Origin of the sequence: Peribacillus simplex (assembly GCF_030123325.1) — a bacterium.
In the GTDB taxonomy this organism is placed as follows: Bacteria; Bacillota; Bacilli; order Bacillales; family DSM-1321; genus Peribacillus; species Peribacillus simplex_D.
Map to the genome: position 1 here is coordinate 4,812,023 of NZ_CP126106.1, position 57,671 is coordinate 4,869,693.

Annotated in this window: 54 protein-coding genes and 2 pseudogenes (1 of these 56 cut by a window edge); 8 read left to right on the forward strand and 48 right to left on the reverse strand. The window is 37.1% G+C overall.

Translation table 11 applies throughout. The features are described 5' to 3' along the window. Positions 1–185, reverse strand: partial view of a spore germination protein gene (locus QNH43_RS22950; protein WP_283915838.1) — the 5' portion only. 1,462 nt of this gene lie to the left of the window's left edge; 185 of the gene's 1,647 nt are visible here — the first part of the coding sequence; its start codon is at positions 183–185; its stop codon lies beyond the left edge, outside the window. A 421-nt stretch (positions 186–606) separates the two neighbouring features. Here QNH43_RS22950 and QNH43_RS22955 point away from each other — a divergent pair, with 421 nt between their 5' ends. Beyond that, entirely contained in the window at positions 607–1,524 is a 918-nt protein-coding gene (locus QNH43_RS22955) for an IS110 family RNA-guided transposase (protein WP_283915839.1), read from the forward strand. Continuing rightward, entirely contained in the window at positions 1,521–1,838 is a 318-nt protein-coding gene (locus QNH43_RS22960) for a hypothetical protein (protein ID WP_283915840.1), read from the forward strand. Before QNH43_RS22955 ends, QNH43_RS22960 begins: the two co-directional genes overlap by 4 nt. Positions 1,839–2,013: 175 nt before the next feature. Here the strand turns inward: QNH43_RS22960 and QNH43_RS22965 are convergent. Next, positions 2,014–2,356, reverse strand: a pseudogene (locus QNH43_RS22965) (winged helix-turn-helix transcriptional regulator). Between the two features lie 209 nt (positions 2,357–2,565). On the opposite strand from QNH43_RS22965, the gene QNH43_RS22970 reads away from it, so the two are divergent. Continuing rightward, positions 2,566–3,561, forward strand: a complete 996-nt coding sequence (locus QNH43_RS22970) for a zinc-dependent alcohol dehydrogenase family protein (RefSeq protein ID WP_283915841.1) — start codon at positions 2,566–2,568, stop codon at positions 3,559–3,561. Positions 3,562–3,906: 345 nt separating this feature from the next. Here QNH43_RS22970 and QNH43_RS22975 read toward each other — a convergent pair whose 3' ends face one another. The 10 genes from QNH43_RS22975 to QNH43_RS23020 form a co-directional block, all read right to left on the reverse strand. Further along, on the reverse strand, positions 3,907–4,575 hold the full coding sequence (locus QNH43_RS22975; protein ID WP_283915842.1) for a DUF2642 domain-containing protein: 669 nt from the start codon (positions 4,573–4,575) through the stop codon (positions 3,907–3,909). A gap of 83 nt (positions 4,576–4,658) precedes the next feature. Next, complete coding sequence (locus QNH43_RS22980; protein ID WP_283915843.1) at positions 4,659–5,000, reverse strand: ArsB/NhaD family transporter; 342 nt, start codon at positions 4,998–5,000, stop codon at positions 4,659–4,661. Positions 5,001–5,280: 280 nt separating this feature from the next. After that, positions 5,281–5,637, reverse strand: a complete 357-nt coding sequence (locus QNH43_RS22985; protein ID WP_349654786.1) for an ArsB/NhaD family transporter — start codon at positions 5,635–5,637, stop codon at positions 5,281–5,283. 363 nt (positions 5,638–6,000) lie between these two features. Then, positions 6,001–7,398, reverse strand: a complete 1,398-nt coding sequence (locus QNH43_RS22990; RefSeq protein WP_283915844.1) for a DUF2642 domain-containing protein — start codon at positions 7,396–7,398, stop codon at positions 6,001–6,003. A gap of 69 nt (positions 7,399–7,467) precedes the next feature. After that, positions 7,468–7,998 carry a hypothetical protein gene (locus QNH43_RS22995; protein WP_283915845.1) on the reverse strand — a complete coding sequence of 177 codons (531 nt, stop codon included), beginning with the start codon at positions 7,996–7,998 and terminating at the stop codon, positions 7,468–7,470. A gap of 1,685 nt (positions 7,999–9,683) precedes the next feature. Beyond that, positions 9,684–11,045 (reverse strand): branched-chain amino acid transport system II carrier protein, encoded by a 1,362-nt coding sequence (gene brnQ / locus QNH43_RS23000; RefSeq protein ID WP_283915846.1) that lies wholly within the window; start codon positions 11,043–11,045, stop codon positions 9,684–9,686. Between the two features lie 86 nt (positions 11,046–11,131). Then, the gene (locus tag QNH43_RS23005; RefSeq protein ID WP_283918431.1) at positions 11,132–12,091 is read right to left on the reverse strand and encodes a proline dehydrogenase family protein; all 960 of its coding nucleotides are present in this window, start codon (positions 12,089–12,091) and stop codon (positions 11,132–11,134) included. Further along, a complete protein-coding gene (locus QNH43_RS27880) occupies positions 12,075–12,407 on the reverse strand; it encodes a hypothetical protein (RefSeq protein ID WP_434060139.1) in 333 nt (110 codons plus the stop codon). Before QNH43_RS27880 ends, QNH43_RS23005 begins: the two co-directional genes overlap by 17 nt. 118 nt (positions 12,408–12,525) lie before the next feature. Then, positions 12,526–14,085, reverse strand: a complete 1,560-nt coding sequence (gene pruA, locus QNH43_RS23015) for an L-glutamate gamma-semialdehyde dehydrogenase (protein ID WP_283918432.1) — start codon at positions 14,083–14,085, stop codon at positions 12,526–12,528. A 94-nt stretch (positions 14,086–14,179) separates the two neighbouring features. Continuing rightward, positions 14,180–15,187 carry a proline racemase family protein gene (locus QNH43_RS23020; RefSeq protein ID WP_283915847.1) on the reverse strand — a complete coding sequence of 336 codons (1,008 nt, stop codon included), beginning with the start codon at positions 15,185–15,187 and terminating at the stop codon, positions 14,180–14,182. Between the two features lie 343 nt (positions 15,188–15,530). Between QNH43_RS23020 and QNH43_RS23025 the strand changes: the two genes are divergently transcribed. Then, positions 15,531–16,907: a sigma-54 interaction domain-containing protein gene (locus tag QNH43_RS23025; RefSeq protein WP_283918433.1), complete on the forward strand. Its 1,377-nt coding sequence runs from the start codon at positions 15,531–15,533 to the stop codon at positions 16,905–16,907. A 414-nt stretch (positions 16,908–17,321) separates the two neighbouring features. Here QNH43_RS23025 and QNH43_RS23030 read toward each other — a convergent pair whose 3' ends face one another. The 15 genes from QNH43_RS23030 to QNH43_RS23100 all read right to left on the reverse strand — a co-directional run bounded on the left by QNH43_RS23030 (position 17,322) and on the right by QNH43_RS23100 (position 29,641). Continuing rightward, positions 17,322–18,197, reverse strand: coding sequence for a LysR family transcriptional regulator (locus tag QNH43_RS23030; protein WP_076370478.1), 876 nt, complete (start codon positions 18,195–18,197; stop codon positions 17,322–17,324). 38 nt (positions 18,198–18,235) lie between these two features. Continuing rightward, positions 18,236–18,940 carry a cysteate racemase gene (locus tag QNH43_RS23035; protein ID WP_283915848.1) on the reverse strand — a complete coding sequence of 235 codons (705 nt, stop codon included), beginning with the start codon at positions 18,938–18,940 and terminating at the stop codon, positions 18,236–18,238. Positions 18,941–19,610: 670 nt separating this feature from the next. Further along, complete coding sequence (locus QNH43_RS23040; RefSeq protein ID WP_283915849.1) at positions 19,611–20,873, reverse strand: dicarboxylate/amino acid:cation symporter; 1,263 nt, start codon at positions 20,871–20,873, stop codon at positions 19,611–19,613. Positions 20,874–21,338: 465 nt separating this feature from the next. Continuing rightward, positions 21,339–21,722 carry a VOC family protein gene (locus QNH43_RS23045; RefSeq protein ID WP_283915850.1) on the reverse strand — a complete coding sequence of 128 codons (384 nt, stop codon included), beginning with the start codon at positions 21,720–21,722 and terminating at the stop codon, positions 21,339–21,341. 110 nt (positions 21,723–21,832) lie between these two features. Further along, positions 21,833–22,111 (reverse strand): ArsR/SmtB family transcription factor, encoded by a 279-nt coding sequence (locus QNH43_RS23050; RefSeq protein ID WP_076370470.1) that lies wholly within the window; start codon positions 22,109–22,111, stop codon positions 21,833–21,835. 252 nt (positions 22,112–22,363) lie between these two features. Beyond that, the gene (locus QNH43_RS23055) at positions 22,364–22,852 is read right to left on the reverse strand and encodes a GNAT family N-acetyltransferase (RefSeq protein ID WP_283915851.1); all 489 of its coding nucleotides are present in this window, start codon (positions 22,850–22,852) and stop codon (positions 22,364–22,366) included. Positions 22,853–23,025: 173 nt separating this feature from the next. Beyond that, entirely contained in the window at positions 23,026–23,823 is a 798-nt protein-coding gene (locus QNH43_RS23060) for a fumarylacetoacetate hydrolase family protein (protein ID WP_076370456.1), read from the reverse strand. Positions 23,824–24,304: 481 nt separating this feature from the next. After that, positions 24,305–24,946 carry a DUF4272 domain-containing protein gene (locus QNH43_RS23065; protein ID WP_283915852.1) on the reverse strand — a complete coding sequence of 214 codons (642 nt, stop codon included), beginning with the start codon at positions 24,944–24,946 and terminating at the stop codon, positions 24,305–24,307. 287 nt (positions 24,947–25,233) lie between these two features. Then, positions 25,234–25,443, reverse strand: coding sequence for a hypothetical protein (locus QNH43_RS23070; protein WP_076370451.1), 210 nt, complete (start codon positions 25,441–25,443; stop codon positions 25,234–25,236). 189 nt (positions 25,444–25,632) lie between these two features. Then, the gene (locus QNH43_RS23075) at positions 25,633–26,310 is read right to left on the reverse strand and encodes an HAD family hydrolase (RefSeq protein WP_283915853.1); all 678 of its coding nucleotides are present in this window, start codon (positions 26,308–26,310) and stop codon (positions 25,633–25,635) included. A gap of 153 nt (positions 26,311–26,463) precedes the next feature. Continuing rightward, positions 26,464–26,730, reverse strand: a complete 267-nt coding sequence (locus QNH43_RS23080; protein WP_283915854.1) for a CPCC family cysteine-rich protein — start codon at positions 26,728–26,730, stop codon at positions 26,464–26,466. A gap of 187 nt (positions 26,731–26,917) precedes the next feature. Continuing rightward, positions 26,918–27,526: an undecaprenyl-diphosphatase gene (locus tag QNH43_RS23085; protein WP_283915855.1), complete on the reverse strand. Its 609-nt coding sequence runs from the start codon at positions 27,524–27,526 to the stop codon at positions 26,918–26,920. 504 nt (positions 27,527–28,030) lie between these two features. Next, entirely contained in the window at positions 28,031–28,441 is a 411-nt protein-coding gene (locus QNH43_RS23090; RefSeq protein WP_283915856.1) for a hypothetical protein, read from the reverse strand. A 51-nt stretch (positions 28,442–28,492) separates the two neighbouring features. Further along, positions 28,493–28,894 (reverse strand): DUF6157 family protein, encoded by a 402-nt coding sequence (locus QNH43_RS23095; protein WP_283915857.1) that lies wholly within the window; start codon positions 28,892–28,894, stop codon positions 28,493–28,495. 183 nt (positions 28,895–29,077) lie between these two features. Next, the gene (locus tag QNH43_RS23100) at positions 29,078–29,641 is read right to left on the reverse strand and encodes an MOSC domain-containing protein (RefSeq protein ID WP_283918434.1); all 564 of its coding nucleotides are present in this window, start codon (positions 29,639–29,641) and stop codon (positions 29,078–29,080) included. 270 nt (positions 29,642–29,911) lie between these two features. Here QNH43_RS23100 and QNH43_RS23105 point away from each other — a divergent pair, with 270 nt between their 5' ends. Beyond that, positions 29,912–30,364 (forward strand): hypothetical protein, encoded by a 453-nt coding sequence (locus tag QNH43_RS23105; protein ID WP_283915858.1) that lies wholly within the window; start codon positions 29,912–29,914, stop codon positions 30,362–30,364. Between the two features lie 576 nt (positions 30,365–30,940). On the opposite strand, the gene QNH43_RS23110 is transcribed toward QNH43_RS23105, so the two are convergent. The 7 genes from QNH43_RS23110 to uraD all read right to left on the reverse strand — a co-directional run bounded on the left by QNH43_RS23110 (position 30,941) and on the right by uraD (position 37,087). Continuing rightward, the gene (locus QNH43_RS23110; RefSeq protein ID WP_283915859.1) at positions 30,941–31,846 is read right to left on the reverse strand and encodes a VanW family protein; all 906 of its coding nucleotides are present in this window, start codon (positions 31,844–31,846) and stop codon (positions 30,941–30,943) included. 66 nt (positions 31,847–31,912) lie between these two features. Beyond that, positions 31,913–32,767 carry a hypothetical protein gene (locus QNH43_RS23115; RefSeq protein WP_283915860.1) on the reverse strand — a complete coding sequence of 285 codons (855 nt, stop codon included), beginning with the start codon at positions 32,765–32,767 and terminating at the stop codon, positions 31,913–31,915. 550 nt (positions 32,768–33,317) lie between these two features. Next, positions 33,318–34,076, reverse strand: coding sequence for a carbon-nitrogen hydrolase family protein (locus QNH43_RS23120; RefSeq protein WP_283915861.1), 759 nt, complete (start codon positions 34,074–34,076; stop codon positions 33,318–33,320). A gap of 587 nt (positions 34,077–34,663) precedes the next feature. After that, the gene (tpx, locus tag QNH43_RS23125) at positions 34,664–35,203 is read right to left on the reverse strand and encodes a thiol peroxidase (protein WP_283915862.1); all 540 of its coding nucleotides are present in this window, start codon (positions 35,201–35,203) and stop codon (positions 34,664–34,666) included. A gap of 30 nt (positions 35,204–35,233) precedes the next feature. Continuing rightward, on the reverse strand, positions 35,234–35,593 hold the full coding sequence (gene uraH, locus QNH43_RS23130) for a hydroxyisourate hydrolase (protein WP_283915863.1): 360 nt from the start codon (positions 35,591–35,593) through the stop codon (positions 35,234–35,236). Continuing rightward, the gene (gene pucL, locus QNH43_RS23135) at positions 35,593–36,576 is read right to left on the reverse strand and encodes a factor-independent urate hydroxylase (RefSeq protein WP_283915864.1); all 984 of its coding nucleotides are present in this window, start codon (positions 36,574–36,576) and stop codon (positions 35,593–35,595) included. Before pucL ends, uraH begins: the two co-directional genes overlap by 1 nt. A gap of 13 nt (positions 36,577–36,589) precedes the next feature. Next, positions 36,590–37,087 (reverse strand): 2-oxo-4-hydroxy-4-carboxy-5-ureidoimidazoline decarboxylase, encoded by a 498-nt coding sequence (gene uraD / locus QNH43_RS23140; RefSeq protein WP_283915865.1) that lies wholly within the window; start codon positions 37,085–37,087, stop codon positions 36,590–36,592. A 238-nt stretch (positions 37,088–37,325) separates the two neighbouring features. Here uraD and QNH43_RS23145 point away from each other — a divergent pair, with 238 nt between their 5' ends. Continuing rightward, on the forward strand, positions 37,326–38,516 hold the full coding sequence (locus QNH43_RS23145; protein ID WP_283915866.1) for a PucR family transcriptional regulator: 1,191 nt from the start codon (positions 37,326–37,328) through the stop codon (positions 38,514–38,516). A 111-nt stretch (positions 38,517–38,627) separates the two neighbouring features. Here the strand turns inward: QNH43_RS23145 and QNH43_RS23150 are convergent, their stop codons facing one another. After that, positions 38,628–39,815 carry a PucR family transcriptional regulator gene (locus QNH43_RS23150; RefSeq protein WP_283915867.1) on the reverse strand — a complete coding sequence of 396 codons (1,188 nt, stop codon included), beginning with the start codon at positions 39,813–39,815 and terminating at the stop codon, positions 38,628–38,630. A 247-nt stretch (positions 39,816–40,062) separates the two neighbouring features. Between QNH43_RS23150 and QNH43_RS23155 the strand changes: the two genes are divergently transcribed. After that, positions 40,063–41,403, forward strand: coding sequence for a nucleobase:cation symporter-2 family protein (locus QNH43_RS23155; protein WP_283915868.1), 1,341 nt, complete (start codon positions 40,063–40,065; stop codon positions 41,401–41,403). 562 nt (positions 41,404–41,965) lie between these two features. On the opposite strand, the pseudogene QNH43_RS23160 reads toward QNH43_RS23155, so the two are convergent. The 10 genes and pseudogenes from QNH43_RS23160 to QNH43_RS23205 form a co-directional block, all read right to left on the reverse strand. Beyond that, positions 41,966–43,099 (reverse strand): annotated as a pseudogene (locus QNH43_RS23160) (glycosyltransferase family 4 protein); the annotation flags it as partial. Continuing rightward, on the reverse strand, positions 43,096–44,196 hold the full coding sequence (locus QNH43_RS23165; RefSeq protein WP_283915870.1) for a CotS family spore coat protein: 1,101 nt from the start codon (positions 44,194–44,196) through the stop codon (positions 43,096–43,098). The gene QNH43_RS23165 and the pseudogene QNH43_RS23160, both read right to left, overlap by 4 nt. A 313-nt stretch (positions 44,197–44,509) precedes the next feature. Then, positions 44,510–44,845, reverse strand: a complete 336-nt coding sequence (locus QNH43_RS23170; RefSeq protein ID WP_283915871.1) for a hypothetical protein — start codon at positions 44,843–44,845, stop codon at positions 44,510–44,512. A 70-nt stretch (positions 44,846–44,915) separates the two neighbouring features. Continuing rightward, a complete protein-coding gene (locus QNH43_RS23175) occupies positions 44,916–46,193 on the reverse strand; it encodes an MFS transporter (protein WP_283915872.1) in 1,278 nt (425 codons plus the stop codon). Positions 46,194–46,204: 11 nt separating this feature from the next. Beyond that, a complete protein-coding gene (locus tag QNH43_RS23180) occupies positions 46,205–46,858 on the reverse strand; it encodes an ArsR/SmtB family transcription factor (protein WP_283915873.1) in 654 nt (217 codons plus the stop codon). 277 nt (positions 46,859–47,135) lie between these two features. After that, complete coding sequence (locus QNH43_RS23185) at positions 47,136–47,843, reverse strand: cytochrome c biogenesis CcdA family protein (RefSeq protein ID WP_283915874.1); 708 nt, start codon at positions 47,841–47,843, stop codon at positions 47,136–47,138. A gap of 203 nt (positions 47,844–48,046) precedes the next feature. Then, positions 48,047–48,331 carry a DUF3784 domain-containing protein gene (locus QNH43_RS23190; protein ID WP_283915875.1) on the reverse strand — a complete coding sequence of 95 codons (285 nt, stop codon included), beginning with the start codon at positions 48,329–48,331 and terminating at the stop codon, positions 48,047–48,049. Positions 48,332–48,573: 242 nt separating this feature from the next. Next, positions 48,574–49,365 (reverse strand): PhzF family phenazine biosynthesis protein, encoded by a 792-nt coding sequence (locus tag QNH43_RS23195; protein ID WP_283915876.1) that lies wholly within the window; start codon positions 49,363–49,365, stop codon positions 48,574–48,576. 105 nt (positions 49,366–49,470) lie between these two features. After that, entirely contained in the window at positions 49,471–50,373 is a 903-nt protein-coding gene (locus tag QNH43_RS23200) for a DMT family transporter (RefSeq protein ID WP_283915877.1), read from the reverse strand. Positions 50,374–50,634: 261 nt separating this feature from the next. After that, entirely contained in the window at positions 50,635–50,985 is a 351-nt protein-coding gene (locus QNH43_RS23205; protein ID WP_283866501.1) for a DoxX family protein, read from the reverse strand. 328 nt (positions 50,986–51,313) lie between these two features. On the opposite strand from QNH43_RS23205, the gene QNH43_RS23210 reads away from it, so the two are divergent. Continuing rightward, on the forward strand, positions 51,314–52,897 hold the full coding sequence (locus QNH43_RS23210; protein ID WP_249598685.1) for a vanadium-dependent haloperoxidase: 1,584 nt from the start codon (positions 51,314–51,316) through the stop codon (positions 52,895–52,897). 595 nt (positions 52,898–53,492) lie between these two features. Here QNH43_RS23210 and QNH43_RS23215 read toward each other — a convergent pair. The 3 genes from QNH43_RS23215 to QNH43_RS23225 all read right to left on the reverse strand — a co-directional run bounded on the left by QNH43_RS23215 (position 53,493) and on the right by QNH43_RS23225 (position 57,428). Then, positions 53,493–54,224 (reverse strand): hypothetical protein, encoded by a 732-nt coding sequence (locus QNH43_RS23215; protein WP_283915878.1) that lies wholly within the window; start codon positions 54,222–54,224, stop codon positions 53,493–53,495. Positions 54,225–54,706: 482 nt separating this feature from the next. Then, positions 54,707–55,981, reverse strand: a complete 1,275-nt coding sequence (locus tag QNH43_RS23220; protein WP_283915879.1) for an IS110 family RNA-guided transposase — start codon at positions 55,979–55,981, stop codon at positions 54,707–54,709. 592 nt (positions 55,982–56,573) lie between these two features. Continuing rightward, positions 56,574–57,428, reverse strand: a complete 855-nt coding sequence (locus QNH43_RS23225; protein ID WP_283915880.1) for an alpha/beta hydrolase — start codon at positions 57,426–57,428, stop codon at positions 56,574–56,576. Between the last annotated feature and the right edge of the window lie 243 nt (positions 57,429–57,671).

Sequence of the window (57,671 nt, forward strand, 5' to 3'; positions counted from 1 at the left end):
TTCAACGTTCGTATAATGATATCCGGACTGCTTCCTGTTTTTTGCTTCACGATATCCAGATTGGCTGTTAGAGAGCTCTCAATATTTTTGGGTTTTTTCATTATAGATTGATCTTTTTCATTTTCGTCTATCTTTTGCTTCTTGCGTTTCTTCATTTGTCCTTTTTGTTTAAAAAAAGAAACCATGGCATCGGTCCTCTTTCAATCCTATTTCTCTTTATTCTGTCCAACAAAATCGGTTTTTATGGATAACTTCATTCCCAGCAATATTATTAGATCTAATTTTTAGGTATTCATTATGGAACTATCCTGCCCCTTTAATTGCATAAGAAACTCCTATGGCGGCGCTCCTCGCCGCCACCATCTACTACGAAAATCTAAACTCAAAAATAGAGTCTAACCCATTAAACCGTTGACGATAATGGATGATAACAATACAACCAGGCTGAACTTTTTTTGGTGGATCTTAAGGAAGATACCCTGTATAAGAAACTGGTTGTGACAGTATGGAAGAACCATTTAGTGTACTACTAGTACGTATACAAAAATTTTTGTAACAAATCTCCTGTCATATGTATTGTTAATCTTTTTTTGAGGTGATTCTCCTATGGAAGCAATGATTGAACGGTGTGCTGGCCTAGATGTGCACCAAGAAACAGTAGTAGCCTGTGTATTATTTGGTCCATTAGATAAAAAACCAAAAACCTCTATTGAAACGTTTTCAACTACAACAACGGGACTCTTGGCTTTGAGTGATTGGCTCGCTCCCCTCCAGGTATCCGATGTTGTGATGGAAAGTACCGGAGTCTACTGGAAACCAATATGGAATATACTCGAAGGATCTTTTCACCTTGTTCTTGCCAATGCCAGGCATGTCAAAAATGTTCCAGGCCGTAAAACTGATGTAAAAGATGCCGAATGGCTTGCCAAGCTTCTAAGATGCGGACTTATTGAAAGCAATTTTGTCCCACCAGAGGATATTCGTGATTTACGTGATCTTACTCGTTATCGAAAAAAATTGATTCATCATCGCACATCAGAGCAGAATCGCATTCACAAAATTCTTCAAGATGCTAATATCAAGCTAACTTCCGTTCTATCAGACATTTTTGGTGTATCGGGACGCCGAATCCTTGAAGCGATTCTAAACGGTGAAAAAATAGAGACCGATGGTCTTCGAAAAATGGTGGATTGGCGAACAAAAGCAAGTATTACTGACATTGCCCATGCAATTAATGGCCGTATTCGCCGTCATCATCGTGATATGTTGCGTTACCATTGGGAGCATATGAGTTATTTAGAAAAAGCCATAGAAGAATTGGAAAAACAAATTGATCAACTCCTGTCCCCATATCATAAGGAAGTAGAATTATTGGATGGTATACCTGGTGTGAACAAAGCTGCCGCAGCTACTTTTATTGCAGAGATGGGCGTGGATATGTCTTTATTTAAGTCGGCTAAACATCTTGCCTCTTGGGCTGGTGTGAGTCCTGGAAATTACGAAAGTGCTGGTAAAAAAAAATGAGTAAAACCACACAAGGTAACAAAGCTCTGAAAACGATGGCCGTAGAGTGTGTATTAGCGACATCAAGGCAAAATAATCGAATTGCTTCACATCGAAAAAGGATTACCAAAAGGCAGGGAAAAATGAAAGGACGAATTGCTTCTGCTCATTTACTATTGACGATTGCTTACAACATCTTAAAAACAGGAGAACCCTATCATGAACTAGGCTCAAATTACCTTGAAGAAAAACAAAATAACAAAGAATTAAAAATGATCGAATACCTAAAAAAGAAAGGCTATTCAATCGCTCCATCTAAACAACAAACTGCATAACCAGTTAAATTAACGACATAGTACATTTAGCCCTTCGAAAAAAAATGAGAATATGGAGGGTTTATTTTAGCATGGCTTTTTTACTAATGTGTTTTCATACAAAAAAGGCTGCCGCAGCAACCCCTGATATTTCACCCGTTTGTTCAAGGAATACTACCACAATAGCTCCTCCTTGCTACATATTTTCTGAGATCCTTCGTTTCATTAATACCTCATTTCCGTTCATATCTCCCCAATCTCGCATTAAGTTAATAATAGGTTTTAATGTTTCCCCAAAGGGAGTAAGAGAATATAATTTCACGATGTACAATACCATCCTGCTCCAATTCCCGAAGTTGTAACGTTATCATGCGTTTTGTGGTATAGGGCATAAGTCTCCCTAACTCGTTAAAACGTTTAGGGCCGGAGATTAAGTTATATAATATGATCCCTTTCCATTTGCCTCCTATCACATCTACTGTAACTGCAACAGGACAAGCAGTGGTATCAGGGCACTTTTCCGTTTTAAAGTCCTTCATATTGACACCCCAATCTTTTAAGTATCAAATTGTATACTATATTACAAATTTTATCCTATTCAACAAAAATGTGCGTACTTTTAATTTTATATTATATAAAGTATCATTGATTTTGCGAGAGAAGACTAAATATTCGTTCTTTTCATTAACGATGTTACGATAATAGTCTGATGAGACATTTTCCTAAAAAATAAGTAGGAGTGACTAAAGTGAAAGCACAAATTATACAATCTTTTGGTGAACCCTCCGTATTTCAATTTAAAGAGGTTTCAAAACCTGAACTAAAAGCTGGACATGTACTCATTCAAGTCAAAGCTACAAGTGTAAACCCCATTGATGCGAAAGTCCGTGCTGGTGCAGTTCCAGCCGTTGCCCCCGAGTTTCCGGCAGTTTTACATGGGGATGTTGCAGGTTTGGTATCTGCAGTGGGTGAAGGAGTAACCGAGTTTAAAGTTGGCGATGAAGTGTTTGGATGCGCGGGTGGTTTTAGAGGGACTGGCGGTGCACTTGCAGAGTTTATGCTGGCGGATGCCGATTTACTTGCTCACAAACCGAAAAATTTGACGATGGAAGAAGCCGCTGCTTTACCATTGGTTTCCATTACCGCATGGGAAGCATTATTCAATCGGGCAAATCTACTCCCTGGACATAATATACTGATCCATGCAGCGACCGGCGGTGTAGGACACATTGCCATTCAACTGGCGAAATGGAAAGGCGCCACAGTCTATACAACTGCCTCTTCGCAAGAGAAACTGGAGATTGGCACAAGTCTTGGTGCAGATGTAACTATTAATTATCGAGCAGAAAGCGTTCACGACTATGTACAGAAATATACAGACGGAAAAGGATTTGACGTTGTGTTTGATACGGTAGGAGGAGAAAACCTTGATCGCTCCTTTGAGGCGGCTGCGGTACATGGAACGGTAGCAGCCATTGCTGCCCGTTCGACCCATGACCTCTCCCCAGTGCATTCAAAGGGACTTTCTCTGCATGTTACCTTTATGTTGTTGAAGATATTAAACAAGGACATGCATAAGCATTATGGAGAAATTTTGAAGAAGGTTGCTCGGCTGGTTGAGGAAGAGCAGCTGCGTCCGCTTGTGGATCCAAACATTTTTACGTTTGATGAAGTTTCAAAAGCCCATGAATACATGGAGTCAGGCAAGGCGATTGGAAAAATTGTTCTGAAAAATAGTTGGTGATATTCTAAAAGATTCTCACGTAACGTCTGCTTTTAAACTTTGATTTATTTAATTAAAATAGATAAGGAAATATACAATGCGATAAATCCACTTACACTAAAGCTATTGGTGAACCATTGAAAAAAGCTCCTTTTCAGAAGTTTTTTATATCTTATAGATATTTCGTGGATGGTATCAGTAAGACTTTCAATTATCTTTTCGAAACCTGAACAAAGTTTTATCAATTTCCCGATTTTTTACTAAAAGATAAATATGTAAGAAGTGGGTTTTTTTGTAAAGTATTCTCACCTTGTTTACGCTTTAGAAAAGGAATATCAAAAAGGCAGCATATTTGCTGCCTTTAATTCAGGGTAGGTGAACTGTTTTAATATGATGAAGATTTAAATATACAGGTTCCTCCCTTGCCGTAATAAGTTCAACAAAATTATCTTCTAACTTATTAATTTGTCCAATTAAATTGGAGTTTTCTCCTATATTAAAAATAATTAAGCTACCGATCAGTTTTTCCACTTGTACGTCAAAGGTTCTTGCCAATGAAAGGTTTGAAGGATGTACAGGAAGATCCTTGTTACTTAAACCATAAGGAGTTTGATTGTCCGTATATGGGATAATCCACTTTAAATGAAATAAAGGTATATACATAGTCTTATGAACTGGTGAATAGAATTCAAAGTAATTATTCATCACCCTTGTTATATACCCGTGTAAAGGCTGGTTACCAGTTACATATATTTCTGTGAACATCCCTTTCGCGGATAAAAGAGTTTTTCGTAGTGATAATTCTTCCTCAGCTTCAATTCCAGGTGAATCTACAGGGAGGGAAATCTCCTCGTTTTCCGTAGTATTTACTTTGCAATTTTGAATATGAATGATTGGAAGATACACAAAATCCTGTCCATTAAAGATAACCACTACATCAATACCAGTATCAACCAGTGTACCGAAAAAGAATTTTTTTCCGGAAAGTTCTATTTTAATTGTTTTTCCTCTGAGATTTTGTAAGATTTTATTCATAATCACCCCTCCTTCCTACATTAATAGCCAAGTGGTCCAAAAATACAGCGAGATTAAACTTACATTAACCCTATAGGAATTATCTAAAAGGTAACTTTAAGATACTTCCCCCAAGAGATATTGATGGAGTGTTTCTTCAATATATACATCCAAATTAATGTGGCCAGCGTACCAACAGACGTCAACAAAGCACCTATATCGCTTCCGATCACGTTAGCAAGATAAGCAATTTGCACAAGGTGAGGATCCAATCCCATTTCTGTTATCGACAAAGTCCCTATCATAACTGCAGGAAGATTATTAGTTAATAATATGCCCATGATCATGGTTGCGTTGAATGGGCTATCCATAATTAAGGGTTTTAAATTGCTGACTATATAATCGTTCAAGCCAACATTCTTCAAACCATATACCAGCACGTACATATTGAAAGCAAATAAAAGAACATGCCAGGGTATTTTTCTTTACAATATCGCTAGACCAGTTTTGGTTTTATACCATCTCAGTAATATCAAAAGATTGCAAAACTCATTTCAAACAACTTCCAATCATTATCTTCGGATTGTTGTTTAACATTGAGTGGATGAGTTTGCACATAGCGTGAAAGGTTTTATCCCATTTTACTGGTACACTGGGGATTTTCCTTGGAAGGTCCTTCTTAAAGTATAGATATAGTAATAACCTGATTGTTAAAATCCCTATCATTCAAGAAACAAACATCATATTGATATAACTATTAAGGCTCAATCCTACAATCTTTAGTGCAATCAAATTGGAAATATTGCTTACTGCTATTGGGGCACTCGCTGCCGTTGCAATTAAAGCTCCTGATATTAGAAAGGGGATTTTTTGGTGAGGTTTAATCTTTAGTAACGTTACAATGTGAATAATAATAGGAGTTGTGATAAGGATACTTCCATCGTTATTGAAAACCATTGTCATGAAAAAGCTTAGGAGATTAATATAGGCGAATAATCTAATCCCTGAACCCTTAGACCGGATGATGATATTTAAAGCAATCCACCTAAAAAAACCAATGCTTTCAAGTACAATAGACATCATTATGGTGGATAATATGGTTAAAGAAGCACCCTGATAATATCAAATATATTTAAAACATCCGTCCAAGGAACAATGCCTGCAACTAATACAGTCAAGGCCCCTATTGTAGTAGGTATAGTTTCATTAATCCCAAATGTCTCCATAACATGAGGATAATAGTTAAAGTAAAAATTATTGACATCAAGACAATTTGTAAACTAAGTATTTACCTCCGCGGCCTTGTTTTTGGATGGTGTAATTTTTACGGTATCAGGAGTGGTTTGATTTTGAGGTTTTACAAAAAAGGAATAGAAGACTCCCCCAAGTACAGAAAAAAACAAAATCAATTCCATGTCCTCCTTTCAATTAGCCTTTAATTTTATCTTAAGGCTTTACCCGTTTTGCCTTCAATTTCCCCTTCATTCTTTCAGCAAATTTCATCAATGAATAATATTCTGTTTTTTGTTTTCCATTTTCCGCATACACCTTTTCAGTGGACTTCATTAATTCGTAACATTTCTTATCTATCAGTTTCCTTTTTTCTTTTAAATTATTTTTCTTTGCGGATTGTTCATTCATTTCTTCAGGGCTTGAGTTCCTGAATCCTCCAGTCTGGTTTTCTTGGATTGCCTCTTGAATATCTTTTTTATTAGTTACTGAAGGGTTTTCCTTCTTACTTTGTTTTTTCTTCTTTTCCTGGGATTTTTGTTTCTTATTTTTATCCGTACTTTTCTTTACATTGGATTGATTTTTGCTCACTTTTTTTATTGTTGATTGAACAGTCGGTTCTTCTTTCACGTTAGATAAAACTTCCGGAGAGGCAGGATTAGTTGCTGTAGGGTTTTCCTTCTTACTTTCTTTTTTCTTTTTTTTCCGGGATTTTTGTTTCTTATTTTTATCCGTACTTTTCTTTACATTGGATTGATCTTTGTCCACTTGATTTACTGTAGAATGAACAGTCGGTTCTTCTTTCACGTCAGATAAAACTTCCGGATGGACAGGATTAGTTGCTGTAGGGTTTTCCTTCTTACTTTCAGGGGATTTTTGTTCCGTATATTTATCCGTACTTTCTTGTACATTGGATTGATCTTTGTCCACTTGATTTACTGTAGAATGAACAGTCGGTTCTTCTTTCACGTCAGATAAAACTTCCGGATGGGCAGAAGCTGGTCCCTCTTTTCCAATAGTTAAAATGTCCTGTTCTTGTTTCTGGTCAACAGGCTCTTCCTCTCCTTTGGAATTAATTTCAGTGTCTTCCTTCAATATGGAATCACTTTCCTTAACTTGATCCCCTTCTGACTGTTTATTTTCAGTATTTTCGCCCTTATTTTCCTGCTGTTTGTTCTCTGACGATTCCTTTTTATCTATCCCTTTGAAAATATAGAGTATATTTGATAATTGTACATAAAGCTGTTTATCCTTATTTAATAAAACGATGTAATTATTAGTTACGGTACTTAAAAATCCGTCAAACGATAGATTATTATCTTTGTTTACTGTCACCCAATGGCCTTGGAGTTCATTTACTAATTCTGTAAAACTTTGTTTCTGTGTTGGTTCGTGATCAAGTATTTGACCCTGGAATTCTTTGGTGTTTTTTGATAAGGCATAAACCTGATTTAAGTTGAAATAACATTGTTTATTTGGATTAATTTGAATGACAATAAAGTCGCTCTTCACATCAAGTACCACCCCATCATGAACAGTTTTATCATCAGAAATAATACTAATATTAAAACCTATCAGTGAATTAAGTGCCTCTTGAAAATTTTGTTTTTTCATCTGATGAGTCCCCCTTATCAATTGGATGGTCGCTTCTGGCCGGAAGCGACACATCATTTATGGGAAATACTATTTTTCTTTTTCTTCTGCTTTATTCTCTTTATTTTTTTCCGATTTTCCACTGTCTTTATTATCTTTATTTTTTTCCGATTTTTCTTCTTCTTTAGGTTTCTCTACTCTTGCACCGTAACTGATGCTGCGGATATGGAACATTGACAGGCGAATAACTTCTTCGTTTAGTATTAACGTTACGAATTCATCATTAATATCATGAAGTACGCCTTCAAGCTTCTCGGGACCGCCTCGGTTAATATTTACCCATTGATTTCTGAGGTTTTTATCAAGTAAGTCCTTAAAAGTTGCAGCTGTTTTATAGGTAAAATCTTCGGGAACCTCCAGTTGAAATTGGAATCCCTTCTTTACATTCTCGGTAATACTTTTGATATGGTCGGTTTTATAGTAGATAACACCTTCTTGTTCAGTTAAGATCGATAAGTGGTCATCGTATATGCCTAATAATAATCCTGTCCGAGATTCAGGCCCTCCTCTATCTACCTTTAGAACTTTCCCAACCAAATTAGTTAACCATTCCTTATTCATAATGTTGCCCCTCCTATATAATCATTTACCCTGTATGTATATGTGTCATGGAATGACATTGTGTCGTGGTAAATGTCCAACTTCTATCAATAAGACTGGAATTCATCAAAAATGTGTATATGCACTAACCTTTAGATTTTCCTGGAGTTAAATGACTGAAATTCCTGAATGAACTCTATGGCCAGAATAATGGATAGTTTAAAAAAGTACTTTATTCGAAGCAGAGAACGCCTTTTAAGATAGCTGAAGGATATTGAATAGCCAGGGGTAAAGAGATGGCGCTAAATCCATGTGAGAAATTCGCTCAGCATCTAACAGATGAATTGGTGTAATGGATAGTCACTTTAATGAACTTAAATGAAGAGTGGATCGCTGCGGTATCTGCGCTTCATTATCCGTACTTTGCTAGACCAAATACCTAACGGTGTGTATTATGTGGACGAGTTATTGTTAAAAACAAACAATCATTATGCTCAATATTTGACCTATTACATGACGGATTTAGTGACAGGGGAAAATGAAAATACAGATGGTTGTTTGTTAAATAGGACGCTTCTGAAATTATTCATTTAGGTATGGATCAAGTTTGCAAAAATAAATGTATTGGATCTAATCGAGTTTCGGATTTTTTTCATAAGTTAAACAAGAAAATAAATTTAATAAGAGGGTGAAAAAATGAAGAAAAAATCTAATAAAAGGAACACCCAGTGCGTGCAACTCAAGAGGTAACAGAAGAAGACAAAGGTGCCTAAGGGAAAAAGAACCGAAAAAATAGCATCAAAAAGGGAACTATGGGATTAATATTTTTGTGTGAAAGGGGTTTTAACCTTTTGAGCCTCTCGATGTCTTTCTTTTGGAAGGTATCCCCCAATCGCATCACCCGTGGGTCTTCTTTGGCATCGCCGTTTTTTGGAGTTAGAGAAATTTATTTTAATGGTAGTTTAAAACAGACGATTTGGTTTGGTTGGGAAAATAAATTGAATGAGTGATTTCAACTAATACTTAGGCATAAAAACTTATGCTCCTTCTTAGTTCCTCATTGTGTTTCAACATTAATGTTTTTGTAAGAACCACTTAATGAAACCGTAAATATTGAGAAAGCTGCTTAAACTATCCTACCCCTTTAATGACATAAGAATGGCCTTGGCAACCCCCTTTATCGATTTCACAAATTTCTTAACTTCATATTTCATTCAATTATTATCCTTTTTATATTTATATCTTCTTGGTAAAAAACATTAGTCATGGATATGCTGTAATACTTTGTGGATTCGTAGGCTGGGCCCCCTATTGATGCTACATATTTTCTGAGATCTTTCGTTTCATTTAAAAATAGACGGCACGGCGAGAGTTTCTATAGGATTCTCACTGTACCGTCTGCTTTTATTTTTAATTATTTTCGGTTACATCCTCTTGTTCTTCATTCCAAAATCATACTTCATACCTCAAAAAAATTCATTTTCTGCCCTGGTTTATAAAAATAACAGCCGTTGATCAAATGAAACCTATTACCGACTTTCTTTGTCTGTATAAAAAGGAGACTCCTTTTTCTGTTTCGAATGCTTTTTGAAGATTGCAAATCTCATTAATTTCACATTCAATTCGTTCACTCCGTTTTACAAATATATGAAATCATTTTACTTAATCAGACAATCATCATCTCTGCCCCTTCAACTGGTTGATTATTACGAAACTTTATCAGTTGCTTGTCCAGCTATATCAACAATTACGCTGGATTCTTTTTTAGTTTTTGCGACAATTAGCCCAATCAAAAAGCCCACTAATCCTGTGCTTATCCATCCAACGCCATGCTCGAATAGTGGAATAAAGCCAAACATCCTATTGATTTCATTTGTTAAGATATGCGCTTCTTTTAAAGCATCAAGCAGAGCAACGATTCCTACTCCTGCTACTGTACTCACATACACAGATTGATAGCCTTTAAACAAGTTATTGGTAAATATTAAAGCAATTAGAGCAATTGCCAATGGATAAAGCAGTAGCAATATTGGAGAGGCAAGTGTTAATACAGTATTCAATCCAAAGTTCGTAATAATTGTTCCTATGATAGAAAAAGCTATAATCCATTTTTTATAGCTAACAGACGGAACAACTCGTTCAAAGTATTCAGAAACGGCTGCCAGACATGCTACATTTGTTGTAATTCCTGTGAGGAAAATAATTGTTCCAATGATATAAATTCCATAATTCCCAAACAGGGCAATAGCACTCTCAGCTAAAACTTCTCCTCCGTTTTCTTTTAACCCAATTGCATCTACACTGGAAGCACCCATCCAAGCCATTGAAACCTGTAAAGCAATTAACCCAATAATTGTTATGATCCCTGCTTTGATAAATAGCTTGGAAACTTCTTTTTCAGATTTTATTCCTAACGAACTAATTGACTTAATGAAAATGCCGCCAAATATAAAAGCAGCTAGTACATCCATTGTATAGTAGCCTTGCGTAAACCCTTTTAAGAATACGCCATCTAAGTATTCCTCTTTAGGAGCCCCGATTTTGCCCATAGGTGTTATAAATGATTTTATAATCAATACTGCCAGCAATATTGAAAAGATGGGGGTAATAATCTTACCCAGGTTATCTACCAACTTTTTTGTATCCCAGGTGAGTAGGATCGTCAATAGAATAAATAACGCTGAAAATACAAGCAGATACAGCCTTTCATTTCCTGTACTTTGAATTAAGGGATTTAAACCTATTTCATAAACAACAGAGGTTGTCCTAGGGATAACGTAAATAGGTCCCAACGTTAAAAAAAGTAACATTGAAAAAATAGTTGCAAAGCGAGGATGAACCCGTCCTGCGAGCTTTTCTACAGTGCCTCCTCCACGGGTTAGAGCCACAATAGCTAATAAAACCAGTCCAACACCTGTTATTAGAAACCCTCCCATGGCAAGCCAGGTGTTTGTTCCGGCTTGCTGGCCTAGCATTGGAGCAAATATAACATTCCCTGCTCCTAAAAACATGGCAAAGAGCATTAACCCAATAGACAACACTTGCGAAAAGGGAACCTTTTTATCCATTGTTATTCCTCCTTATTGTTATGAATACAGGAAAGACTGAAAGAGCCATTCCCACATTTCATATGGAATAATCGTTACATTTTTCTTTATACTTTCGTTGGTTTCTTCTTGCTTAATCTTCCTAATAGAAAGGCACCCGCTCCGATCCCGATTAGGGTGTTCGTTTTTTTGTTGAATGTCTGTTTAGCTACTAAGTTAAGGTTTTGGGGACGCTCCGCCAAACGGCGCATAAAGTATCCATACCAGTCCACTCCAAATGGAACATAAGTACAAAAATTGTATCCTTCTTGGGCTAAACTCAACTGCATATCCTTTCTGAATCCGTAAAGCATTTGGAATTCATATTTCTCTGCTGGTATGTTGTTCTTTTTCGCGAACTTTTTCACATGATTAATGATTTGGTGATCATGTGTAGCAATGGATGTAAATTTACCATGAAGGAGATGGTACTCGATTAACTCAATGAAATTTTGATCAATATCTTTTTTGTCTTGATATGCGACATTTTCAGACTCTTTATAAGCGCCTTTTACGATTCTTAACCGGTAATTTTTATATTTTGTAATCATGTCTTTCGCATTATAAAAATAAGCCTGAATAACCGTTCCAATATTATTATAGTCTTTGGAAAGTTCATCAATTAAATCAAATGATGACTGAAGATGACCATGATCTTCCATATCAAAATTAATAAATACATTATATTTGTACGCGTTTTCAACAATTTCCGATAGATTTTCAAGGCAGAAACTATAATCAATATCCTGGCCCAGTTGAGTAGGCTTTAAGGAAATATGAGCATCTAATTGATGCTGATAGATAGCTTCAATAACGTCAAGAATCTTTTTTTTCGCCTGCAGGGCTTCTTTCTTTTCAAATACAAACTCGCCAAGGTTATCGATTGTTGCAGAAATGCCATTTGCATTCAATTCTTTAACACTCTTCACCATTTCTTCGATATTCGTTCCCGCTACGACAGACTGGGCACCAAGTTTAAGCCCCCATCGTTTTGCACCGATATTAAGCATTTTATTTTGTGAAAGCATAATAAAAAAATCTTTTGTTATTGTCAAAATAGTGACCTCCATCGTTTTGAACTGGACTTTTCACCAATTCAGTTATATTTAGCGTTAATCGCAGAATTTCACTTGAAAACAAACATAAAACACTTTTACTACTCATTTTTCTTATAAGTATACAATTCACAGAAGAGAGATTACGACCAGCGTTTTGCATTGCGGTACCATATTGGTTTCGGACAGTTACAGGCTCTCCTAAATGATCCATTGTACAGACCATTCCTTTTTCATTTAAAGTTTGAGACTTTTTAATAGCACTTTCGATAGTCTCTCCTGCGGCCACTTGAGAAGACCCATTTTTTAGCGCTTTATTTAGATCATTATTTTGAGAGGCTTAAAGAAAGAATTTTTCCAATCGGTTGCTATCCATATAAAAGACAGCATAAAAGCTGCCTTATTTCTTAAATTGTTTCACTAATCGTTTTTGCCTGCATGTGTAAAATAAGATAGTCAGGGCCTCCTGCCTTGGAATCTGTTCCTGACATGTTAAAACCACCAAATGGCTGGTAGCCAACAATTGCTCCTGTGCAGCCACGGTTAAAATAAAGATTACCTACATGAAATTCTTCTTTTGCACGCTTAATATGATCAGGGTTATTCGAGAGTAACGCTCCAGTTAGCCCATAATCCGTATTGTTCGCTATTTCCATCATGTGATCAAAATCGCGGGCTTTACAGACAGCCAAAACAGGACCAAAAATTTCTTCCTGCATAATGCGTGCTTTTTCATCCACATCAGCAATAATAGTCGGCTGAATAAAGTAGCCTTTAGAATCGTCCCCTTCACCGCCGGTTATCAACTTGCCTTCTTCTTTTCCAATTTCAATATATTTTGTAATCTTGTTAAAAGAAGCTTGATCAATAACTGGCCCCATGTAGTTATTCATGTCTTCTGGATTACCGATTGATAACGTGTTTGTTAAAGCAGCTGCTTTTTCTAAAACTACGTCATAGACATCTTGGTGTACAACCGCACGTGAACCAGCCGAACATTTCTGCCCCGAGAATCCAAATGCTGAGTACACAATCGAGGATGCTGCTAAATCTAAATCAGCATCTTCATCCACTAAAACAGTATCTTTTCCACCCATTTCAGCAATCACACGCTTCAACCAGATTTGGCCTGGCTGCACTTTTGCTGCACGTTCATAAATACGGCAGCCAACCTCACGTGAACCAGTGAAAGATACAAAGCGGGTTTTCGGATGATCAACAAGGTAATCACCTACTTCTGCACCACTTCCTGGAATGTAATTGATCACTCCTTCAGGAAGACCGGATTCTTGTAATAGTTCCACAAATTTTGCTGCTATTACAGGTGTATTATTCGATGGTTTTAAAAGAATCGTATTTCCTGCTACGATTGCTGCTGCAGCAGTTCCAGCCATAATCGCCAATGGAAAGTTAAATGGCGAAATGATGATCCCTACACCAAGTGGAATATAATTAAAAGTATTTGCTTCTCCTTCTCTACTTTCTACAGGAGCCCCCCCTTTTAATTGCATCATTTGGTGTCCATAAAAAATCAGAAAATCAATCGCTTCTGCCGTGTCTGCATCTGCTTCTTTCCATGGCTTTCCGGCTTCCTTTACTAGATAAGCGGAAAATTCATGTTTTCGTTCGCGGAGAAGCTCTGCTGCACAAAATAAAATATTCGCCCGTACTTCAGGGTTTTCTTTTTTCCAAGTATCGAAAGCAATTAGAGCAGCTTGCATCGCCTTTTCAGCCAACTCTTTATTTGCTTTGGAAACACTTCCAATTACTTCTTCCTTATTCGCTGGGTTAATCGAAATGATTTGTTCATCTGTTGTAATCGACTCGCCCCCGATAATTAGGGGATAGCCTTTCCCCATCTCTGATTCGACAACTTTTAATGCTTTATTAAATGCATTTTTATTTTCTTCAATCGTAAAATCAGTGAATGGCTCGTGCTTATATTTTTCTTTTAAAGTAGTATTCATAGTCATGTAGTTTTCTCTCCTTTTATAGATAATAAGTTCGTAACAGGCTAAAAGAAACGAAAATATATTTAACCGTCACCAACTTCCTGTTGCATTAAGCATTTTCCAATACAAACTGTTGATTCAAGGTAAAGCCTTGTTGATATGGATCGGTTTCTTCTAAAGCAAATCGATGTAATCCGGTAACCCAGGCTGCCCCTGTAATCTCAGGAATAATAGCATCGAAACCTGATACTGTCGTTTTCCCAACTACTTTACCTGTAAATCTGGAATCGATAATACTTTCTTGAATAATACTTTCACCAACTTGAAGATCCAAGGTTGCTAATTTCGCTGAAGTACCTGTGCCGCATGGGGAACGGTCAATTTGTCCGTTGCCAAAAACAACAACATTACGATAATGATTCTTGTCCTTTTTTAAGCTGAACTCTATAAGATCCACCGTGCAAATATTGGGGTTTTGAGGATGCTCAAAATAAAATTTCTCATTAAGTATTTGTTTTATTCTCATACCAAGTTTAGATAAGACAAGCGTTTCGCTTGTTTTTAATTCCAAATTAAATTGTGACGCGTCTACAATGGCAAATATGCTGCCGCCAAAAGCAATATCTAATTTGATGGTTCCATAGCCTTCAATCGAAATATTCACATTTTTTTCAAGAACAAAAGATGGCACATTCCGGAACGACACTTGACTAACTTTCTGATCTTTATATTTAACTGTACATTCTACCTTGCCTGACGGTGTATCAAGAAAAAACATTTCCTTTTGAGGTAACAAGCCAAACTGTATACCTGCAGTAATGGTGCCGATTGTGCCATGACCGCACATATTAAGGTAATCACCGCTGTCCATAAATATTATGCCCGCATCACAGCCTTCTTGAGAAGGTTCACAAAGAATAGCCCCAAACATATCCTGATGACCGCGTGGTTCGTTCATTAATAAATTTCTTAGCCAAGGTATTTCTTTTTTAAGATTATTTTTTTTTTCTATCATTGTATCTCCTGAAATTTTTGGAACCCCACTTACAATGATTCTAGTTGGCTGACCCATTGTGTGGGTATCGATTGTTTCAATGAACTTAGAAAAATTAATCATCACTACACCTTCTCTTTTTTTACAAAAATTTGCGTTCTACTAGACATGATGCAATTTGCATGCCAAAAAAAATTTCCTGCATTTCTGCGATCAAAAAACAAAATTAAAAATAAGTCATCCTCTTTTATATAACGTGTATGTTCCTCATTCTGAACTGATAGAGCCAGGTTAAAGGGAGGGTACAATTGCAAGATTAATACGTAATAATAAAAAAAATTCAAACTCTAAATATAAACATTGAATAGACTTCTTTTTTAAAATATTATAAAAAGTGTAAATATTATTTACATATTGTAAACCCTGTAAACTTACACAAAAGAGCTGAAAAGGGAGGCAGATCAATATAGCGGATTTTAGTAGAGATAATATCCTTTTTTATTTAGAAGCTATTTTAAAAACCAGTAAAGATGCAGTCACAGCTGTTGATAAAACGGGGCGGGTTGTTTACTGGAATGAAGCAGCAGAAAATACTTATCAAATTAAATCAAATGAAATAATAGGGAAAAACATAGAGAACTATTTTCAAATGAAGGATATTAAATTGTACGAAATATTAAAAAGTAAACAGCCAATTTTTGATGTTTATCATCAACCTCGGCCTGATAAGCATATTTCAATCAGTTCTTCTCCTGTTTTTGACCATGGTGGCAACCTGATTGGCGCCATATCGGTAGATCGTGATATTACAGCTACCGTAAAACTAAATGATAAGCTTTCAGTTACAAACTCAAAGCTACAAGATTTAAAACAGCAAATCATTAATCAGGCTAAAAACTTGCCTTTTTCCAGCATAAAAGGCGGCAGCAAAATTATTAATCAGATAAAGGCATCCGCTATTAAAGTAGCAACAACGGACGCAACAGTGCTGATATTAGGAGAAAGCGGTGTAGGAAAGGAACTTTTTGCACAGGCCATTCATGAGTCAAGTTCTAGAAAAAGAAAGCCATTTGTTCCTATTAATTGTGGTGCAATCCCTTCGCCTTTATTCGAAAGCGAGTTCTTCGGCTATGAAAAAGGTTCATTTACAGGAGCTGAAAAAGGTGGGAAAGCGGGAAAATTAGAAGAAGCAAATGGCGGTACACTATTTTTAGATGAATTAGGAACAATGCCATTAGATATCCAGGTTAAATTCTTGAGAACTCTTCAAGAAGGAGAAATATATAGAATAGGCGGCACAAAAGCAATCAAAGTAGACATAAGGGTAATAGCTGCAACAAACAGCATGCTAGAGGAGATGGTGGAAAAAGGGGAATTCAGGGAAGACTTATATTATCGTCTAAATGTGGTTCCCCTTCATATTCCTTCACTTCGAGAGAGATTAGAAGATGTTCCGGAGCTGGTAAATTTATTTATAGAAGAATTCTCTATTAAATATCAAAAAGAAATACAATTCCTATCCAATGATATCATGGAGTTATTTTCCTCATATCACTGGCCTGGTAACATAAGAGAATTAAGAAATTTTGTAGAAAGACTTGTGGTCATGACCGATGACGCAGTATTACAAGCCAGTGATATATTGAATATCCTTCCACAAAGGGCAAAAAAAATACCGTTTGAAAATGCTAATATCACCTTTCAAGATGAGATAAGCTTAATAGAAAAAGAACGAATAAAACATGCATTAGAAAAGACGCACGGTAATAAGACACTAGCAGCTAAGGAATTAGGATTTTCAAGAGTTACTCTTTACAAAAAGATAACAAAGTATGGACTTTAACATTAATTTCGTCCTGGAAACCATATTACCACTTCCTGAATTTAGCGAATACTACACATCGTTCTGCAAAAGAAAATGGAAAAGCAAAATAAAGTTGAAGGATAAAAATAATGTGTAATATTAGGGCATCCCCTGGGGTGCTCTTTATTATGCAATCAAAAGAACAATGATACTTATCGTATTCAAATTTTTCCTTTGTAGTTATTGTTATTGAGGTCAACTGCCTCTTTAGCTCCATAAAAAAAAGAGCTGCCAAAGCAACTCCCTTATTGAAGTAAAGAACCCATTAGCACATCATTAAAATTCCCCGACCTTTTTGATGGTGTGGGAAGAATGATTTAATCCCTGTGATGAAGGACCTTCGATCGATCAAACCCGAAGACCCTCCTGCCAATGATTGGACACATCATTCGTTTATTGTTTTTCAAACATTTTATTTTTTAAAAAATCCATAAAAACAGATTTAGTTTTACCTTTTAAATAGATAAAGTCTATACTAATATTCGTTTTTACGGGAGGAGTCATTTCCACTCTAAATAACTCTTCATTTTCTATTTCCTTCCTTACACAATGCTCAGGTAAAAAGCTAATGCCTAGACCTTGTAATACTAAATTTTTAGCCGTTTCCATATTGTCAACTTCTACATATATATTCGGATTTACACCATTACTTTGAAATAGACGATGAATGATAAGCCAATCGATAGATCCATAATCAAAAAAGATTAGAGGCTGTTTACTTACATCCTCTACTGTTACTCTTTCTTCTTTTAAAAAAGGATGATTTGAAGGGACAACAAGGCTAATTGGATCATTATAAAGACGAATTGATTCTACTTGGGGATGGGTTTCTGTTCGTATAATGCCAAAGTCAACCTCTTTATTAATGACCTTGTGTAAAATATCTTTAGAATGTCCTGTTATAATTTTGATTCTAACATCCTTGAACTTAGATTTAAAAGCAGGCAAAATATCAGGTAGAATGTTGTTGGAAATGGACAAAGCACTCCCAAGTACTAGCTCAAAAGGAACAGTTACTTGTTGTAATCCGTACTTTGCTTCCTGATAAGATTGAAGAATTTTTTGTGCGTGTGGAAAGAAATATTCTCCCTTTTCAGTTAAAGAAATTTTATTTCCGTTTCGATGAAAAAGCTTTAAATCAATTTCACGTTCAAGGGATTGAATACGTGCTGTTACAGAAGGTTGAGTTAAATAAAGAGCCTCGGCTGCTTTATTGAAACTACCTAGTTGACAAACATAAATGAAGGCTTCAATATTTTCAATATTCATATTTACTGCTCCTAATTTTAGTTCACCATTTATCTAATTTACCCAATTGCTTTAGCTGATTCTGTCTCAGTAGCTGTTTTAATTGCCGATTTGGCTAAAATTGCTGTTGGGTCAATCATACAAATATTTTGGGATGATTTAAGTACAAGAGGGATTTCTGTACAACCTGCTATTATAGCTTCTGCCCCTCTTTTTATTAATTTATCAGCTACTCTTGAAAGGTATAAACGACCTTTTTCCAAATCACTCCCTTTAATAGCATATATTCCTTCCATCACTTCCTCTTGCATTTGCTTATCAGGCTCTATTGCATGAATATCGTAGAATTGACAGCTTTGTTGGTACAGTTTTGTGTTTATTGTTCCATCAGTGGCCAACAAACCTACTCTCCTCATATTATTTACGTGTAAAAAGCGAGCTGTTTCTAAAGGCATATGTAGAATCGGGATACTAACGGATTCTTTTATTGATTGAAAGTAAAAGTGAGCAGTATTGCAAGCCATTACCAGAAAATCCGCACCAGCATTTTCTAGCCTTTGTGCCGATTGTACAATAAAAGGAGTCGGATCTGTACCCTTTCCCAAAATAGCTGTTGTACGATCAGGTATTTGTGAATAATTGTCCACGATAATATGGATATGATCCTGGTCTTTCTTTGCAGGTGTATAAGAAATTATTTTATTCATTAAATCAACAGTTGCTAATGGTCCCATTCCACCAATAATCCCAACTACTTTTTTCATGTTCTTCACCACTTATATTTAAAATTTTATAATATAGTTTTTTTAATACTTAGCTTCATTATAATTTTTATACGAAGTGATGAATTATAGAAATAATCTATACACTTATAGAAACAATAAATTGAACTTTACTAATGATGAAGCGTCCATTGAAACATTTCCCCTCAAATTCTCGAAGGACTTCTTACAGACCATTAAGTGGCCCTCCTTAAGTCCATCATAACTGTTCCCTGTACTTGAACCATCCTGCCCCTTTTAATTCCATAAGGCTGTTTTCGCATACTTTGCTGCTATTTACCAAGTAAAGCGGTGTGGTTGATTTCCCCTCCAGATGCTCGCTTTCCGCAGGGCGGGCGGTGAGCCTCCTCGGCGTAAACGCCTGTGGGGTCTCACCTGTTCCCGCTGCTCCCGCAGGAGTCTCGCACTTGCGCTCCAATCAACCTTAAATCGTTTCGTTTTAAAAACAACAATCTTTACGAAAACAGCCTTCCATAAAGAAAGAACTGCCTTAAAAGGCAGTTCCGGTTTTTAGCTAACGCAGCCGTTAGTGAAGAAAGACTTTATTTCTCGACTTTCACTCTCAACAATGGGGCGAGAATATCAGGTCCGTGCTACTTTTATCTTTGCTTTTCCCCATTCTTCTGATGTAATGATGCTGCTTAACGTATCATCAAAATGTTGGTGGCACCTGCCGAATGCTTGACTGTTCGGTTTGTGCTTTCCATTCTCCCTGACGGAATTCTTTTTCCCACTTCGAAACAACAATACAAGCGAGAACATGTCCAGGAGTATTACAAGCAGTACGTGCCATATCCAGCACACGGTCAATTCCTGCAATAATTGCGACGCCTTCTGCAGGAAGCCCTACTGCTGAGGCGGTAGCCAAAAGGACAACTAGCGAACCGGATGGAACAGCGGCAATTCCTTTTGAGGTTGCAACAAGAACTCCCATTACAATCAACTGTTGGCCAAAATCCATCGGGATGCCATATGCTTGTGCCAAGAAAATAGAGCAAACAGAAAGGTACAATGTCGAACCATCACAATTCAGTGATAGCCCAGAAGGAATAACGAATGAAACAACGCGTTTCGAACAACCGTATGCTTCCATTCGTTCCATTAACTGAGGCAGAATGGTTTCCGTACTTGTTGTTGAAAAAGCGATAAGGAACAAATCCCATACCATTCGAAACACTTTAAAGTAAGAAATCTTCAAGATCCAGCCAATTATTGGGAATAGAACAAAAATAACTATAGCAAGCCCAAGATACACAACCCCAATCAACTTTGTCATAGGGATTAAAAGGGCAATGCCATACTGACCTACAGAGGCTGCCATGAGAGCGAGTACACCAATCGGTGCCGTTACCATGACCATTTGTGTCAGTTTAAACATGATATTTGCAACTGATTCCATAAACTTCATTGCCGGCTCTGACTTTTTGCCAATTGCTCCAGCAGCTGCCCCAAATAAAATGGCGAAGAATATAACAGCTAATAAATCACTTTTTGCCATCGCATCAACAATGTTGCTTGGAATGATATTAACAAGCATCGTTTTAAAATCGACAACTTTGGTAACGCTTTCATTCAATTGTGTGATATCCTTTTGAGCAAGATGGGACAAATTGAGCCCGGCACCAGGCTTTAAAATGTTAACAAGTATAAGACCTAAACCTAGAATCAGAGTGGTAATAAATTCAAACCAAATAATTGTTTTAAGTCCTAATGAACCCATTTTTTTCATGTTCCCGTCGCCTGCTGACCCAATGACGATAGTGGTGAAAACAATAGGCACAACAATCATTTTAATAAGATGAATAAAAGCGTCGCCAATTGGTCTTAAGGATTGGCCAAGTACAGGAAAAAAATGTCCGATAAGTGCTCCAATAAACAGTGCTATTAATACTTGAAAAGCAAAAAACTTTTTCATGTGTTGTCCTCCCTGAACGAAAGATTAATAGCCTCATCACACAATAAATAGATCATTCCATTCTCATTTGACTATGAAATGAGAAAGAAGAAATGGCCTTTAAAAATTGATTCTACATTTCCATAGACAACCTCCCATTTAAAAAATATTTGTAAATATACCAAAAACTGTATCACTTTTTCGTAATTCAGTAAAATACTGAATTACTATAAGGTTATAAGAATTAATTATTAATCCCGTTTACGTCTTTTATTGTTCCTTAATCAGCTAACTCACCAGTTAGTTTAGGTGATCCACAATGGTACATTTCTATTGCAGAATATATCTTAAACATGTATAACCCCGTCCTAAAATTAGGACAGGGTTAGCATAAAGCCGTTTAATTGTTGATAAAGACACTTCACCCATCTTAAAACAAACCAATAAAGTCGTTTAGAACTAGGTTACAGCTATTTCTACATAAAGTTACTGCTGCGATATCTGTATAAGGTTGCCGCATGTATCGTCGAAGACAGCTATTGTGACTTCGCCCATTTTTGTCGGCTCCATAGTAAACTTCACGCCGTTTTCCAATAATCGTTTGTACTCTTCATGAATATCTGCAACGCCGAACATTGTTGCCGGGATGCCCTCGGCAAATATCTTCTTTTGATACTCCTGTGCGGCAGGATGCTCATTCGGTTCGAGTAAAAGCTCGGTACCGTCATGAGCTTCGGGAGAAACAAGCGTTATCCACCTGAATTTCCCCATGGGAACGTCATGCTTTTTTACAAATCCCAGCTTTTCTGAGTAAAATTCCAGTGCCTTATCTTGATCTTGTACGAATATGCTGGTAACAATGATTTTCATATTGTTTTGCCTCCTTTGATATTTGTGACGCATGGTGTTGTGCTAATAATCTGGCTGCAAGCAAAACGGGCCCACACATTTGTCAGAAGTCTTGTTCCGATTTTATAAAATTACTCTATCCATCCTTTTAGCAAATTTTTAAGTGGTTCGTTGTTGAATATAACTACTCGATACTTTCCCTTCCGTTTTGATTTTACGAGCCCAGCATCTTCCAATACAGAAAGATGTTTAGCTATCGCTTGCCGCGAAATGGAAATGTCGTGCTTCATAATGAGACGTACCGTAAGTTCATACAACGTCAGCTCGTTGCGTTCGGATAGTTCGTCTAATATAAGCCGCCGAGTCGAGTCTCCAAGTGCCTTGAATATTGCGTCTTTGTCCCAATTCATATATCGAGTATAAGCAACTCTACGGTTGCTTGTCAAGAACAGGAAACTGTATGGTTGCATGATAAAGGCACCCTTATCATGCACATAATTGTAGTTTGTTCCATTATAGAAATATAATTTCAAAAAAGTGCATGAATCCTCATTGGATCATCACACTAGTTAAATTTATAAGCACCTGCCCCGTTAATTCCATAAGAAAAAGGCTGCCGCAGCAACCCTTGTTATTGAAGTAGAGCACCTGTTAGTTAATATTTAAATATGAAAGGATTGCATCAAACATTCTTCATCATCTATCATTTTCTTTTTTTCTTCAAAATCTATATTTAGCGCACTAAAAATCTTTCTCCAAAATATAACGGCAGGAATGTTCTTGGCTAATTCAACAACAAAGTAGCTACCCTTTTTTTGTTTGAACAATTCCTTTACTAATGCAATGGCAATACCCTTTCTTCTATATTTTTTCAAAATAAAAATATCATTAATGCTGTAATCATATTCCTTATTTAAAAACGGCCTTTCCAAGAGTAATAAAAACCCTACAATTGTCTTATCTTTTTTCAAAAAATATGGTGTTACCCCTTCCATCTTCCAAATCAATTCAAATGAATCAAACTCAAACGCACCATCTGATGATAGGTCTAAACCCTCGGTATACTCCGAAAGGTCATGTAAATAAAGGGAATATAAATTCTTAAGAATATGCCTTTCATCTGAGGAAATTTGATTTAATGAAACATTCATTGTTATACCTCTTTTACAATTAATCAACTCTCTTAATTATTTCGGCATAAACTTTCATTTGTCCTTCATGAACTAACCTGCCCTGATGCATAAAGAAAAAAAGCTGCCTTAAAGACAGCTCCGATCTTTACTAACTATTTAGCATTCGTGGTTATTAAGAATTCTGGCACATCTTACTGAACGTCATTAGTCAATCGACCGATGTTCTCGACTTCAACAACGACCTCATCCCCCGACTTGATTGGGCAGCTGCCAGATGGTGAACCCGTAGCCAAAATGTCACCGGGCTCCAGTGTCATTACCTGTGAAAGCCAGCTGATTAGAAACGGGATGCTTAGAGACATTTCATTGGTATTTCCGTCTTGGACAACGCGGCCGTTTAAAGTGGTCACAATCCGCAAATTAGTCGGATCTACCCCGGTAACGATGCACGGTCCCAAAGGTCCGAATGTATCAAATCCTTTGCCCCGCGTAAACTGTGGATCTTTTTTTGTAAGATCTCTTGCTGTGACGTCATTGAATATCGTGCAACCGAACACATAATCAAGCGCATCTTCTTCTTTGATGTTTTTTCCGCGCTTTCCAATCACCAAGGCTACTTCCCCTTCAAGTTCCACTTGGTTGGATAGCTCGTTTGGAGGAAGGATAATTTTCTCCTTGTCTGCAATAAGCGAAGATAATGGCTTCAAGAAGAGAAATGGCTCTACAAGGTTCGCCTCTCCCCCTGTTTCCTTTGCATGACCTGCATATGTCCAGCCGAAATTAACAACTTTCGAAGGTTTTACAGGTTCCAGAATTTTTACGTCACTATATTTCAGCTCTACCCCGTCATACTTTATTTCCTTGTTGACAAGTTCAGCAAAACTGCTGGATAGTTGTAATATCATCTCATCCTCAACAATACCGTAATGTATATTGCCCTGTTGATTCTGATAGCGAACTATTTTTTGTGTTTTTTGTAGCACATGCATTATGAAAAAACTCCTTTGATGATAAAGATTACCTCAGATAAAATAAAATCCGGTTCTCCTATACTATAACATGCCTGTTCTTTTACGTGAAAAAAGAGCTCTCGTCGCAACTCCATCTTCTACTAAACCGGCCTTTAGTCAATAAGATTGTATTTTATGGAACCTACAATTTATTTATAATTTTATCTGTGTATTGCCTTATATAGGCTGCAATAAATTTTCCGATTGGCAGCCCTAGTAATACATTCCCCATGAAATGTTCACTTAATTTCATGCATACAATTGCACCTATTACATTCAAAATCTTGGTGCTTATTGATTATCTCAAAAAATGAAAACTTTTGTACTGGTAATTCGTCCCTTATCCAGCTAACCTGCCTCGTTAGTGCCATAAGAAAAAGGCTGCCTCAGCAACCTTCCTTGTTTGAAGTAAACCCTGATCATTCGCCCCTGTAATGAGACCATAAAAGTATTCGTGCTTTTATGTATCTGTACTTATTTCTTCCCATTCTTGATCCATATAATTTACTAGCCAATTAAGAGTGTAGTGTCTTTCATATACAACGCCTTCATTTAGAGATGATGGAACTTCCAAATGATTTATTTGGGCTTCCCTTACCGCCCAATGTGCTCTATAAATAAAATCATGGCTATCCAATATATCACTGGTTGGTTTTATAGAGGATTTATCAAACAACTCTTGTTTAGAATGAAGAAAAACCGTCTCAAAAACATATTCAGCATTACATGTATCGGCTGGAGCCTCTATATCGGATATTAGATTTACAGACCAAAGCAGGAGCCAAATACATTCCAACTTCCAAGAGTACTGGATCAGCTCGTTCTGGTTCAGATGTTTTTTCATTAAAAACTTTTTTTCTTCTTCTGTGAATAATTCATTAGCATTATATCTTTCAATAAACTCCTCAATTTTTTCTGGCGGAGCCTCCAAAGCTTTCGCTGAGACTATCGCTAATGAAATAATTCTGTTAATGATCTCTTCTTTTGTTCTAAGCGAAACTTCTTCTTCATTTTCCGTTAAGGGCAAATGTTTATTTATTGGTACCTTTAGGGTCTTTAATATTTTTTCGGATCTTTTTTTTCTATGTTTCGAACTTCTCATTCCGCACCTCACTATTAGGTAAATCCCGTTAACTTTAAAACTGCGATTAGAAAAACTTTCCATACACCATCTTTTAATATACCATTAATCTCAACTTTCCTGAGACTTTAGTTGCATAAAAAAAGGCTGCCTTATGACAGCCCATTTGTAAAGCTAACGCACCCGCTAGTTCAAGAAGGAATAATCGTCTAGACCTCCCCTTTAGGATATCCACTTTTATTCCCCCATTAAATAAAAATAGTGCCAACTTCCCTAAAGAAATCAGCACTTCGTTTATGCACTATCCGTTATCGTGCAGCTTTAGGCGGTTGGCACACGTCACATTTACGTTGTTTATTATTTTTAAACTTCGTAAACGTTTTTTCAAAATTGCTACCACATGTACATTTAAATAGTAACTTTTGAGAAAAACCGTGATATTCCGTCGTTAGCAACTTACTTTCCGAATTGTTCTCAACAAATTCTTTAATTTTGCCAATCGTCCATTGTTTATTCAATCTCTTACACCTCCATATTTTATCGCTATGCGGAGGCTTTACTTGGCATCCGTCCAAAAACAGTAATAATCGTAAGTTATTCATTATAGCATGCGCTTGCACTCAATAATACAGATTGATGTATCTTCTTAAACTAACCTGCCCCATTTGTTGCAAAAAGAAAAAGCTTCACCAACTCACCTTATTGCCTTATTTCCTCCATTGCTTTTGTTCATTTAATTTTTCTAAAACTGATTTCAATTCAGCTAAGCTGTTAATGATGATATCTGCTTGCGCAAGCTCATTTTCTTGAGCAAAATCAAAATTACACCCTATGGCTACTAAACTATTATCTTTTGCTGCTTTAATATCCGATAAGCGATCACCTATTACAGCACCTTTTTCAACATTATATTTGTTCACTATTGTATGTACTAAATCTGACTTATTTTGAGATTGTATTTGTTGTATACTAAATGTTTCCGTAACCCAATTATCTAATTGATAATACTTTACGATTGCATTTAAATATTCTATTTGCCCATTGCTTGCTATGTATATTGCACAATCATTATCTTTTAACTGGCCGAAAACTTCCTTTACATACGGATATAAAGCACCATTACCTACATTAATATTAGTAATCAATTTCTCGTGGAATAATTCATTTGCTTGTTTTCTGATTTCGCTCGAATGTTCAGGTAATAAGGTTTCCCATACAACTGGTAAAGGTACTCCCATAATTTTTCGATATTTTTCTATAGGCGTTTTTTGCTCCCACAAACTCAAATTTCTCAAATGATCAAATGTTTCTTGAAGGGATATTTCTAAAATTTTATCTGTTTGAAATAATGTACCATCCATATCAAAAATCAATGATTGTGACATTTTCTTCCCCCTTTGCAAAAATGAAATTTAAGCAAGAACATATTAAAATTTAACTTGCAACATTCTGTTTTCCACACAATAACCTGCTCTGTTGAATGAGCTGCCAAGGCAACTCATTATTGAAAAAGTAACCTTTAGCTTTAATAATTTTCTCTAAATAAACGGTTTCCAATTAGGGTCTTTTATATCTTTCTTATTTGGCTTCCTTACAAAAGCAATACATCCTTCTTCACATGCCCCAAACTTAACAAAGTTTTTTTGTGCTTGCCATAATGAAACTTCATTTGCCCCGCCTTCATAATCAGGGTCTCGAAATTGAACACCGTCATCTTCCCAAAAGCATATTTTGCAAATTGTATATGTATCGGTCGGTTCTTCATCTAATGTTTTATATCCACAGCAAGGACAAGTATATTTCATACAATCACCTCGAAGTTGTTTGTTATTCTTTTTTATGGTTAAACATCATTCTTCAACTAAACTGCCCCTTTAGTTCCCTAAAAAAAGGTTGCCGCAGCAACCCTTTGTTAAACTATCGACCTTTCAGTTGAAAAATGGTTAATGTTTAATAATTCTTCCATTTCAAGTAGTATAGTAAGACATTTTTTTAAAAGTCCTTTGACTTACCTTTCTTTTGTTTGGATAGGGCAGATAGAATGGATTGTTCGCCTTGATTCCCCAAAAATTTCTTGGTCAAACTTAACTTAAGAACCATTTTGTAAACGATCGTGGCTGAAACGATACTGATGATGGCTCCGACAAGAACATCTGCTGGATAATGGACACCTACCCAAATTCGCGAAATACCTACAGTGACAGCCAAAATTACCCATAAAATCCCCCACCCCCTTTTGAACAACCAGAAGGTTATACAAAAGGAAAAGAATATGATCGTATGGTCGCTTGGAAAGGAATTATTGACTGCTTTTTCAACTAACCTATTAACGTTGGGCAACTCAGCAAATGGTTGATTATTCGAGTGGAATTGCCCCGCTATTTTTGCCAATAGTTCCGAGATAGCTAATGTAATAAATGCACAGATTACCATGATTCTATTTTTATTTCTTCGAGAAAACAAAAACAGCAGGATTGCCAATACTAAGAAAAAAATCATGTATTCCGCGATGAATACAAATAAAGGATTTAAATCCGTGTATTGTTTACCTAGATTATTAATCATTCTAAACAATTTACTATTCATTTCGGACAAAGCCATTGAAAAATTCCTCCTGATTGTATGATCACTTTATCTTTATTAAGTTCCATTATGTAATTAAGATGAACTTCAATTAAACCTATATTTTACATCTTTCAGACAGAAAGTCCATCATCAACTTATTTTTCGAGTGGGAGTTTTAATCCTCCATTTATATTTAACTATCTCACTAACACCTTAAAACCTTATTTTGATAGCAATATTTCTTTAGGAATATGGGCTCATGTCGAGTGGAGCGAACAGAAGGGTATCTGTATTTGAAAATGAAGCAGACGGATTGGCAAGGAAAATGGATTGTTATTAATTTGTGCCTATGATGCAGCAAGAGTCCCTGACCCGCTCAATACTGCTTTAATGAAATGTCATGAATTTATAATGACGGAAGTTGACAACTTTCCTTCTGATATTTCAGGAGCTATATAGCTCCTTTTTGTTTTGTTAAAAAAGCTGCCAATTGGCAACCTATTAAACAGCTAACGCACTTATTAGTTGAAGAAGCAAATTTCATTTTTCAAATCTAACTAATGTTTTTTCGGGTATTTCAATCTGCTGAATATCAAAATTATTCATTTGGAGGGATATCCCCCCCTCACGCTTTTCAGTTTCTTCTCCTACCCAACAACTGTATAGTTCAAAAAAATCTCCTTTTCCAAGGTAACTGTCCATAATTTCACATAGTTCTATTAGCTTTTTTTTCGATTCGGCACAGATATCCGGAGTCGTATATTCAGAAATCACAATGCCCCAGTGGCTTGATACTTCATAAGCATAAGATGTAGTAAACTGATATTTCTTTACATTGAACAGGTCATTTTCCCCCGCAAAACAACTGCCAATATAAAAAAAATCCTCTTTATATTCTTCATCATTACTCGGTATTTCTATATTACAGCCAATGTAGGAGGCCAAACTCATTTCGACTCACTCCTTGTTATTCCTTCTTCAACCATTCTGCCCCGTTAGTTTTTATTTTCTTTTGGAACGCATACCTTTGAGTTTTGTAATGTCGACTTGATTCAGCAATTGGTTATACATTTCACTCTTAGCATCATATATGGCGATTTTACCATGATTATTATAATGAATTCCCCAACCATAATTTTTTACTAACGGAGAAGTTCTGAAGCAAGCCTTGGATTTTGAAAAGAACTGTTCTCGAAGTTCAGCTGCATTTTCCTCTTCTATTTGATTCCTGATTAAGTATGTTTTGAATTGCACGTCGTCTTGTGTAAATTTATATGGGTTATTATTAATTAAATCATGCTCAATATAAGCAATTGTGGGTTTATCATTTTTGATGACAGGTACCTTTGCTGAAGTAACTTTTGAATCCTCTGAAATGGTAATAAGTGTGTTCTTATAACTCATATGACAGCCTCCTTATTCAGCAGCGTGATCATTTACGCACCATATTATACCATTATTTTCTTCAGGTATCCCGATCCGTGAGTTACAAAAGAAAAAGGCTGCCGAAGCAACCCCCTAATTGAAATAAAGCAACCAGATAAGTTTGATTTGTTTTACTGAAAAGAAACCAGTTCTTTTGAAACCTCATACCCTTTCAAGAGGTGTATGAGGCAAAGGAGGTAATTGAATTCTAACCACGTCCCCGGGGTGAACCTCCCCACTTTCCAAAACTATGCTCATTATTCCTGATTTACGTATCAAGTTCCCATCCTTATCCCGGTCTAAAACAGCGTTCATCAGTCCTGATTTAAATTGATCGATTTGGGCACATGGATTTCGTAAGCCTGTTACTTTAATAACCGCTGTTTCCCCAATATACAGTAACGAATCCCTCGGTAATCCAAGCAGATCGATACCTTTTGTGGTGATATTTTCACCCATTTGTCCAGCTGTAACATGAAACCTATCTTTCAATTCATCCAATAATTCTGAGTGGATTAGGTGAACTTGCCGCAAGTTAGGTTGATTTGGGTTTTCCGCCACACGTGAACGATGCTTAACGGTTTTACCTAAATGGGCATCTCCTTCAACGCCCAAACCTTTCAACAGTTTTATACTAGTGCAATTTTCCTTACTGAATGTGTGTTTATCACTTTTACTTACAGCTATTACTACTCCACTGGCCGAGCCGATTTTTTCGTCATTCATTTTCATTCATCTCCCCCTATTACTTATATTTGATATATTTGTTCATATATCCTGCCCAGTTAATCCCATAAGAAAAAGGCGGCCTTAAAGTTTAAGGACATTCCTCACAAACTCTTTTCCAACTTAGTAACGATTACGAAGCATTCATTAGAAATATAAATAAAATTGCCTAATAGAAGGACGGATACGATAAAGGCAGGTAATTTAGTAAATTTGTACAAGCATGTTTTTTAAAATCTCATATATATAGTAGAAAAAGGAGTGATATATATGAAATCTTGTCAAAATATATTATGCCGTCATAACCCATTCTGTGTTCATGATCGATTCAGCGGTGATAAATCATCCCGCTGTCATAAATCATCTTGCTGTGATAAATCATCTTGCTGTGATAAATCATCTTGCTGTGATAAATCTTCCTGCTGTCATAAAGGAAAGGATAAGAGTCATAAAACAACATTTGCGCCAATCGGACAAGCGTGTCAGACTCGACGAGAAATAAGTGAGTTTTTAAGGACTTCTATCATAGGTTCAGTCATTGGATTTACTACAACCGCTGAACCATTTACGCCTATATTTGTAGAGTTACGAAGTTTTGATCCTGTTACGGGACTAGTGACAGTTAATGACAGGGCAATGGGTAATTTCACTATTAGCCTTTCATCTATTTGTTCCGTTAAAACGGTTTGTTCCGTTACAACGCAACGGATGTTTAATGTTTAAAAAGACTTAATAGAGAATTAGTAAAAAAATAAGGCTGTTTTCGCATACTTTGTTGCGATTTACCAAGTAAAGCGGTGTGGTTGATTTCCCCTCCAGATGCTCGCTTTCCGCGGGGCGGGCGGTGAGCCTCCTCGGCGTGAACGCCTGTGGGGTCTCACCTGTCCCGCTGCTCCCGCAGGAGTCTCGCACTTGCGCTCCAATCAACCTTAAATCGTTTCGTTTTAAAAACAACAATCTTTACGAAAAGAGCCAAAAATAAAAAACTCCCTAAGGGAGATGGGGGTCAGGAAGTTCTAAATTTCTACACATCTTGAGATCCTTTCATTCTCTCCTCCATTCCATGTGGGGTAAAAAAGACAATTAATTTAATTAATTGTCTTTTTGCTGTTGGTACTGTCATAAATGCATCGCCCCCTTCTATATCGTGTGTTGAAGGCTTTGGCACTAAATTTCTTGTGTAATCGGGGTTAATAGTAGTACGCCACTTTTCCTTCAGACCATCAATATTGTATTAATGGCAGTGTCTATCTTTAGATAATATTGTCTAGAAAGAGCGTGCTTGCGTTTACCCATTAATCACACCGAAATTTCTTTTGATATGTGTTTTGAAGCGTTGGGAACTTTTCTGGTCTCATAATTAATCATATCCGAAGAATAAACCGCGATGCTCACAATTCCTCCATATGTTGCAGCTCGGATTAGGATAGGTTGGTTGTACTTGTTTTTAAAGCTAAAATCAGGACCATCCCAGCTTACTGTAGCATCCCGACCGGATGGAACATAAGGAACGTTCCTAGAATGGGAATAGCGTTGAACAGTTTGCAATCCTGCATTGTCGATAGCGTTAAACAGGGTGGATGACACCTGACAGATCCCTCCACCGATTCCTTCAGAAAACTCTCCTTCGACTATGACCCGAGCGGGCATATATCCTTTGTCTCCCGTCCTCCTGCCAACGGCTTGGTTAAAAGAAAACGTCTCTCCTGGAAATACGACATAATTATTAATGGCTTTTGTAGCAAGCAAGATATTATTAGAACGATTTTTATTTTTCTCATTAAAATAGGTTCTATATTCACCTATTTTTTTCACACGAATCTGAGCAAGCAATTCGATGTCAACTTTTGGATAAACGGCAAGCAAAGGCACTTCCACTTTGTATGCTTTACTACTATACAAATAGGAATAAAATTGCTCATTAAACGCCTGATGGTAAAGCTTATAACCTAACCGCCCAGGTAGAATATTACCATATTTATCGATGGTGGCATTTACAGGTTTTTGGTACACTTGGCGGTCTAATTTTTCGATAAACCGATTGTATTTATCCAAGTCCATCATAGGAACATTTAGTGAGGGCATAGTAACATCAGCACGGTTGACAGTGGCAATGGTTTGCCCATGTTGAGTTACCGATAAGCTTTCAGGGATATTCACTTGTTGAACGAATAGTAAAATTCCGGCAATCCATGTTAATCTCATTTGAATGCTCCCCCACACTAATATAGTTAGGATTCATCATTTCATGTTTCCCTTACTTCACAAATCTTATTTTAAATCTTCACGGAGCGAATCTTGATCAATAAACCAACGATCAGTCAAACTTTCCCTTCGGATCATAAAATGCATAACCTTTTTTTCTTTGCCTTCTCTCTTCTTATAAAAAGCTACTTGAACGGGTACATCCACGAGAAATAGCCCATTTAGTTGTTCCGGCGGTTGTCTTAAAGGGTCAACAACTCCAAAATATGTAATATCGTTAACAAGCTTATTGACACGATCGGGATGTTCCGGATTTGATAAGGTCATCGCTAATAATTTCTGATTTCCTTGATTAACGGCAATGGTAAAAATGCGTATAAGTTCATAGGGACTCACCGTTTGTAAATAATCATCAAGCTTGCCAGCCGCTTTCAATACCATTAATTTATGAGAAAGATCCTCGTTTTTCAAACGATGCGTAATGCTTCCAGAGAAATGAACACAGAAATGACCTGCAAAACCATTTTGAAGAGCACCGGCACCATGTGGCATTCCGTGCATGGATGCAGCAACCATTTGATTATTGATCAATACAATAATGGCCCTTCTATTCCAGCTCCATTTATTATTATAAATTTTCTTCATGATTTGAGTATCTTCTTTGGTTAGCGGCTGTACATCGGCATGATGGCTGCCTGCTCTTCGCTGTACCTTAAATGATAAGCCCGTTTCAATATCAATAATCGTGAAAATAGTTTTATTAGGGATAATGTTGTTCACAATCTCCCAAGGTAACATCTCAATTTTAAAGCTTATTGGTCCTTCTTCATCTTCCCATTCCGCTGCATGGACCGGGTGATCGGCCATTAAGGCAAGTATAAAAATAGCGATAATCACTTGATAAAGTTTATTGTTTTTCATTTGGTTTCTCCCGCATTTTTTACTTATTATTTCAGAACTTTATCAGTTGAATACCTTCGAATATTTGGAAATTAAACTCTTCCTTGTTCATTTATTTTCTAAACACAAGGTTTTGGGGAATCAGCTATAAAAGCTTAAAATGGCTCAGTCATATTAGTGGTGAGGGTCCAATCCGTTTATAAAAAAAAATAAAACCCCTTGGCGGCCAAGGGGTTTTCTCCGTTTATGCATTGAACAAAGTTTCATTTTCATGTTCCTTTTAATGAAAGGCTCTTTTCGTAAAGATTGTTGTTTTTAAAACGAAACGATTTAAGGTTGATTGGAGCGCAAGTGCGAGACTCCTGCGGGAGCAGCGGGACAGGTGAGACCCCACAGGCGTTTACGCCGAGAAGGCTCACCGCCCGTCCCGCGGAAAGCGAGCATCTGGAGGGGAAATCAACCACACCGCGACTACTTGGTAAATTGCAACAAAGTATGCGAAAACAGCCTAATGAAATAACGCACCTTTAATTGAACACGAGTGCAGTGTATGTAGTAAATTGAGTTCACATTATATGTATTCGATGTCGAAATGAGGGGATATTAATTCCATGCTTTGTAAATCCCATTCAAAGGTAAGTATCGCTGATTGTTTTGATTTATGTGTTAGGAGGGGTACACCATTTTTTATAATCATGCTTTCTGCATCCCAAAAACGGACAGTTTCGTCTTCGCCAGTACGATTACAGACAATTACAGGCAGTCCTGTTTCCAATGACCTTTGTTCCCATTCTCCCTCTGGACCATGTAATCCGGGACCCCAGGAAGACGGTGCAATTAATATTTTTGCCCCTTTTTCAAATAAGCTGTTAGCAATATCTTTGGTATATGCGTCAGCACATATCATAATACCGACCTCAACATTGTCTGTTTTTATTGGCTCTATCACATCCCCCGAAGCTGACCAATCATCAATAACACTGATTTTCCTCTGTTTACCTAATAAATGACCTTTTTTATCCATGACAAACACAGAATTATACAACTCTCCGTTACTGCCTTTTTCAGGGCAGCCCAAAAATACAGTGCCATTCAAATTCTTTAGTTTACGGCTCAAATTACTCATCCAAGCATCAGGTTGCCTGTTAATCCATCCAGTCCCAATCTTATGATTGAATTGAAGTCCGCTGACACATAGTTCGGGTGTTATAATCCATTCGGCATTATTATTTGATGCTATATGAATGGCTTGTTCCATTAGTTTTTGGTTATACTCCACATCACCAGCGATAGGCAATAGGTGTAATAAAGCTATTTTTATTTTTCCCATAGTGATCTCCCAAACATCAACTTATATTAATGGCCATGCTAGTAATGATTGTAGCATAGACATTGATTGGCTTGTTCAACTAATCTTCCTCGATAGATTTTGCCATTCGCCGATGTGTAATTTATCACCCATTTACCACAAAATCCTCCGTTACAGGGGCTGTTTGTTGTATCATCAAGAAAGTGAAGTCGAAGGGGTAGAGATGAGGGATTTTGGACGTTAAACAGATACTTATACTTATTTCTATTTCAGGTGTTTTTAGCGTTGTTATGTTAATTAGTACGTGAAAAACATAAAAAGGGCACTTCCTCGAAAAAGGAAGCGCTTCCATGTTATATAAAGCTATTGGACTTTCATTATAGCATGAGTTACCTTTCAAATAAAAGGTATTAATGATAAATTTAGTTATTTTTAATATATTTTTACATTTAAAAAGACTTGGGTAGAAGTACTTTTCTCCTTTTAAAGTCACGGGAAAACTACTCCAATTTAATTCAGTATCATCAAAAGACCGTCCAGTTTTTGCACATCGGACGGTCATACGAATAATAGAATGAAATTTTAATATCCTTCGTGAGGGAAAATATTCATTTAGCTGTACCAGCTTTATTTATCACTTCCTTTGCTGCCTGCAATGCGGATTCATAATCTGGGTGATCCGTGACTTCCGGTACATATTCCGCATACTTAATAGTTCCTTCTTGATTTATTACAAATACTGCCCTGCATTCCAGTCGTTGTTCTTTCATATACGTTCCATATGCAGTACCAAATGACAAATCAAAATGGTCGGAGAGAATGGTTATGGCTTCCACATTACTCTCTTTACACCATCTTGCTTGAGCAAAAGGAAGGTCAGCGCTGATGGCCAACACTGCTACATCATCACCCATTTTGCTTGCTTCTTCATTTAAGAGCTTTGTTTGTAAATCACATACACCCGTATCAAGCGAAGGAACAGTCATGATGATGCATGCCTTATTTTTATAGTCTGTTAAATGTGCTTTACGGCGGTCATTTGTTAATAGTGCAAAGTCAGGGGCCTTATCCCCTGCCCTTAGTTCAGGACCAATTAAGGTCACTGGATTACCGCCTAAAGTCACTACACCAGTACGCTCATATGCCAAATTGAACCCTCCAACTCCCTTACTGATTCACTAACTTCCTCGGTAGGTACTATATCCTCCTGGAGCAACAAGCAGAGGAACATGATAATGTTCTTCATTACTTCTTATTCCAAAACGAAGTGGGACCTTATTTAAAAATGGCCTTTTATAAGGATCATTCGCTCCATCATTGAAATATTCCCCAACATAAAAGACAAGCTCATACTCCCCTGGTTTGAGATCATCCCCTTGAAGTAGCGGATCATCCACTCTCCCATCTTTGTTTGTACAGACTTCTTTAATGAAAGAATGATCTCCCTGTTCTGCTATGGCCCAAAGTTCTATCTTCATCCCTTTTGCCGGCAGGCCTTTAGACAGTTCTAAAACATGTGTGGTCAGCTTACTGTCCATTATCGGGAAACCCCTACAGTTGAATCAGCTGCCTTTTTTTGTTTAACGTCTTCTTGTGTAACGACAAAGCCTTGGAAGCCAAACGGAGGACGAGGTTCCTGATAAACACTTCCTTCTGAATTTGGAATAGTATCTACAACCGTTTCCCAGGTACGATTATTGGTTTTAAATTGAACATTTGCGAGCTGTGGGAAACGTTCCAGAATCCTGATGCCAATATGATAAATGAGCTGCTGAATCGAACGGTTATTCAGTTCATGGAACACTGTATTTGCAATATCACAAATTTGTTCTGCTGCTACATATTTTTCTGGATTTGCTCCCGTGGCATCCTCCCAGCGGCTATATTCCCAATCGAAATCCAAGTAGATAAATAGTGGACGATCTTGAGCTTCTGGCAGTGTGGTGTATTCATCTTGAATAAATCCATAAAAAGAGCTTCCTTTAACCTTGATTAACTGGACATCAACTATTCCACTTGAATGCTTGACGATTTTGCTTCCGGTAGGTGTCCTTTTCACTTCGATTGTAGTGGTAGCCCTCTCATTTCTGGAACATCGAAACACAACATCACTATTTTCATGTCCTTCCCCTTTTGGAACAAGTACATGATCGAAGGGAACTTCATTCGCTGTCAATTCTACTGCATCTATGTGGCTATACTTATCAAGGAAAACTTCACATAAGAACTTTAAAAATCCTTCCGCCGTATTTCCTTGATAATTGGCGGCCTGGCGATGAATGATGTTTTTCATGGAATCCGTTGCAATCACCAAGCTATTATCTCCTTCCGTAAAAGAAGATAAGAAAGCTTCCCCTTTCAGAGATATCTGGCAATTAAATCCAAAAATAGTGTTATCTCTTTCTGTGAAACCTGATTCCGGTATTTTCCTCAAACCTGTAAGAGGCTGTACAAAAGTCCTATATACAAATACATCCCCTTTACCGTAATACATCGTTCTGTTTTCATTTTGAACTGTCATATTATTCCTCCTCCTATTTAATAAAATCAGATAACCTGTGGCTAGCAATTAAGTGGATTTGCTTGATCGCTTCCTTAAGTTCATTTGCCTGATCCAAACCAGTCCTTCTTTTCATCTCTGCCTTTATCAACGTTTTATCGCTGCCACGGACAGCAAATATGAACGGAAATCCAAACTTTTCTTTATACTGATTATTTAACGCATGAAATTCTTCATATTCATCCGGAGAAAGCGAATTCAAACCGGCTGCGGATTGTTCTTTAACTGATGCTTCAGCCATATCAATCCGGGCTGCCAAGTCCGGGTGAGATTTGATTAATTGGAGCTGTTCCGATAATGATGCATTCTGCACAACTATTTCCATTTTCTCTTTTAGGTCCTCTAAGGAAATGAATGGCTTGTAATCCCATGAACGCTCTGCTATCCATGGAGAATGTTCATATACCCAACCTAACTTTTGGATGAATTCCGCCTTGTTCAACTCATTTATGCTATTAAGGTCAGATATCAATGCGGGGCCTCCCTTCTTCGGATTATTTTTACAATTCAAAACATTCTTAACTTAATTGAATTATATACGTGCGCTTATTTATAGGTCATTAGCTGAAAAAGCTAATATTTTTCCACCTCCTTTGTGCTTACCGCACTCCCCTTTAAAAAACAGGCCATCCTTATAGCTTAGCTTCAGTTGCCAATATTCAAAAAATTAGTTAAATTAGAGAAAAAGGGTACAGCGAAGGGGACCTATCATGCATTTAACGATGACTGATGCATTAAAATTACCACAGATCAAACAATGCCAAGTGGTAGCTGGCACTCAGGGACTTAATAGAGAAATAGAATCCATCAATAGCTTTGATGCTCCTGATGTGCTTTCCTGGTTGAAGCCAAATGAATTGATTCTAACAACAGGATACTTATTTCAAGATAATCCGCAACAATTAGACCAATTCGTAATCGAATTAGCAAAAATGAATTGTTCAGGATTGTTCATCAAACTGGAAGAAATCCCACAAACTACTATCAGCATCGCCAATATGGCCAATTTGCCTATTCTCAGAATCCCCACTGAGTTTTCGCTATCAGATATCATGTCTCCCCTACTTCGTGAAATTGTAACGAGACAGAATGAACAAAAAGAGTTGAGTTATAGTATTGAAGATATTTCAGGAGATGGTGCCGAAAATATAAGTTACGGGATTTTAGGGATGACGGAGGTCAAATCCAGCTTCACTCAAATTACTGGAGGATACATATGTACTGTTTTACCTTTAACGCTGCAATGGAATCAAAGGAATGATTCCATTGCTTATAAACAGCTTATCAAGACAATTGAAACATTAACCGAGCAATATAAAATCGATAAGCTCATAAGGAATATCAAGGGCAGTCTAGTTATCATTTATCTGGACACCATCCCCTTAGGGAACACCCACTTTTATTCACAAGTCACCCAGATAAGCCAACAAATTATCTCCACTTTATCTAAACACCTGCCAATGGAACTTACGCTGGGAGTCGGTAACTATCATACAGGCATTAAAAATCTAGCTAATAGCTTACAGGAAGCTTTACAATCTATTGATTTGGGAACACGATTGAACCCAGGAAAGGAAATTTACAGCTACAAAGAATTAATAACATTTAAAATTTTGCAGTATGCTCCAAAAAATATGCTCATGGATATTGTTACAGGTAATTTAGCACCGCTGAAGGACCATGACGATGAAACCCAGTCTGACCTTATCAAAACCTTGGAGGCATATTTGCAATGCAATCTTCGACCTGCTGAAACGGCCAGAAAAATGGGGGTACATCGAAACACTATCCATTTTCGAATAAAAAGCATAAAAAAACTATTGGGAATGGACTTAAGCAATGATGATCTGTTCACTTTAAAACTTGCCCTATATGCCAAACGTCTACTGGATGACCGATAAGAAATAGTCCATACCATATGAAAAACTGCCAGAGATACCTATTCCCTGGCAGTTTTTTTCTAAGTCCAGTAACACTTGATTCCGGATTCCTTCAAATCCTGCTTCCTTTACCTAGTCATGTAATAATAACTTCGCAGCTTTTATACTAAACTGCAATTTAAAAGCAATATCCCTCGATTTTAAATCAACTCCCAATAAGTCCTCAATCCTGGACAAACGGAACTTTACAGTATTTCGATGAACAAACAAAGCTCGTGCCGCATCTTCTATTCTCCCTCTTGAAAATAGATATGTTTCCAGCGTTTTTAACAACTCCCCCTCATTTTCCCTATCATATACAATAATCGGTTGAATCATGGATAGCACGTATTGAGTTATTGCATCCTTAGGGATTTGATTTATTAAATCTTCAACTTCAATGCTTGCGTAATCATTGATGTTAGTCGGGTTGACCCTCGAGCCAAGTTGAATAGCCTTTTTAGCTTCAGAAAACCCTTCTTTCATATTGTAGATTTCTTTTTTTACCTTGCTTAACCCCATGGATAGTGAAGTGCCAGGATTACCTTCGGATATAAGACCTTCTAAAATGCCGGCAATTCTTTGAGCCTGCAGAAGCAGGTGTTCATCAGTCACCATTCCTTTTCCTTGCAGGATAATCAATTGACCATCGAAGTCGATATTCCAGTACTTAAAATCTTTTTTTTCCGTTTGGTTTAATTTCTCCAACATTCTACCAATTGGAAAGAATGAATCCCCTTCTTCTTTCGTTACATTTATTAAGAGCAGAATATATGGCCTATCGGGATTAAAGCCACATTCCTGTAATTGGGGGATAAAAGATGAACTCCTATTTTCCCCATTCAAAAGAGAATGAAAAACTTCAAAACTTCCTTTTCCATTGTTTTTCACTTTTTCCTTATTAACAAGTTCATATGTAAAGCTGAATAATAAGTCGGATAAAGGCATTTCATAAGGAATCTCCAGTAATGGGAAATTGTGCTTGTTCGCTTCTTCTACCATTCCAGGAGGAATCGTAGAAAGAAACCTCTTAATCTTGATAGCTAATCCAGCACTTCCTCTTTTCGACAATTCCCTAACAAGATTGATTTGAGCATTCAGGTCATCTTTAAACACATAACCAGTTGTCAGTAGGAGTTCCCCTCGTTTAATCCATGATATATCCGGATGATCCATTATACTTACTGAATTAATTACCCGAGCTAACCCTTGATTTCCTCCAATAACTTCCACTTGGTTTAGGGCAGGAAGCTTCAAAGCTTTTTCGATCGTTAAATACATATTTCTCCCCCTATTCTTCTTAATTATAAACAGAATGCACTCGAAAGAATATTCATATTTTTCCAAAAAATAGTCTTGATTTAGCATTATGGCGGTGATAATATAAAAACAGATTAATTTTGTAAATGCCGTTTCTTAATAAGCAACAACAAAATCGACCATAAGGAAGCGTTTACAAAATCACAAGGAGGCGATTTCATTAGATCCACATAATTGGAAAGCTCTTACTAATTAAAAGGGGGCAATCATGGAAAATTTGAGCAAAGTAAACACGCTATTGTTAGGTTTACAGCATGTTTGTGTAATGTATGGAGGAGCGGTAGCTGTTCCACTAATCGTCGGTCCTGCAATCGGCTTGACACAAGAACAGATCATCTACCTGATCTCGTTTGATTTACTCGCCTGTGGGATAGTCACCTTGATTCAAGTTATTGGCGGTAAAGGATTTGGTATAAGGTTACCGGCCTTAATGGCTGTTTCTTTTATCGTGGTTGAGCCAGTAATAGCTATAGGAACAGTCCATAGTATAACCGGGGTTTTAGGCGCAGTTATGGTATCTGGATTAATTGTTGCTATTTTATCAGGAGTAATTGGTAAATTAATACCCTTTTTCCCACCAATTGTTGCAGGGTCCGTCATTTTAATTATAGGCGTGTCATTAATGCCAGTTGCCATGAAAAATGCAGCGGGTGGAAGCGGTTCCCCCACCTTTGGAGATCCTATGAATCTAATGCTAGCTGGTTTTACACTACTGTGTTTCCTTCTGTTGAATACACTTACTAAAGGTTTCCTGAAAGCGGTTTCAGTTCTTTTCGCCATGGTTCTTGGTACTATATTGGCTGGTTTCCTAGGTATGGTCGATACCTCAGGCTTTACAGAGGCCAGCTGGTTTACAATGGTGACTCCTTTCTATTTTGGGGTACCCACCTTCGACTTTTCATCTATTATCACTATGACAATCATATCTTTAATCATTGCTGTTGAAAGCATAGGTGTCTTTTTGACACTCGGGGAAGTATGCGGGAAGGAAATAACCGAAAAAGATGTGGAAAAGGGGCTCCGGGCAGAAGGAATAGGGAGCTTCATAAGTGGTATCTTCAACTCTTTTAACCATTCTACCTTCTCACAAAATGTTGGCTTGGTCCTGCTGACAAAGATAACTCAGCGCTCGGTAGTAGTCACGGCAGGTTGTATTCTAATCATTCTAGCTTTTGTGCCTAAGGTTGCCGGTCTTACGACGATGATCCCTTTACCTGTTCTGGGTGGGGCCATGATACCAATGTTTGGAATGCTTCTATCTGCAGCTTTGGGGATGGTTGCCAAAGCTGATTTGAGCAAACCTTCGAATCAATTGACGATTGCACTTGGAATAGGAGTCGGTCTAGCAATCAAGGGGGTCCCTGAAGCATTCGATAAATTCCCAGAAACAGTCCAATTAATATGTGGAAATGGAGTAGTGATGGGTACAGTAACTCTAGTTGTGTTAAATGCCATCCTGAATGGAAAATCAAATCCATCCATTACACACCATCATTCCATACCCGATATTCAACCAAGTATAAGCCAGAATATTAATATACACCCTTAGAAAGTAGCGGACAAGGCAAGTCTCTAAGGGTGTATAGTTGGCTAAATTCTCCAACACTTTTAATTATAACCTTATTCAGATAATTTTCAAACAAATAATGCAAGCACCTTGTAACAGCCTATTTAATAGGTAAGCAAGGTGCTTTTTTTCACTTAATTTAGGGTAAAGCCTGATGGCTTTTCGACTTGTTTCATTTGAAAAGAGAGCGATATACCCGCCAATGTGGAAAATGACCGTTTTTTGAGACTATATTCAAGGGTTCCCTTAAATTGTATTTTTTTATCAGGCTGATTTCGTAAAGATTGTTGCATCAGGGGTGTGATTGACAAATTTATTGCATAAAATTGGAACTTGGGGTGGTTCTGGAGAGCTTTAAGCTTAACTTGCTTAGCTTAGAGGGGACAGTAGGGGTAGGTCCTGCAAATGCATCCTCGGCAATAATTTTGTTTTTCGTACCCTTTAGGAATTGTTCACATAAATGTGATCCATAACCCCTGCAGCACCAGTGACAAGTGTTTTAGTAAGCGCAATTCTCATCTACTCTTGATTGGTTATACAGTTATTTTTTCCAAACTTCAAGTATTTCATATCCTACTCGATCCCATTCATATAAGGTAAGGGCAAGTTCTCTGCCTCGTTCGCCCATTTTTTTCATTAGGGCTCTGTTTGATAGAATTTCTGTAATCTTCTCTGTAAAACATCCAGGATCTTCTGGATTCTCCACTACAAGCCCATTCTCTCTTATACGAATGACCTCTGGATTTCCGCCCCTTGCAGTTGTTACGATTGGAAGCCCTGCAGCCATTGCTTCATAATGGACGCGTGCAAGTGGTTCTTGCCATATTGATGTACACACGAATAAATCAGCAGCAGCAAACCAATTTTGTATTTCACTAGGTGCGACAAAACCTGTTGAAACAACTGGGATAGGCAGCTTTTTTGCCAATGCTCTTACATAAGCTACATAATCGGTAACATCATTTTGGCTGAACCATTTACTTCCGACAATAACTATAGCCAAATCCTTAAATTTACTTGAGAGCTCAGGTAATGCCCGAATTAGCCTATCGACTCCTTTATTACTTGAAAGTCTTCCTGCAAATAATATGACCGTTTTGTTTTCAAGACCGTTTGCTTTGCGTAATTCATTACGAATTTTTTGCATTTTCGGGTGACTGCCGGGCAGAAACCGATTGGTGTCAACACCAGAATAGATTGTGCGAATCTTTGATGAAGCTTGTGGATATAAACTTTTTATGACATTTCCTATATAGTCACTGACAGTTACAATATTTGTAACTTCATCTATGGCCGCTTTTGCTTCTTCCGGATTGATTTTCTCTGGATTAAACATATCATTATGCATGCTAAGGGTAATTTTTGAATTAGGTGCCGCTTTTCGGACAGGAAGGACTAGTCGAGGTCGATTGAATATATGAATTAGATCGAAATGATTTGCTTCAAGATAGTTAATAACCTCTTCACGATATACTTCGAATATTTTTCCAGGTACACGTACATAATGGTTTCCATCAATTGTCTCTTGATCAGGGAGTGATGGATCATTAATTCCTAAAACCGTAATATCATGGGCTTTACTTAAATGTGGCAGGATGCCTGAGATATAGGTTTGAATGGCACCACCCAGTACCGGAGGAACAGGAAGCTTTTCGGTACAAATCATTAAAATTTTCATGTTTGTTCCATTCCCTTCCAATCATCTTTAATTTCTTCTAAAACTGGCCATTTTGTCTGATCGGTATCAACAATTGTTTGAATCATGGCTGTTGTTTGATCATTTAGAAATAATTCAGGTTCATATACTACTTCTTTAATATTCTTGTAAAATTCATTTGGACCAGATAAATCGATCATTAAGATATCATATAGTTGCGATGAAATTGGATTTGCCTCGTGATAGGATTTGATCATTTCTCTTACCCAAGTTGCATCCCATCTATATAAATCTGCCATTGTGCCGGTAATCAGTTTTCTCAAATCGCGAATGGGAAGGTCATAAGCAACACCGTCAAGGTCAATAATCCACATTCCATTAGCTCCCATTTGCCCATTTGACCAGCCATAATCTTGATGCACTAATCCCCAATATTCATTTCCTTGTTGTGCTAACTCTAGATAGCTTGATTCATTTAATTGTTCTAAGCTTCTTTTTGCCTGTTCTTCGAATTGATCTAACACATTCAGCAAGTGGGGGCTTGCAGGCATTTCTTCATATGCATTGGCAATATTTCGAAACCAATCCATTTTATTAATGACTTTTTGATAAGTCGCTGGCCATTTATATAATCTGGATGCAACTTCAGCCTGTTGAGGAGGAACATAACCTTTGCTTAAAAGGTGGAATTCGCCTAGGGCATTGCAAAGGTGTTTGGCTCCTTCCAAATCTTTTGTTACAGGTGCCAAGGATTCGATCCACTCAGCGACGAACCATAACTTCCCTCCAGCCTCAACATAATCTTTTCCATCTTTGGTTTTCACGATGGGCGGTACTCTTGCTTCTTTAACATTGACTAAATATTCTTGAGCTCCCAAGCTAAACATGCTTCTTGTAGGTCTTCTGTGTAAAAGCTTTAAACTCTTTGGCCCTGAACTTGTTTCCATTTTCCATATAGAGCCGCCTTTATCTGGTTTTGTTGTAACAACATGCATGTTCTGAACGGAGAAACCGTAATGTTCAAGAACTTCCAGTGCCATTTTTTCAATATATTCAGGAACAAAAAACTCATGAGTAAGTTCATCTTCTTCCCAAGGCACAATCATTGCTTCCTCCATGAAAACCCCTCCTGTGATATATATAAAAGTATTTTCCGCCAAAATAAGGGTAAGGTCACGACAGATTCATTATGTTCCAATATCAGATTGTATCCATATACAAGCATAATTTTATACTCTAATGTTGAATATTGTTCTTTATTAAATATCCGTGATTAGTCGACACCGATGGAGTAGTCATACTTTTTATTAAACTATGTGGAAAAAAATCTTTTGTATCAGACAATTCACCCAAATTGTTAGGTAATTGGGTTCTGGTGCAAATATGACCTTTTAGAATCATCGAATCTCGATATCATTTTCGTCAATGAATTCAAGCTCGACTTGGACAATTCAATGGAATATAAAAGCATGTTTTGATCAAACTTTTAAAACATGCTTTACCTTTCGTTTGTTTTGCCGCTTTTTTATCATGGCTGTTTTCGCATACTTTGTTGCTATTTACCAAGTAAAGCGGTGTGGTTGATTTCCCCTCCAGATGCTCGCTTTCCGCGGGGCGGGCGGTGAGACCCCACAGGAGTCTCGCACTTGCGCTCCAATCAACATTAAATCGTTCAGTTTTAAAAACAATCTTTACGAAAAGAGCCTTTATCATAGAAGGGGAATCACCCAAACTACGGTATTTTGTATGATAAGCAAATCCCAGCAAAAAAAGCCGTTTCCTATACGTTAGGAAACGACTTTTTTATTTCGCTTATTGTGCTAAAGCATTTGTTAGTTCAAATTTTATTTTTGCTTCCCCGGGACCAGATAACCACTGGAATCAATAATAAAGATAATAGCCCTCCAATAAATGATAATGTTGTATAACTTGAACCAGCCACGATCATTCCGGATAAGGCTCCGCCAGAAGCTCCTGATAATGCAATTAAAACATCCACTTTACCTTGAGTTTTAGCCCGAGTTGAAGTTTCAGTTGAATCAACAATAAGAGCAGTCCCACTTATTAAACCAAAATTCCAACCTAATCCAAGTAAAGAAAGAGCAATTACAAGGAAAATCATGGAATCACCTGGTGCAATCGCTGATATTAAACCTGCCAGAAGCAAAGTGGCTCCAGAGGCAATAGCCATGGCAGTACGACCGAACTTATCAACAAGGAAACCTGTAACCAATGACGGGAGATACATGGCACATACATGAAATCCAATAACAAGACCTATATCACCCAAGTTATGTCCATGATGTCCCATATGAACTGGTGTCATTGTCATGATAGCCACCATTACGATTTGAGTAAGAACCATAATTGCCGCACCAACAATAATTCCTCTTTTGTTTACTGTTTGTTCAGTATCAGTCGAATGTTCCATTACCTTACTTTCTCGGTTGGACGCTTCTATCGTTCTTGCTATTACTAATGGGTCCGGACGAAGCATGACGAAAAGTACAAGACCTGCCAGGATAAATGCTGCTGCCGATAAAATGAAAGGACCTGCAAGTGATGGAATGCCTATAGATGCAGCAAAATCCCCCATTACATTCACTAAATTCGGACCTGCAACTGCACCAAATGTTGTAAATACCATTGTAATACTAATAGCAGTAGCTCGTTGTTTATTGTTTGCTAAGTCCGTACCAGCGTAACGCGCTTGCAAATTCGTCGCTGTTCCTGCGCCATAAATAAGCAGGGAAGCAAATAAAAGGAAAACACTATTTATTATCGCTGCAGTTATGACTCCTATTGCTCCAAGTCCACCTATCATAAAACCAGCTGTTAAACCTGTACGACGACCATAACGTTGAGAAAGTCTCCCTACTACTAAAGCAGCTCCTGCAGACCCTAAAGTAAATAAACCCGAAGGAAGTCCAGCAAATGCATCAGTGCCAAGCATTTGTTGTGCAAGAAGTGCCCCCACCGTAATTCCAGCCGCTAACCCAGCACCACCAAAAATTTGTGAAATACTTACAATGATTAATGTGCGTTTGTATAACATTTTTTGTTTTTCTTGAGAATCTATATAACCCTGGTTCATTTGATATGCTTTATTAGACATTTGTTAATACCTCATTTATCATTCTGTAATTTCCAATCATGTACACCTTCCTCTAGACGAAATGCATTAAAACCTTTGGATCTTAAAAGTTCAACAGCTTCCACTGACATTAAACAGTAACAACCACGACAATAAGCAACCACATCACAATTGGTTGGTAAAGTTGAAAGTTTCTCACTTAACTCTTCAATTGGCATAGAAACTGCACCAGGAATATGACCTTCTTCATATTCCTCCATAGGTCTTACATCCAACAAAATAACTTCACCTTTATCCATCCGTTCTTTAAGTTCTGAAGGTGAAACCCCTTCCATGCCAAGATTGACATTCAAGAACTCCTGCTTAATTTGTTGAACCTGTACGAACTGTTTTTCTGATAATGTATGCAAGGAAGTTAAAAAATCCGAAATGGCTGCATCCGCTAGTTCGTAAATGACGTAGTTCCCTTTCTTCTGAAACTTTACCAATCTAGAATTAGCAAGGGTTTGTAAATGTTGAGATACATTCGCCACAGACATATTAGTAGCTTTAGATAATGCCTCCACCGACTTTGGACCTTGAGATAAAATATCAAGAATTTCCAATCGTTTTGGACTAGAAAGACTTTTACCTATTCTTGCGAACTCTTGATACAATAAATCTTTTAAATTTCGATCTTTAAACATGTAAAATCACCATCTATCTATTCAAGTGTTTTATTGAATACTTGAATATTAAGCAAAACTATAAGAATTGTCAAACAATTCCTTATAAAATTTTACTCCAACCGTTTGTTAAAACTTCCCCTTACATCCTTTTGTACTTAGTATGGCACTAAACCATTTTAAAGGGGGCAGTTTGTTTTCATACGAAAAAGGCTGCAGAGTCATCACCAGACCATTATCGTGCCGTACGAATAAACTAAGATTATGGAACTAACCTGCCCCGATAGTTCATTAAGCCTTAGAAACCAGTAAAGCCACCAAATACATTATTTGTGAGAAAAGATGTTATATTGGTCATCCAATCAAAAAACAAGACAATTCCCATAACAATTGTTAAACAACCACCAACTTGAGTTATTTTGCAGTTATATTTTTTTATCCATCCTGATTTTCCTATAAAAAATGACATTGTTAAGAACGGTAAGGAAAACCCAAGTATATAAGCAATCATATATACTAAACCTTGGCCAGTCGATAAACCAAGTGTTATAACGGCACCTAATATTGGTCCTATGCAAGGAGTCCAACCAGCAGCATATCCTATCCCAATTAAAATAGAACCTATATAACCAGATGGGCGATTTTTAAAATTTATTTTCCTGTCCACCATTAAGAATTTTGGTTGAAAAATCCCAACAATCATTAGACCAAAAATGATTATCAATATAGCCCCTACTTGTCTAATTAAATCAATATATTCATAAAAGAGATCGTAAAGAAAAGAAGTTGATAACCCTAATATTACAAAAATAATAGAAAACCCAATCAAAAAGAAAAGGGTATGAAGCATTGGTCTGCTGTTTAATTTATTATTATCTTCCTTTAATTCACTAACTGATAATCCTGTAATATAAGATAAAAACGCAGGATATAGGGGCAAACAGCAAGGAGATATAAAAGAAAGTACCCCAGCACCAAAAGATAAAAAAATATTTAAGTCTCCCAATCTAATTTCCTCCAGTTTTGATTTTCTCTTGCATATAACTTTACCATATTTATCTATATCCTCTTATGCAACTATCCTGCCCCGTTAGTTCCATAAAAAAAAGCTGTCTTAGAGACAGCTCCGATCTTAAGCTAACGCACCCGTTAGTTCCATAAGAAAAAGAGCTGATCGTGATCGTCACAGCCCATTAAAGTATAGTTAAATTAATCAAGTAATCTTCTATTTATATATACGTACACAATCGTTAATAAAAGCAACATAGCAATTATAAGTACCGTTAATTCATAAGGATAGTCAATAAAACTATTGAGAACTACTAATAATCCTAACGGTAGAAAAAAAGTTCCACCTGTTACTGTACCTAATAAAGACTTATTTTTTATCATTTTTTCATTAAACCCTGCTAACAACCAGGTCTGTTTTTTCACAGCTACTAAGTACGATACAAGTAAAAGAGCTATACCAATAACCAATAATCCATAATCCACCTTTTCACCCCCAAAGGACAATTTTATTTTACTTTTAACACGAACTAAAAAGGTAAAAGTTACCTTTTCTTATTAAATTTTAACACAAAAAAACCGTTTTCCTTATTCAACTAACCTGCCCCGATAGTTCCATAAAGAAAAAGAGCTGCCTCAGCAACCTTCCTTATTGAAGTAAAGCACCCGTTAGTTCATTAAAAAAAGCGGTTCTTATTAAAGAGTCGCGCCCGATTGCGGCAGGCCAACTAATTATATAGATGTCCTTTCAGTAAAGTTACACAGTCTCCAATTAACTCAACTTTTTCTCCTTTTATCTTTAGTTTTATTTCACCCCCACGCTCTGAATCTTGATATGCCGTAAATTCTTTTTTATTTAAGAGATCACTCCAATATGAAGCTAATGCGCAGTGTGCAGAACCAGTTACGTAGTCTTCGTTAATTCCTATTTTCGGAGCAAAATACCTTGATACAAAGTCATACTTATCTGATCCACGACTAGTAATAATTATACCCGGACCCTCTAGTTCTCTAATTGCTTCAAAATTAGGCGTTACGTTATGAACCATATCCTGATTTTCCAGTTCTAAAATGTACCGATCTTCTGCCCAAGCAGTACCTTTTATGGGGCAATCAATAACTCGTTTTAATTTCTCAGTCACTTCTGTTTGAGTTGATTCTTTTATATTAAAGCTCAGAATTATTTGCTGTTCTGATAGCTCAGCTCGAAGGAGGCCTGATTGAGTATAAAAGTTAATTGTTGACTCTGATGAAGAAAAACCCTCACTCCACAGAATATGAGCAGCTCCTAATGTACCATGCCCACATAAATCAATCTCTTTAGTGGGTGTAAACCATCTAAGCTGATATTTATTTCCATTTTTTATTGAAATAAAAGTTGTGATAGGTTGATTGAATTCTTTTGCTAAGGATTTCATCCACTCTTCTGATCTTTTTTCTCTCAAGAAAACTATTACTGCAGGATTTCCCTTAAATTCTTCTTTAGTAAAAGCATTAATAAAATAAAATTGGTTATTCATATACGCCCCCACCCCCTAAATTTAATCAGCAACATTTATACTCTCTAACATAAAAATGAAGTAAAGTACCTGTTAGCTTAAAAGCTTTATTAAAGAAGTCCATTCTTAATTAACATTTACAGGCAGCTTATCATTCTGTCCTCGAATTCCAAACCCTAAAGCAATTGCAGCTCCAATACAACTAGATAGGCAACCTACTACCAAATAAATTGATGGTGTTGATTCACCAATTAAAACAGAAGCAATCCCTCCAATTGCTGGGAATAGAGCTACCATATACCCACTTTTTGCTCCTCCAATTTTTTCTACAAGTTTTAAATAAAATAGCCAAGCCATAAAAGAAGCAATCAAAGTTAAATATAGCAAAGCAGATAAATATGTAACTGTTGTTGGAAGTATAATTTTTTGTCCTTGGAACAGTACAATTGCCCCCATTAAAACACTGCCCACTGTAAAACCAATAGCATTTGCATAGGTAGGGTCGACCTTAAGTTTAGCATTTCTTGCAGAACTGGCATCACCAATAGCTGTAAGAATCGTACCTAACAAAGCAATCATAATACCTTTTAAATCAGTGAGCCCTTGAAAATTATTTAAGGTCGGATAGATGATGACACATACGCCAAATACACCTAGTATTCCCCCAAGAAAAACGCGAGAATGTAATTTCTCTTTTAAAAAAACACGGAGAGCAATCGGAGTCAGTATCACCTTTAATGAAAAGATCAATGTTACAATTGCAGCAGAGCTCAAAATAGTGGCGTAATAAAGGCACAGATAACTTAATGCAAAGTTACATACACCAAACACTATTATAAACGGGATATCTTTTCTTTGTGGTCTCCCTTTTGGTTTAAGGAACCAAACAAGAACTAAAAATAAAAAAGCTGTCATAACTAAACGATATGTTAATGATAATTCCAAACTGACTGGTGTTCCTTGAATTTTCACCGCAATAAAATTAAGACCCCATACAATTAAGCAAAATATGTACATGAAATTTGTCATTGTATTACCTCTTCCTGCTGTTTAACTTAATATGTTAATTAACTTCTCAGTAAGTAACCGTAACAAAACTTACCAGTTTTTTCTAATTTAAATGAGTCAATTAACCACGAGTTGAATAATTTTCTTATGGCACTAACCTGCCCCTTTAGTTCAACAAGAACATTCGCAAAGCCCCTCAAAGACTGATTCAGTAGGGGATTAACATAAATAGAGGAAGTAAAATTATAAGTTTTATGAAACTCTCCAAAATTGTGAACAAATTTAAGCGAACGTTAAGTTCTTGATAATCACCATGATAGATAATATTAAACAGATCATTGCAGGAATAATCATTACAATAGATTGATGCGCTCGAAAAATATGAGCATGTAGGGCTCCTATCATGATAAGTACAAACAATACACCTGATCCTATAGCCAAGTATCTATTCCAGATACCCCCAATCATTCCTATTGCTCCAATAAGTTCAATAAATCCAATTACAGACATGAACCATAATGGATATTGATAATGCTGCCAATGTTCAACCTGAAACGGGATACGTAAAAGTTTTATGAAACCTCCGACTAAAATAAAAACTGCTAAAATTACTTGCATAACAATAGCAATCATATAACCTCACTCCTTTTAAAGACCTATTTAAGGGTATTCTCATTTAACGATTTGTATGGATATATATGTATATAATGATTCTATCATTATTAGTATCAAGAACAGGAGGAAAGGATTAATTTCTTTCTTATTTAACTAAGCCCCGTTAGTGCCATAAGAAAAAGACTGCCTCAGCAACCTTCCTTATTGAAGTAAAGCACCCTATAGTTTAAGTATTTTTATTCACAAGATGATTCAAAAACCACTCCAAATCATATCCAATCTATTTGTTAGTTTGTCCAATCCTCCATTTAACTTTTGAATAAGTTATCAAATGGAGGTGTTAAAAATGGATAACGAAGAAAGTATGGATGAATGTAAAATGAAAAATGACAAAATTGCTAAGGACAAAAATTCGTGTCTTCTCGGTCCCTTATCTCCTGCTGAAAGACGTGAGGAGGCATTTGATATTCGTAAGGATGCTGCGAGATTCTATAAAAATCAGCCATTAGTTCACCATCCCTGTAATGGGGATGAAGATAGGTATCCAAATAAAATTGCCAGTTATACAAAAGCATTTCCGCATAATCAGTTAGGCGAGGTAAACATCCAAGCATATAATAAATATTTAAAAGCATTGGAAACAGGAGACCCTAACGACTTTGAGAAGATTCCACTGGGTGGCGTTGTTAAACTAGTAAATCCACAGGGTGCTTATGCATTCGAATTAGTCGGACCTGATAGTCACCAATTGGTTATTCCTGCACCACCAGCCTTTAGCAGTGCTGAAATAGCTGGAGAGATGGTTGAGCTTTATTGGCAAGCATTGGCACGGGATATTCCTTTCAATATATATAATCAAGACCCATTAACAAATGATGCTGCAAAAGAACTTTCCAGCCTGCCTGTTTTTCGGGGACCGAAAAAGAATGGACTAGTCACGACAGGTACCTTATTCCGAGGGAACCTTCAAGGCGACTTAACAGGGCCATATATTTCACAATTTTTATGGAAAGATGTCCCTTTTGTTTCAACTAAAATTATCCAGCGATACCGTACCACTGTTCCTGGGGACGACCATCTAACTTCTTACGACGACTGGCTGGCTGTACAAAACGGCTCCAGTCCTCCTACCCCAAATCGTTTTGACCCCCTACCTCGCTATATTCGAAATGGCCGGGATTTGGGAGAATGGGTACACAGGGATAGTTCCATTGATGGCGGGTTAATTGCTTGTTACATTTTGCTCAGTTTTGGCAGACAAGCTTTGGATCCGTCCAATCCTTACTTTAACTCTGCAACCCAGGTTGGTTTCACTACCTTTGGACCACCGCATATCTTGGACTTTGTGACAAGAGCTTCGCGTCCGGCTCTTGAGGCAGTTTGGTTCCAAAAATGGCTGGTCCATCGCAGTCTCCGTCCGGAGGAATTCGGCGGCCGAATTCAAAATCAGAAATCGGGTGTTGATTACCCGATCAATCCGGTAGTTCTGAATTCGGAAGCACTTGCCGAAACTTTTAATAAATTCGGCACCTATTTGCTACCTCAGGCATATGCAGAAGGAGCTCCTGCGCATCCATCCTATGTTTCCGGTCATGCAGCACTTATTGGAGCAATGGTAACAATACTGAAGGCCTACTTTAATGAATCGTTTGTAATCCCCGATCCGGTTGTTGCCAGTTCCGATGGTCTTTCCCTCATACCTTACGAAGGTCCGCCGCTTACGATAGGCGGGGAACTAAATAAACTTGCATCAAATATTTCCATCGGCCGGTCGTTCGGTGGTATTCACTACCGCAACGATTATTTCGATGGAATTATGCTCGGAGAATCTATGGCCATTGGGATAATGAGGGATTACAGAAAAACCTATAACGAGTTTTTCAAAGGATTCTCTCTCACAAAATTTGATGGGACAAAGATAACAATCTGAGAATATAAAAGACACCCTATATCTTTAAACTTGGTGTCTTTTAGCTTTGTGTCCTCTTTGATTTACTTCAGATTTGCCAACCAATTTTCACCTCCGCTTCACCATGAGAAAAGCTGCCAAAATAACAGCTTCGTTGTTCAACTCTTGCACCCGTTAACGAAACAAGGTAGTATGTGTTATTCACAAGAAACAGACCAATTTAATGTTAAAAAATCTTGCTCGATTTTTGGTGTCTTATTGTTATCAATACAAGCATTTTTGGTGTATTCAAGCGAGATAGAGTTTAAAATAATAGCTACTACAAGAAATGATAAAATGATAACGGATGTAAATTTTTTCTCTTTATCTTCATTTCAAAAACCTCCTTTTATAACTATTTTCCTTGTTCAACAATCCTGATAGTTCCATTAGAAAAAGCTGCCTAAAAGACAGCTCCGATCTTCAGCTAACGCACCCGTTTGTTGAATAACTAATTAAAAGTGTACTGCCAATAAACCCCCCTTACATACCACGAAAAATCAGTCAACGAATACCGCTGTTTTCTCCCTCAAAGGACAACCCATTAAGGTAAACTCCGGCTTTTTTATTTCTTCGCTTACTCTTTATGGTATTGTGCCTGTAGAAATGATTGAGTTGATTCCCAGGCTTCCCTTTCTGGACGGTTAGTTCTAATACAATATTGTAAAATTTGCAATTCTCTTGTGAATCCCATAAAGTACTCATCAAGTGAGAAAAAGAACATAAAGTCCCAATGATCAATATCGAAAACAAAACTTTCAATCTTTTGAATATTAGGGTCTTTTTTAATTCTTGATTGAATACGCTTATTTCCGTCTACACAAAGATAATGACAAGGATCATCTCCATTTTGAAGTCCATACATTTCTACAGCAAAAGGAAGTCGTTCATCTTGCATATGTTTGTCCTTTATATATAAAGTCGTAGGATCTACAAAAAGTTCGTGGAGAGGGATTTCTTGAACAGACACCGATCTTAGTTTTTTATATGTCACATACTTCATCTTTTCTATATCAAAATGTAGGTGAAAAGAACCTCCAGGTGTTACATATTCAAATACATAGATTTCATAAACCTGGTTGTCGTAATTCTTTTTATTCATATATTCCCTTGCAGGATTAGACCCAGGATGTTCTTTGATGAAATCTTTAATTTTTTGATCATGAAATTCAAAGGTATTGATCCAAAAATCTTTCCATTCTTTATAGAAAGATAAAACCCCAAATGTTTTTTGTAGTTCGTCAAAATAAGCATTGTAATCAAAAGTTCTGTATTCTAAAGGTGTGCCTGCATTAAAATAGGCTGGCAAATATACCAACTCCTCTTCTACTAGAATATTTGATTCATCTTCAAGTATCCTATACCATTAAATCAGTATTTTAAAACCTTTCTTAATGAACTCCCTCAGTTTAATAGATAATGCTCACGAATACTCGCTTATTCGCAGGATTTCAAACCACATGGTATAGGTTGCTTCAGATGAACGAAAGAGATAGGACCGTTTTGATAAGATGAGGGCAGATTGAAATAGGGGATCTGTTGAAAATCCCATATTATTACATATACTGCACGTATTCTCCACGCTGCCCCTGGAGGCTTTCCCTCCCATGTCTCAACGGGTCATAATCCTATGCCCTTTCATTCCTTCGTCATGCCTATCCAAGGGGTGAAGGCCGGTTTTGCTAACAGAACGGGTCATTGCCCTTTTGTTCATTACATCCAGTACTTCGTGCTTTCTTTGAAATCCTACGGATAAGCCAACTTTCGTTATATAACAATGTGAATGTAAATTTACGCTGCTAGTTGTTCAATTGAGAAGATCATTTCCGGTTTATAGGCAGAGCCATTACGAGCTATCCCTACTAGGACACGGGCGAGTTTTCCACAAAGTTTCATGATGGATTTCATTTTCTTAATCTTCTTCACTTTAACATTATTCGAGTGTAGGGCTTTAAACTCAGGGTTATTCATCACCAGACTCATGGTCGCAAGGAAGATGTAACGCCGCAGGCGTGATCTTCCACGTTTGGAAAGAACAATTTGGCCTTTCCACTTCCCAGAGCTTGCTTCAGCGAGATGCAATCCTGCATGACGAAGGAGCGCATTCCCGTGAGCGAACCCACTCAAATCTCCAGCTTCTCCTAAGATTCCCGCTAGTGAAATCTCGCTGATTCCTTTAATGGCAAGTATTTGCTTAACGAATGGAATCTGTTCCAAGACGTTTGTGACTTCTTGCGTCACTCTTTCGAGTTGGGATGAAGCGAGATCATATTCCTCTAATAACTGTCCCAAATGAAGTTTATACGCATCAAGGGCTTGTTTCGTACCAATTGAACGCTTGGCCAATACAAGCAGGGAACGGGCTTTTTTATGCCCGGAATGTCGCTTCATACATGATTTCCATCCGGTTACGATATCTTGAGGCTGTAAGGAACATAATTCAGCTGGGGTAGGAAAGAGGCGTAGGGTTGCGATTGCCCCTTTACATGATACGTCTTTAAACACTTGCCGGAGCTCGGGAAAGACAACATCCACCCAGCGATTAATTTGGTTGATGGAGCTAACAAGACGCTTAACGATCACATCTCGGTTAGCCATAAGGACACGAAGTTTTTCAAATGATTCTGAAGTGGAACGAACGAAGGCATAGTAGCCATTCTTCACCATATCAGCGATGACAAGGGCATCTTTTTTATCACTTTTGGATTGCGTATTATCACGATTTTCTTTGTTTCTTTTGACATGGTGAGGATTGACGGTGACGACATCCATGTTTTGTTTGACTAGCCACTTTGAAAGGTTTATCCAATAATGGCCGGTAGGTTCCATTCCGACTATCGTTGTGTCTAGATTTTTCATTTGTTTTAGTTCCTGGATCCAGTTTAGTAAGCTAGTAAAACCCTCCTCGTTATTTTCAAAAGAAAGGGGTTTCCCGACCACAATGCCCCGAAAGTTTACAGCACGGGCCACGTGTACGTGTTGGGCAATATCCACACCAACAACTAGATGTTGATCCGTAATTCTCTCAATTAGTTGATTTTGTTTGTTTTGCATTTTAAAATTCATAGTAGGGCTTCCTCCTTAAGATTTTGAGTTAGATTGGTCTCTATACTCGTATCTTACTGAGGGGCTCTATTTTTTTCAAACCTGATATTTAACGATCTACAGGAATGCTAACCTGCCCCGTTAGCCATCCATGAAGCGCAAAAATCAGCGCTTCACCACAGAGAATGAAAATTGGTCTCTATGTCGATAATGTTTTAATGGCTGGCGAAGAAGGTCATTGAACTATGGTGCCTTTGAGCCCATCCGTTAGTCTGACTCCGACGCCCACGGTGTACCACCGACTGTCGCGCCCTTTATGGGTAGCACTCATGGGAGATTAATCCTTTTTTTGTCGTCGCGCTAGCATCTACTTAATTTGCTATAATTGGAGGTTTTTGTTTAACGATTTACCAAACTCAATCAGATCACTCATAAGGCTCAGCCTTTTTTTAAAAAGCGTTTTTACTGGGTCTATTTTGTTGTGATTTTTTCTGGATTTTGAGCTTTTTAAATTTTCATGGGAGTTCCTTTAGAAAAGCGAACCTTATTCCAGAATCGCTCCCTATTCCGGAATACTTAGATCCTTGAAATGGGTTCAAAAGTCTCAAATAGATTAATTATTGTTAAGTCCTAATTGCTTGATAATCCATTTTGTACGCTCTTGATAGGCAGAATCGCAACTCGTAAACAGATGATCAGTTTTATACCAAGAAATTTCCTTTGGTGAACTTGCAACAGAATAGAATGTATCTGCTTGATGTTTTGGTACAAATTCGTCATCATGAACAAATTGAAATAACAGTGATGCAGGCGTAGCTTTATTTATATAATGAATTGCATCTAATGGTTCCAATTCTGAAATAAATTTATTAAACTGCTCTCTTGAAAGCTTGGCACGAATCAATGTCGCTAATGGATGCTCACTCGTTTTATGCCACTCAGACACACTAGAGAATCCAGCCATTAAAACATATGATTTAATACGTTCTTCGACGCCAGCGAGAACTCCACCCCAAGTAGCCCCCAAACTATGTCCAATATAGGCAAGACGATTTATATCAATATTTTCTAAACTAAAAAGAAGGTCAACTCCCCTTTGAATGTCAATAACTGTCTGAGTATATTGTCCAATATTAGTTATTGTCTCTACCATGAGATTTAACATCTGTTCCTCAGATAAATCTTTTGGATAATCGTTTCGCATGGCAGGTGCAGCGATTAAAAGAGAAACTATACCTTTTAAAGCTAAAGCTTCAGCTTCTGACAAAAATGTTGTTCGGTTGCCTTGACCTGGATGCATAAAAACAACTGCTGGAAAAGGTCCGTCTGTTTTTGGAACGACCAGATATGCGGGTACTTTACCACCATACGGACTTAAATAAGACACATCTCTAACCGTATAACCATCCTTTTCAATATACGAAGATTCCTCGAAATCTAACGACAAAGAACGCTCATAATCAAGCAACTAATAACACTCTCCTTGGACTTCTAGGATTTCCATCCACATTACCACTATTTACCTTTTAGTTTTGTGAAATATTAATAATACTTTTTTAAACTTTACTACCCGTTCAATAAGCCTTATTCCATTAAATGGCCCAATTATTGAATAAAGATCAAATAGCACTCTTCAACTAACCTGACCCGTTAGTGCCATAAGAAAAAGGCTGCCGCAGCACCCCCTGTTAATAACTAAAGCACCCGTTAG

Bases quoted from the DNA above. Each gene is read 5' to 3' on its own strand.
- QNH43_RS23060 (WP_076370456.1), bottom strand. From the start codon at position 23,823: ATGCATGTGCTACAAAAAACACAAAAAATAGTTCGCTATCAGAATCAA.
- QNH43_RS23085 (WP_283915855.1), bottom strand. From the start codon at position 27,526: ATGGCTTTGTCCGAAATGAATAGTAAATTGTTTAGAATGATTAATAAT.
- QNH43_RS23150 (WP_283915867.1), bottom strand. From the start codon at position 39,815: ATGTATTTAACGATCGAAAAAGCTTTGAAGCTTCCTGCCCTAAACCAA.
- QNH43_RS23145 (WP_283915866.1), top strand. From the start codon at position 37,326: ATGCATTTAACGATGACTGATGCATTAAAATTACCACAGATCAAACAA.
- QNH43_RS23065 (WP_283915852.1), bottom strand. From the start codon at position 24,946: ATGAGAAGTTCGAAACATAGAAAAAAAAGATCCGAAAAAATATTAAAG.
- QNH43_RS23075 (WP_283915853.1), bottom strand. From the start codon at position 26,310: ATGTCACAATCATTGATTTTTGATATGGATGGTACATTATTTCAAACA.
- QNH43_RS23035 (WP_283915848.1), bottom strand. From the start codon at position 18,940: ATGAAAAAAGTAGTTGGGATTATTGGTGGAATGGGACCATTAGCAACT.
- QNH43_RS23200 (WP_283915877.1), bottom strand. From the start codon at position 50,373: ATGACAAATTTCATGTACATATTTTGCTTAATTGTATGGGGTCTTAAT.
- brnQ (WP_283915846.1), bottom strand. From the start codon at position 11,045: ATGGATAAAAAGGTTCCCTTTTCGCAAGTGTTGTCTATTGGGTTAATG.
- QNH43_RS22995 (WP_283915845.1), bottom strand. From the start codon at position 7,998: ATGAATAAGGAATGGTTAACTAATTTGGTTGGGAAAGTTCTAAAGGTA.
- pruA (WP_283918432.1), bottom strand. From the start codon at position 14,085: ATGAATACTACTTTAAAAGAAAAATATAAGCACGAGCCATTCACTGAT.
- QNH43_RS23100 (WP_283918434.1), bottom strand. From the start codon at position 29,641: ATGAATGACGAAAAAATCGGCTCGGCCAGTGGAGTAGTAATAGCTGTA.
- QNH43_RS23090 (WP_283915856.1), bottom strand. From the start codon at position 28,441: ATGAGTTTGGCCTCCTACATTGGCTGTAATATAGAAATACCGAGTAAT.
- QNH43_RS23195 (WP_283915876.1), bottom strand. From the start codon at position 49,365: ATGAATAACCAATTTTATTTTATTAATGCTTTTACTAAAGAAGAATTT.
- QNH43_RS23165 (WP_283915870.1), bottom strand. From the start codon at position 44,196: ATGGAGGAAGCAATGATTGTGCCTTGGGAAGAAGATGAACTTACTCAT.
- QNH43_RS23205 (WP_283866501.1), bottom strand. From the start codon at position 50,985: ATGATTGCTATTGTTATGCAAGTAATTTTAGCAGTTTTTATTTTAGTC.
- QNH43_RS23005 (WP_283918431.1), bottom strand. From the start codon at position 12,091: ATGCTTTCACAAAATAAAATGCTTAATATCGGTGCAAAACGATGGGGG.
- QNH43_RS23095 (WP_283915857.1), bottom strand. From the start codon at position 28,894: ATGAGTTATAAGAACACACTTATTACCATTTCAGAGGATTCAAAAGTT.
- QNH43_RS23120 (WP_283915861.1), bottom strand. From the start codon at position 34,076: ATGGGAAAAATAAAAATAGCTTTATTACACCTATTGCCTATCGCTGGT.
- QNH43_RS23030 (WP_076370478.1), bottom strand. From the start codon at position 18,197: ATGAATATTGAAAATATTGAAGCCTTCATTTATGTTTGTCAACTAGGT.
- QNH43_RS23045 (WP_283915850.1), bottom strand. From the start codon at position 21,722: ATGAAAATCATTGTTACCAGCATATTCGTACAAGATCAAGATAAGGCA.
- QNH43_RS23080 (WP_283915854.1), bottom strand. From the start codon at position 26,730: ATGAAATATACTTGTCCTTGCTGTGGATATAAAACATTAGATGAAGAA.
- QNH43_RS23105 (WP_283915858.1), top strand. From the start codon at position 29,912: ATGAAATCTTGTCAAAATATATTATGCCGTCATAACCCATTCTGTGTT.
- pucL (WP_283915864.1), bottom strand. From the start codon at position 36,576: ATGACAGTTCAAAATGAAAACAGAACGATGTATTACGGTAAAGGGGAT.
- QNH43_RS23020 (WP_283915847.1), bottom strand. From the start codon at position 15,187: ATGATTAATTTTTCTAAGTTCATTGAAACAATCGATACCCACACAATG.
- QNH43_RS23155 (WP_283915868.1), top strand. From the start codon at position 40,063: ATGGAAAATTTGAGCAAAGTAAACACGCTATTGTTAGGTTTACAGCAT.
- QNH43_RS23220 (WP_283915879.1), bottom strand. From the start codon at position 55,981: ATGAATTTTAAAATGCAAAACAAACAAAATCAACTAATTGAGAGAATT.
- QNH43_RS23210 (WP_249598685.1), top strand. From the start codon at position 51,314: ATGGATAACGAAGAAAGTATGGATGAATGTAAAATGAAAAATGACAAA.
- QNH43_RS23175 (WP_283915872.1), bottom strand. From the start codon at position 46,193: ATGTCTAATAAAGCATATCAAATGAACCAGGGTTATATAGATTCTCAA.
- QNH43_RS23180 (WP_283915873.1), bottom strand. From the start codon at position 46,858: ATGTTTAAAGATCGAAATTTAAAAGATTTATTGTATCAAGAGTTCGCA.
- QNH43_RS23040 (WP_283915849.1), bottom strand. From the start codon at position 20,873: ATGAAAAAGTTTTTTGCTTTTCAAGTATTAATAGCACTGTTTATTGGA.
- QNH43_RS22985 (WP_349654786.1), bottom strand. From the start codon at position 5,637: ATGATGTCTATTGTACTTGAAAGCATTGGTTTTTTTAGGTGGATTGCT.
- QNH43_RS22980 (WP_283915843.1), bottom strand. From the start codon at position 5,000: ATGTACGTGCTGGTATATGGTTTGAAGAATGTTGGCTTGAACGATTAT.
- QNH43_RS22955 (WP_283915839.1), top strand. From the start codon at position 607: ATGGAAGCAATGATTGAACGGTGTGCTGGCCTAGATGTGCACCAAGAA.
- QNH43_RS23110 (WP_283915859.1), bottom strand. From the start codon at position 31,846: ATGAGATTAACATGGATTGCCGGAATTTTACTATTCGTTCAACAAGTG.
- QNH43_RS23050 (WP_076370470.1), bottom strand. From the start codon at position 22,111: ATGAATTGGGACAAAGACGCAATATTCAAGGCACTTGGAGACTCGACT.
- QNH43_RS22960 (WP_283915840.1), top strand. From the start codon at position 1,521: ATGAGTAAAACCACACAAGGTAACAAAGCTCTGAAAACGATGGCCGTA.
- QNH43_RS23055 (WP_283915851.1), bottom strand. From the start codon at position 22,852: ATGAATGTTTCATTAAATCAAATTTCCTCAGATGAAAGGCATATTCTT.
- QNH43_RS23115 (WP_283915860.1), bottom strand. From the start codon at position 32,767: ATGAAAAACAATAAACTTTATCAAGTGATTATCGCTATTTTTATACTT.
- QNH43_RS22975 (WP_283915842.1), bottom strand. From the start codon at position 4,575: ATGAATAAAATCTTACAAAATCTCAGAGGAAAAACAATTAAAATAGAA.
- QNH43_RS22990 (WP_283915844.1), bottom strand. From the start codon at position 7,398: ATGAAAAAACAAAATTTTCAAGAGGCACTTAATTCACTGATAGGTTTT.
- uraH (WP_283915863.1), bottom strand. From the start codon at position 35,593: ATGGACAGTAAGCTGACCACACATGTTTTAGAACTGTCTAAAGGCCTG.